The sequence below is a fragment of the Dyella sp. genome, assembly GCF_035277725.1.
GTDB lineage: Bacteria > Pseudomonadota > Gammaproteobacteria > Xanthomonadales > Rhodanobacteraceae > Dyella_B.
Window position 1 is genome coordinate 1 of sequence record NZ_DATEJY010000264.1, and the last position, 55,269, is coordinate 55,269.

53 protein-coding genes and 2 tRNA genes are annotated in these 55,269 nt (G+C 61.3%); 37 read left to right on the forward strand and 18 right to left on the reverse strand.

Going from position 1 to position 55,269, the window contains the following annotated elements; translation table 11 throughout:
* The coding region (locus tag VJR68_RS21040; RefSeq protein ID WP_324150811.1) for a 16S rRNA (uracil(1498)-N(3))-methyltransferase at positions 1-695 on the reverse strand (695 nt) is incomplete at its 3' end.
* A gap of 172 nt (positions 696-867) precedes the next feature.
* Here VJR68_RS21040 and VJR68_RS21045 point away from each other — a divergent pair.
* Positions 868-1,197 (forward strand): hypothetical protein, encoded by a 330-nt coding sequence (locus VJR68_RS21045; protein WP_324150813.1) that lies wholly within the window; start codon positions 868-870, stop codon positions 1,195-1,197.
* Between the two features lie 81 nt (positions 1,198-1,278).
* Here VJR68_RS21045 and VJR68_RS21050 read toward each other — a convergent pair whose 3' ends face one another.
* Positions 1,279-2,640, reverse strand: coding sequence for an adenosylmethionine--8-amino-7-oxononanoate transaminase (locus VJR68_RS21050; protein WP_324150814.1), 1,362 nt, complete (start codon positions 2,638-2,640; stop codon positions 1,279-1,281).
* 53 nt (positions 2,641-2,693) lie between these two features.
* Here VJR68_RS21050 and VJR68_RS21055 point away from each other — a divergent pair, with 53 nt between their 5' ends.
* From VJR68_RS21055 to VJR68_RS21080, 6 genes are all read left to right on the forward strand, one after another.
* Positions 2,694-3,464: a type II secretion system protein N gene (locus tag VJR68_RS21055; RefSeq protein ID WP_324150816.1), complete on the forward strand. Its 771-nt coding sequence runs from the start codon at positions 2,694-2,696 to the stop codon at positions 3,462-3,464.
* Positions 3,464-4,246: an inositol monophosphatase family protein gene (locus tag VJR68_RS21060; protein ID WP_324150817.1), complete on the forward strand. Its 783-nt coding sequence runs from the start codon at positions 3,464-3,466 to the stop codon at positions 4,244-4,246. Before VJR68_RS21055 ends, VJR68_RS21060 begins: the two co-directional genes overlap by 1 nt.
* A 35-nt stretch (positions 4,247-4,281) precedes the next feature.
* Complete coding sequence (gene nudE / locus VJR68_RS21065) at positions 4,282-4,842, forward strand: ADP compounds hydrolase NudE (RefSeq protein ID WP_324150818.1); 561 nt, start codon at positions 4,282-4,284, stop codon at positions 4,840-4,842.
* The gene (gene cysQ, locus VJR68_RS21070; protein WP_324150819.1) at positions 4,839-5,660 is read left to right on the forward strand and encodes a 3'(2'),5'-bisphosphate nucleotidase CysQ; all 822 of its coding nucleotides are present in this window, start codon (positions 4,839-4,841) and stop codon (positions 5,658-5,660) included. Before nudE ends, cysQ begins: the two co-directional genes overlap by 4 nt.
* Positions 5,657-6,463, forward strand: a complete 807-nt coding sequence (mazG, locus tag VJR68_RS21075) for a nucleoside triphosphate pyrophosphohydrolase (RefSeq protein ID WP_324150820.1) — start codon at positions 5,657-5,659, stop codon at positions 6,461-6,463. Before cysQ ends, mazG begins: the two co-directional genes overlap by 4 nt.
* Positions 6,464-6,885: 422 nt before the next feature.
* A complete protein-coding gene (locus VJR68_RS21080) occupies positions 6,886-7,650 on the forward strand; it encodes a DUF4097 family beta strand repeat-containing protein (protein WP_324150821.1) in 765 nt (254 codons plus the stop codon).
* 1 nt (position 7,651) lies between these two features.
* Here VJR68_RS21080 and VJR68_RS21085 read toward each other — a convergent pair whose 3' ends face one another.
* The 4 genes from VJR68_RS21085 to VJR68_RS21100 all read right to left on the reverse strand — a co-directional run bounded on the left by VJR68_RS21085 (position 7,652) and on the right by VJR68_RS21100 (position 12,723).
* Positions 7,652-8,722: an SLC13 family permease gene (locus tag VJR68_RS21085; protein ID WP_324150868.1), complete on the reverse strand. Its 1,071-nt coding sequence runs from the start codon at positions 8,720-8,722 to the stop codon at positions 7,652-7,654.
* A gap of 44 nt (positions 8,723-8,766) precedes the next feature.
* Positions 8,767-9,396: a glutathione S-transferase family protein gene (locus tag VJR68_RS21090; RefSeq protein WP_324150822.1), complete on the reverse strand. Its 630-nt coding sequence runs from the start codon at positions 9,394-9,396 to the stop codon at positions 8,767-8,769.
* Between the two features lie 136 nt (positions 9,397-9,532).
* Positions 9,533-12,016: an ABC transporter permease gene (locus VJR68_RS21095; RefSeq protein WP_324150823.1), complete on the reverse strand. Its 2,484-nt coding sequence runs from the start codon at positions 12,014-12,016 to the stop codon at positions 9,533-9,535.
* A complete protein-coding gene (locus VJR68_RS21100; protein ID WP_324150824.1) occupies positions 12,013-12,723 on the reverse strand; it encodes an ABC transporter ATP-binding protein in 711 nt (236 codons plus the stop codon). The genes VJR68_RS21095 and VJR68_RS21100 overlap by 4 nt, the downstream gene beginning before the upstream one ends.
* Here VJR68_RS21100 and VJR68_RS21105 point away from each other — a divergent pair.
* From VJR68_RS21105 to VJR68_RS21115, 3 genes are all read left to right on the forward strand, one after another.
* Positions 12,722-13,330 carry an arylesterase gene (locus tag VJR68_RS21105; RefSeq protein ID WP_324150825.1) on the forward strand — a complete coding sequence of 203 codons (609 nt, stop codon included), beginning with the start codon at positions 12,722-12,724 and terminating at the stop codon, positions 13,328-13,330. The genes VJR68_RS21100 and VJR68_RS21105 overlap by 2 nt on opposite strands.
* A 103-nt stretch (positions 13,331-13,433) precedes the next feature.
* Positions 13,434-14,165 (forward strand): response regulator transcription factor, encoded by a 732-nt coding sequence (locus VJR68_RS21110; protein ID WP_115493699.1) that lies wholly within the window; start codon positions 13,434-13,436, stop codon positions 14,163-14,165.
* Positions 14,166-14,180: 15 nt separating this feature from the next.
* A complete protein-coding gene (locus VJR68_RS21115) occupies positions 14,181-15,164 on the forward strand; it encodes a HAMP domain-containing sensor histidine kinase (protein ID WP_324150828.1) in 984 nt (327 codons plus the stop codon).
* Between the two features lie 81 nt (positions 15,165-15,245).
* Here the strand turns inward: VJR68_RS21115 and VJR68_RS21120 are convergent, their stop codons facing one another.
* Positions 15,246-16,601 carry a 3-oxoacid CoA-transferase subunit B gene (locus VJR68_RS21120; RefSeq protein WP_324150829.1) on the reverse strand — a complete coding sequence of 452 codons (1,356 nt, stop codon included), beginning with the start codon at positions 16,599-16,601 and terminating at the stop codon, positions 15,246-15,248.
* 222 nt (positions 16,602-16,823) lie between these two features.
* Here VJR68_RS21120 and VJR68_RS21125 point away from each other — a divergent pair, with 222 nt between their 5' ends.
* Positions 16,824-17,816, forward strand: a complete 993-nt coding sequence (locus tag VJR68_RS21125; protein WP_324150870.1) for an isoaspartyl peptidase/L-asparaginase — start codon at positions 16,824-16,826, stop codon at positions 17,814-17,816.
* A 127-nt stretch (positions 17,817-17,943) separates the two neighbouring features.
* Complete coding sequence (locus VJR68_RS21130) at positions 17,944-19,983, forward strand: DUF6311 domain-containing protein (protein WP_324150830.1); 2,040 nt, start codon at positions 17,944-17,946, stop codon at positions 19,981-19,983.
* 116 nt (positions 19,984-20,099) lie between these two features.
* Here VJR68_RS21130 and VJR68_RS21135 read toward each other — a convergent pair whose 3' ends face one another.
* The 3 genes from VJR68_RS21135 to VJR68_RS21145 all read right to left on the reverse strand — a co-directional run bounded on the left by VJR68_RS21135 (position 20,100) and on the right by VJR68_RS21145 (position 23,640).
* Positions 20,100-20,690 (reverse strand): response regulator transcription factor, encoded by a 591-nt coding sequence (locus tag VJR68_RS21135; protein ID WP_324150872.1) that lies wholly within the window; start codon positions 20,688-20,690, stop codon positions 20,100-20,102.
* A gap of 71 nt (positions 20,691-20,761) precedes the next feature.
* Positions 20,762-22,042: an ATP-binding protein gene (locus tag VJR68_RS21140; RefSeq protein WP_324150832.1), complete on the reverse strand. Its 1,281-nt coding sequence runs from the start codon at positions 22,040-22,042 to the stop codon at positions 20,762-20,764.
* A 53-nt stretch (positions 22,043-22,095) separates the two neighbouring features.
* Complete coding sequence (locus VJR68_RS21145; RefSeq protein ID WP_324150833.1) at positions 22,096-23,640, reverse strand: oligopeptide:H+ symporter; 1,545 nt, start codon at positions 23,638-23,640, stop codon at positions 22,096-22,098.
* Positions 23,641-23,894: 254 nt separating this feature from the next.
* Here VJR68_RS21145 and VJR68_RS21150 point away from each other — a divergent pair, with 254 nt between their 5' ends.
* The 4 genes from VJR68_RS21150 to VJR68_RS21165 all read left to right on the forward strand — a co-directional run bounded on the left by VJR68_RS21150 (position 23,895) and on the right by VJR68_RS21165 (position 26,396).
* Complete coding sequence (locus VJR68_RS21150; protein ID WP_324150873.1) at positions 23,895-24,269, forward strand: diacylglycerol kinase; 375 nt, start codon at positions 23,895-23,897, stop codon at positions 24,267-24,269.
* A 103-nt stretch (positions 24,270-24,372) separates the two neighbouring features.
* Entirely contained in the window at positions 24,373-24,993 is a 621-nt protein-coding gene (locus tag VJR68_RS21155) for a LemA family protein (protein WP_324150834.1), read from the forward strand.
* A gap of 1 nt (position 24,994) precedes the next feature.
* On the forward strand, positions 24,995-25,888 hold the full coding sequence (locus VJR68_RS21160) for a YgcG family protein (RefSeq protein ID WP_324150835.1): 894 nt from the start codon (positions 24,995-24,997) through the stop codon (positions 25,886-25,888).
* A 1-nt stretch (position 25,889) separates the two neighbouring features.
* Positions 25,890-26,396 (forward strand): TPM domain-containing protein, encoded by a 507-nt coding sequence (locus VJR68_RS21165; RefSeq protein WP_324150837.1) that lies wholly within the window; start codon positions 25,890-25,892, stop codon positions 26,394-26,396.
* Positions 26,397-26,470: 74 nt separating this feature from the next.
* On the opposite strand, the gene VJR68_RS21170 is transcribed toward VJR68_RS21165, so the two are convergent.
* Positions 26,471-27,013, reverse strand: coding sequence for a GspH/FimT family pseudopilin (locus VJR68_RS21170; RefSeq protein WP_324150838.1), 543 nt, complete (start codon positions 27,011-27,013; stop codon positions 26,471-26,473).
* 128 nt (positions 27,014-27,141) lie between these two features.
* Between VJR68_RS21170 and uvrB the strand changes: the two genes are divergently transcribed.
* The 4 genes from uvrB (at position 27,142) to VJR68_RS21190 (ending at position 30,345) form a co-directional block, all read left to right on the forward strand.
* Positions 27,142-29,175, forward strand: a complete 2,034-nt coding sequence (uvrB, locus tag VJR68_RS21175) for an excinuclease ABC subunit UvrB (protein ID WP_324150839.1) — start codon at positions 27,142-27,144, stop codon at positions 29,173-29,175.
* 48 nt (positions 29,176-29,223) lie between these two features.
* Positions 29,224-29,298 (forward strand) — tRNA-Val (locus tag VJR68_RS21180).
* A gap of 245 nt (positions 29,299-29,543) precedes the next feature.
* Complete coding sequence (locus VJR68_RS21185; protein WP_324150840.1) at positions 29,544-29,879, forward strand: DUF4258 domain-containing protein; 336 nt, start codon at positions 29,544-29,546, stop codon at positions 29,877-29,879.
* A gap of 22 nt (positions 29,880-29,901) precedes the next feature.
* Positions 29,902-30,345 carry a hypothetical protein gene (locus tag VJR68_RS21190; RefSeq protein WP_324150841.1) on the forward strand — a complete coding sequence of 148 codons (444 nt, stop codon included), beginning with the start codon at positions 29,902-29,904 and terminating at the stop codon, positions 30,343-30,345.
* A 198-nt stretch (positions 30,346-30,543) separates the two neighbouring features.
* Here VJR68_RS21190 and VJR68_RS21195 read toward each other — a convergent pair whose 3' ends face one another.
* From VJR68_RS21195 to VJR68_RS21210, 4 genes are all read right to left on the reverse strand, one after another.
* The gene (locus VJR68_RS21195) at positions 30,544-31,350 is read right to left on the reverse strand and encodes an oxidoreductase (protein WP_324150842.1); all 807 of its coding nucleotides are present in this window, start codon (positions 31,348-31,350) and stop codon (positions 30,544-30,546) included.
* Positions 31,351-31,448: 98 nt separating this feature from the next.
* On the reverse strand, positions 31,449-34,583 hold the full coding sequence (locus tag VJR68_RS21200; RefSeq protein ID WP_324150843.1) for an efflux RND transporter permease subunit: 3,135 nt from the start codon (positions 34,581-34,583) through the stop codon (positions 31,449-31,451).
* Positions 34,580-35,695: an efflux RND transporter periplasmic adaptor subunit gene (locus VJR68_RS21205; protein ID WP_324150844.1), complete on the reverse strand. Its 1,116-nt coding sequence runs from the start codon at positions 35,693-35,695 to the stop codon at positions 34,580-34,582. Before VJR68_RS21205 ends, VJR68_RS21200 begins: the two co-directional genes overlap by 4 nt.
* A gap of 85 nt (positions 35,696-35,780) precedes the next feature.
* A complete protein-coding gene (locus tag VJR68_RS21210; RefSeq protein WP_324150845.1) occupies positions 35,781-36,398 on the reverse strand; it encodes a TetR/AcrR family transcriptional regulator in 618 nt (205 codons plus the stop codon).
* Between the two features lie 85 nt (positions 36,399-36,483).
* Here VJR68_RS21210 and VJR68_RS21215 point away from each other — a divergent pair, with 85 nt between their 5' ends.
* From VJR68_RS21215 to VJR68_RS21230, 4 genes are all read left to right on the forward strand, one after another.
* Positions 36,484-37,944, forward strand: coding sequence for a TolC family protein (locus VJR68_RS21215; RefSeq protein WP_324150846.1), 1,461 nt, complete (start codon positions 36,484-36,486; stop codon positions 37,942-37,944).
* A 50-nt stretch (positions 37,945-37,994) separates the two neighbouring features.
* Positions 37,995-38,204: a hypothetical protein gene (locus VJR68_RS21220; protein ID WP_324150848.1), complete on the forward strand. Its 210-nt coding sequence runs from the start codon at positions 37,995-37,997 to the stop codon at positions 38,202-38,204.
* Positions 38,205-38,553: 349 nt separating this feature from the next.
* Positions 38,554-38,682, forward strand: coding sequence for a hypothetical protein (locus VJR68_RS21225; RefSeq protein ID WP_324150850.1), 129 nt, complete (start codon positions 38,554-38,556; stop codon positions 38,680-38,682).
* A gap of 225 nt (positions 38,683-38,907) precedes the next feature.
* Positions 38,908-39,678 carry a response regulator transcription factor gene (locus VJR68_RS21230; protein ID WP_324150851.1) on the forward strand — a complete coding sequence of 257 codons (771 nt, stop codon included), beginning with the start codon at positions 38,908-38,910 and terminating at the stop codon, positions 39,676-39,678.
* 46 nt (positions 39,679-39,724) lie between these two features.
* Here VJR68_RS21230 and VJR68_RS21235 read toward each other — a convergent pair whose 3' ends face one another.
* Positions 39,725-39,850 carry a hypothetical protein gene (locus VJR68_RS21235; protein WP_324150852.1) on the reverse strand — a complete coding sequence of 42 codons (126 nt, stop codon included), beginning with the start codon at positions 39,848-39,850 and terminating at the stop codon, positions 39,725-39,727.
* Between VJR68_RS21235 and VJR68_RS21240 the strand changes: the two genes are divergently transcribed.
* Both VJR68_RS21240 and VJR68_RS21245 read left to right on the forward strand, forming a co-directional pair.
* A complete protein-coding gene (locus VJR68_RS21240; protein WP_324150853.1) occupies positions 39,849-42,068 on the forward strand; it encodes an ATP-binding protein in 2,220 nt (739 codons plus the stop codon). The two genes, VJR68_RS21235 and VJR68_RS21240, sit on opposite strands and share 2 nt — an antisense overlap.
* Positions 42,069-42,169: 101 nt before the next feature.
* A complete protein-coding gene (locus VJR68_RS21245) occupies positions 42,170-42,619 on the forward strand; it encodes a CopD family protein (RefSeq protein WP_324150854.1) in 450 nt (149 codons plus the stop codon).
* Between the two features lie 116 nt (positions 42,620-42,735).
* Here VJR68_RS21245 and VJR68_RS21250 read toward each other — a convergent pair whose 3' ends face one another.
* A complete protein-coding gene (locus tag VJR68_RS21250) occupies positions 42,736-43,749 on the reverse strand; it encodes an NAD-dependent epimerase (protein ID WP_324150855.1) in 1,014 nt (337 codons plus the stop codon).
* Positions 43,750-43,990: 241 nt separating this feature from the next.
* Here VJR68_RS21250 and thrS point away from each other — a divergent pair, with 241 nt between their 5' ends.
* From thrS to VJR68_RS21300, 10 genes are all read left to right on the forward strand, one after another.
* Positions 43,991-45,892, forward strand: coding sequence for a threonine--tRNA ligase (thrS, locus tag VJR68_RS21255; protein WP_324150856.1), 1,902 nt, complete (start codon positions 43,991-43,993; stop codon positions 45,890-45,892).
* Between the two features lie 45 nt (positions 45,893-45,937).
* Positions 45,938-46,462 carry a translation initiation factor IF-3 gene (gene infC, locus VJR68_RS21260; RefSeq protein WP_284358162.1) on the forward strand — a complete coding sequence of 175 codons (525 nt, stop codon included), beginning with the start codon at positions 45,938-45,940 and terminating at the stop codon, positions 46,460-46,462.
* 262 nt (positions 46,463-46,724) lie between these two features.
* Positions 46,725-46,922 carry a 50S ribosomal protein L35 gene (gene rpmI / locus VJR68_RS21265; RefSeq protein ID WP_019467379.1) on the forward strand — a complete coding sequence of 66 codons (198 nt, stop codon included), beginning with the start codon at positions 46,725-46,727 and terminating at the stop codon, positions 46,920-46,922.
* Positions 46,923-46,939: 17 nt separating this feature from the next.
* Positions 46,940-47,299 (forward strand): 50S ribosomal protein L20, encoded by a 360-nt coding sequence (rplT, locus tag VJR68_RS21270; RefSeq protein ID WP_128898432.1) that lies wholly within the window; start codon positions 46,940-46,942, stop codon positions 47,297-47,299.
* Positions 47,300-47,525: 226 nt separating this feature from the next.
* Positions 47,526-48,521 (forward strand): phenylalanine--tRNA ligase subunit alpha, encoded by a 996-nt coding sequence (gene pheS, locus VJR68_RS21275; RefSeq protein ID WP_324150875.1) that lies wholly within the window; start codon positions 47,526-47,528, stop codon positions 48,519-48,521.
* A 113-nt stretch (positions 48,522-48,634) separates the two neighbouring features.
* The gene (gene pheT / locus VJR68_RS21280) at positions 48,635-51,025 is read left to right on the forward strand and encodes a phenylalanine--tRNA ligase subunit beta (RefSeq protein ID WP_324150862.1); all 2,391 of its coding nucleotides are present in this window, start codon (positions 48,635-48,637) and stop codon (positions 51,023-51,025) included.
* Position 51,026: 1 nt separating this feature from the next.
* On the forward strand, positions 51,027-51,329 hold the full coding sequence (gene ihfA, locus VJR68_RS21285; protein ID WP_115477488.1) for an integration host factor subunit alpha: 303 nt from the start codon (positions 51,027-51,029) through the stop codon (positions 51,327-51,329).
* Positions 51,310-51,666 (forward strand): MerR family transcriptional regulator, encoded by a 357-nt coding sequence (locus VJR68_RS21290; RefSeq protein WP_115493718.1) that lies wholly within the window; start codon positions 51,310-51,312, stop codon positions 51,664-51,666. The genes ihfA and VJR68_RS21290 overlap by 20 nt, the downstream gene beginning before the upstream one ends.
* A gap of 64 nt (positions 51,667-51,730) precedes the next feature.
* Positions 51,731-51,807, forward strand: a tRNA-Pro gene (locus VJR68_RS21295).
* 98 nt (positions 51,808-51,905) lie between these two features.
* The gene (locus tag VJR68_RS21300) at positions 51,906-52,583 is read left to right on the forward strand and encodes a hypothetical protein (protein ID WP_324150864.1); all 678 of its coding nucleotides are present in this window, start codon (positions 51,906-51,908) and stop codon (positions 52,581-52,583) included.
* 66 nt (positions 52,584-52,649) lie between these two features.
* Here the strand turns inward: VJR68_RS21300 and serA are convergent, their stop codons facing one another.
* Positions 52,650-53,882 (reverse strand): phosphoglycerate dehydrogenase, encoded by a 1,233-nt coding sequence (serA, locus tag VJR68_RS21305; RefSeq protein WP_324150866.1) that lies wholly within the window; start codon positions 53,880-53,882, stop codon positions 52,650-52,652.
* 110 nt (positions 53,883-53,992) lie between these two features.
* Between serA and VJR68_RS21310 the strand changes: the two genes are divergently transcribed.
* The coding region (locus VJR68_RS21310) for an FAD-binding oxidoreductase (RefSeq protein ID WP_324150867.1) at positions 53,993-55,269 on the forward strand (1,277 nt) is incomplete at its 3' end.

Genomic DNA, 55,269 nt, shown 5'->3' on the forward strand with positions numbered 1-55,269 from the left:
GCCAATCCCGCTGTTTCTGTGCGCAAAATCCGCGGCCCCAGGCGCAGCCCCTGAAAACCCGCCTCGCGCAACACCGCTACGTCGCGGTCGCCCAACCCGCCTTCCGGCCCCACCACCAAGTGGCCGCCGGCGTCTCCGAAGGGCACCTCGCGTGCCCGCAAGGTGCCTTCCGGAAGCAAGGCCAGGCGTTGGGCATTGTTCCCGTCCAGGCTTTCCAGCCAGCTTTGCAACGCTTGCGCAGGTGCCACTTCGGGAACGCGCACCCGCCCGCTTTGCTCGCACGCGCTGGCAGCGACCGCACGCCAATGCTGCAGGCGTTTTTCCGCACGTGCGGCATCCAGTTTCACCTCGGAGCGCTCGGTGAACAGCGGCACGATGCGTGCTACGCCCAGTTCGGTGGCTTTCTGCACGATCAGATCCATCTTCTCTCCGCGCGCAACACCTTGCGCCAGGGTGAGCCGCAGCGGCGATTCGTTCGCAATTTCTTCGCGGCTGTCGATGCGCACGATGACGTCGCGCTTGCCAACACTGACCAGTGTGGCCACGTAGTCGAAACCGTCTCCATTGAAGACTGTCAGCGCGTCCCCCGTGCTCATGCGCAACACGCGCGCGACGTGCTCGGCGGCTTGCGCGGGCAGGGCGAGTTCGGCGGCGAGTGCCAGTGGCTGTTCAATGTGGATGCGGGTGGTGCGCATAAGCTTTCGATCGTTGCGAAGTGAATGAGCATAGCGCTTGCCGCGCTGCTGTTCAGCCATCTGAATGGTGGAATGTTCACCGGCTCTTGCGATGAACCGAACCTGGTAGCAGCATGGACTTACCCCTGCAAAAGCTCGCGTTTTCCCCCAAATGGCGAGCATGGAGGTTCCTATGATCAAGCTGATGTTTTCCGCCGCTTTGCTGGCCGCCACGACCGCCGCTCTCGCCGCACCCCAGGACGCCCCTTTGTCCAATCAGCCGCAGGCCAATGCGCCATCTGCCACGACAACACCTGCCAAACGCTCGCCGCTCAAGCCGGGTGATCGGCAATGTATCCGTGATACCGGTAGCCTGATTCCGGCCAAGAAAGGCGAGTGTCTGCCAGTCGCAGGCCGCTCCTATAGCAAGCAGGATATCGACACGACGGGTGAAACCACACTGGGGCCGGCGTTGGAGAAGCTGGATCCCGCCATCACGACACGCGGTTACGGCGGCCACTGATTTGCGAGCTTGGGAGGTTGGGGTGCGAGCCCCAACATCTCGATCTTGCACGCATGGCGATGTTGGGGTTCGCACCCCAACCTACTTCGTAGCGCGTGCAATACCCGCGCTCGCCACGTCGACCAAATGATCGATCTCGCCTTCAGTCACCACATAAGGCGGCATGAAGTAGATGACGTTGCCCAATGGCCGCAGCAGCGCGCCATGCTCCAGCCCGTGCAAATAAACCCGCAAACCGCGCCGTTCCTCCGCAGCAAACGCGGTTCGCGTCGCTTTGTCGGCAACCAGTTCCACCGCCGCGATCATGCCGTGTTGCCGCACGTCGGCCACGTTGGGATGCTCGCGCAGCGGTGAAAGCCGCGCGGCGAGGTGTGATGCCAATACACGATTGCGTTCCAACACCGGTTCATCGCGAAAGATGTTCAAGGTTTCCACCGCAGCACGGCAGGCCAGCGGATTGCCGGTATAACTGTGCGAATGCAAAAACGCTTTGCCTGCGTTGTATTCGGCATAGAACGCTTCATACACGTGCTGCGTGGTCAGTACGGCGGAGAGCGGCAAGGTGCCGCCGGTCAGCCCTTTGGAGAGACACATGAAATCCGGCGCGATATGCGCTTGTTCGCACGCGAACAGCGTGCCGGTGCGCCCAAAGCCGACGGCGATCTCGTCCGCGATCAAATGCACGTTGTACTGGTTGCAGAGCGCGCGCAAGCCGGTGAGATAACTCGGATGATACATGCGCATGCCGCCAGCACATTGCACCAGTGGCTCCACGATGACGGCGCAGGTTTCGTGCGCGTGGCGTTCCAGCAGTAGGCGCATCGCTTCCAGGCGACGGGTGGCAACGTGCTCGGGTGATTCATCCGGTTCGCCTTCGTAAGCATCCGGCGAGGGAGCAAGAACAGGTGTGAGCAACAGCGGCGCGTACGTCTTGCGATAGAGCGCCACGTCGCTCACCGATAGCGCACCGAGCGTTTCGCCGTGATAGCTGCCGGTCAACGCGATAAAGCGTGTCTTCTCACCATGCCCCTGGTTGAGCCAGTAATGAAAACTCATCTTCAGCGCCACTTCGACGGCAGCCGAACCGTTGTCGGCGAAGAAGACTTTCTCCAATCCCTGCGGTGTGATGGCCACCAGCCGTTCGGCCAGTTCAATCGCCACCGGATGGGTAAAGCCGGCAAAAATCACATGCTCCAGCGTCTTCGCCTGTTCGGCCAGCGACGCGGCGATGCGTGGATTGGCGTGGCCGAACAGATTCGTCCACCAGGAGCTGATGCCATCCAGATAGCGGCGTCCGTTCGCATCGATCAGCCAGGCGCCTTCACCACGCACGATCGGCACCATCGGTACGTGCTGGTGATCGTGCATCTGGGTGCAGGGATGCCAGATATGGCGGAGATCGCGCTGGGCGAGGGCGGCGTTGGCGTCGGCGTGCTGAGTCATCCGGCTATGATCGGGGCAGTTGGTGTGCCGCTCAAGCACAGATGGGTCGATCGATGAAGCGTTGGTTGGTGGGTTTGGTCGTGGGCGTACTCGCCCTTGCGATATGGGTTTGGTTTCTGCCGGCGAGCTGGGCCGTGCCCTGGCTTGAGGCGCAACGGCGCGGATTGCGCCTGGACGATGTCAGCGGAACGCTGTGGCAGGGGCGGGCAGGGCAGGTGTCGCTCGCCAATGGCACCCAGCTTGGCAGCCTTGACTGGACGCTCTCGCATCGTGCCTTGCTCGGCGATATCCGCATGGGGCTCGATCTGCGCCAGCCGCAGCTGCAACTACAGGCGCAAGTGCATCGCGTGTCCCCCACGCAGATTGAACTGCATGGCGTCAGCTTGCATATGAACATGGCGCTGCTTGGCCCGCAGTCGTGGTTGCGCGGGCAGCCACAAGGGCAACTGGATCTGCAGGTGCCACAGGCGCAACTGCAAAGCAATTGGCCGATGCAGCTCGACGCCACCGGCACCTGGTCGAACGCGGTCGTGCGTACGCCGCAGGGCGAGGTGCCTCTGGGTGCGCTTTCGCTGGCGGTCACCGGGGAGTCGGGCGTTATCCAGGGCACGCTGAATGACGATGGCCAAGGACCTTTGCAGACGGCTGGACGGCTATCTCTCAGCCCGTTGGGCTGGGATCTGCAACTGCGGCTTATTCCTCGCAGCGATAATCCGGCTTTGGTGAGTTGGTTGCGCAGTCTGGGCCCACTCAAGGCGGACGGCACGCTCGAACTCCGCTATCGTGGCGGTTTGGCTCAGTGGAACTCTGCGGCAAAGCGATGATGAGTGAACAGCGATGGGAGGCGGCACTGAATGCCGCGCGTGAAGCGGCGGATGCGGCAGCTGACGTGATCCGGCACTACTGGCGCCGCGGCGTCGAAGTGGAAATCAAATCCGACGCCACGCCCGTGACGATCGCCGACCGCGAAGCCGAGCAGGCCATTCGCGCCATTCTCGCGCCGGCGTTGCCGGGCGCAGCGATCTATGGCGAAGAGTTCGGCCTGGACCATGACGGCACCGAATTGCTTTGGCTGGTCGATCCACTCGACGGCACCAAAAGCTTCGTGCGCCGCACACCGTTTTTCTCCACGCAGATTGCGCTGATGCATCGCGGTGAACTGGTGCTCGGCGTGTCGAGCGCGCCGGTGTATGGCGAAGCGATGTGGGCCAGCCGCGGTGGCGGCACCTGGTTCAATGGCGAACGCGTACAGGTGGCGGCCACCACCGATATGACACAAGCATCGATCTCCACCGGCAACGTCAAGACACTTACCGGCGATGCGCGCTGGCAGGTGCTGGGTCAGATGATCCGCGACAGCAATCGCATCCGCGGTTATGGCGATTTCTGCCATTATCACTTGCTGGCGCGCGGTGGGTTGGATCTGGTGATCGAGTCCGACGTCAACATTCTCGACGTCGCCGCGCTGGCGGTGATCGTGCGCGAAGCCGGTGGCGTGTTCACCGATCTGGAAGGCAAGCCGTTGAATCTGGAGACGCGCAGCGTATTGGCCGGAACGCCGGCCATGCATGCGCAGGCGCTCGCGCGCCTAGCGCTTCCGGCCTGAGGGAGCGGCAACAAAAGCCGGTTACAATCCCCGCCATGCCACCTCGCTACCCCATCATCCACGCGACACGCGACTCGGACACCAGCCGTTTCTTGCATGCGGAGCAGGTGGACCTGGAATTCTCCAACGGCGAACAGCGCACCTACGAGCGACTCAAGGGCCACGGCCTCGGCGCGGTGATCATCGTGCCCATGCTGGACGATGAAACGGTGCTGCTGATCCGCGAATACGGCGTCGGCGTGGATCGCTACGAACTCGGTCTGCCGAAAGGCCGCCTGGATCAGGACGAAACGGTTGAGCAAGGCGCCGATCGCGAGCTGAAGGAAGAAGTGGGCTACGGCGCGCGCAAGCTCAAGATTCTGCACAACCTGTCACTGTCGCCGGCGTACATGACGCACATGGCGCACGTGGTGCTGGCGCAGGATCTGTATCCGGAACGCTTGCAGGGCGATGAGCCCGAGCCGCTCGAAGTAGTGCCGTGGAAACTCGCTGAATTACATACCTTGGTCTCGCGTGACGACGTCACCGAAGGCCGCTCCATCGCCGCGCTGTTCCTGGCGCGCGAATACCTTGCCGGACGCCTGCAACGCACGTGAGCGAACTCCCTGATTTCCCATTACTGCTCGACATCGGCTTGCTGGCACGTCGCGCCGGCGAAGCCATCATGGACGTCTACCGCCAAGACTTCGACGTCGAAATAAAAGCCGATTTCTCGCCGCTCACCGCGGCAGACCTGGCCGCTCAGAAAGTCATCGCCGCCGGCTTGGCGGAACTTGATCCGCCACTGCCCGTGGTTTCGGAAGAAGCGAGCCAGCTGCCATGGGAGCAGCGGCGCGAATGGTCGCGCTACTGGCTGGTCGATCCGCTCGACGGCACGCGCGAATTCGTGAAACGCAATGGCGAATTCACCGTCAACATCGCCTTGATCGATCACGGCAAGCCGGTGCTTGGCGTTGTGCTGGCACCGGTCACGGAAGAATTGTTCGCCGCCGCACGTGGGCATGGCGCATGGTGGCAGGTACAGCGCGATGCCGATTGGGAGCGCATTTCCACGCGCACGCTGGCCAATCCACCGGTGGCTGCCGGTAGCCGTTCGCATGGCGGTTCGTCGGAAGCGACCTTGCGCCGCCTGCTCGGTGAGGAATACCAGTTGCATGCGCTGGGCTCCTCGCTGAAGTTCTGCCTGATCGCGCGCGGCTCCGCGGACGTCTACCTGCGCCGCGGCCCGACCAGCGAATGGGATACGGCGGCCGCGCAATGCGTGCTGGAAGAAGCCGGCGGCGCCGTGCTCGATCTCAACGGCAAGCCGCTGCACTATAACCGTGGCGAATCGCTGATCAATCCGGAATTCCTCGCCGTGGGCGATGCGGGTATCGATTGGTCCGCGCGCCTGCATGACGCCGGATTGCCGTGAGCACGGCCACGCGCCACAGCTTGGCCGATCTGCTTGCCATCATGGCGCGCCTGCGCGACCCCGAACGGGGTTGTCCGTGGGACCTGCAGCAGGATTTCAGCACCATCGCGCCCTATACCATCGAAGAAGCCTACGAAGTCGCCGACGCCATCGATCGCCAGGATTGGCACGAACTGCGCGATGAATTGGGCGATTTGCTGCTGCAAGTGGTGTTCCACGCGCAGATGGCGCAAGAGCAAGGCTTGTTCGATTTCGACGACGTGACGCATGCGATCAGCGAAAAAATGCTGCGCCGGCATCCGCATGTGTTTGGTGACGTCAGCTATGCGGATGTCGAAGAGCAGAAGCGGGCCTGGGAAGAGATCAAGCACGCCGAGCGCGCTGCGAAAGGTGCGCCGCCTGACGATAGCGTGCTGGCCGGTGTCTCGCGCGGCCAACCCGAATGGCAGCGCGCGCTGAAACTGCAACAGCGCGTTGCCACGGTCGGCTTCGACTGGCCGGATCATCAACCGGTGATCGGCAAGCTGCACGAGGAATTGGCCGAAGTGGCCGCCGAGTTCGAAGCCGGCGCTGACCCGGCGCGGCTGGAAGATGAGATCGGCGATGTACTGTTCGTCGCCGTAAACCTGGCGCGCCACGCCAAGGTGGATTTTGCGCGCGCCCTGAAGCACGCCAATGCCAAGTTCGAACGGCGTTTCCGGCGCATGGAGCAGCTGGCGGCGGCTGCAGGGAAGCCGCTGGCCTCGCAAGGGCTGGCGGAGCAGGAAGCGCTTTGGCAGCAGGCCAAGGCGGAAGAACGGTAGGTTGGGTCAGCCCCGGCGCGCTCACTCAGCTCACAGGTTGGGGTGAGGCGTAGCCCAACCCCAACATGGCCTCCAGCGTTCGGGATGTCGGGATTCGCGTTCCGCGCACCCAACCTACGCCGCCAGCAGTCGCGCAGGCTGGGATGAAATCCCCGCATCGCCATGCCAATCATGCTGGGGTTCCATCCCGGCCTACGTGTCTCGGTCGGCATGGCTTGAATAGACCGGAACATCCCTAATGGCACTCTCTTATGCCATCCATCGTCCGGATACTGCGGAAGACCTTTGTACCGTCGTCCCGCCGAAAGCCGGGGGCGGATGCTCAGTCGGTGCCATTGGGAATAGCAACCCGTTGGCGGCAGCATTCAACCTTTTGCATCCGCCGCGCATCTGAAACATTCGAACCTAGCCGGAGATTTCCCATGCGTTACTTGCTCGCCTTGCTTGCTCTGATGCCGCTGGCGGCGACCGCCACCGACTGCCGCTACACCGCCCCGCGCAATCTTCACGATGACTTGAGCGGCGTGCACCGCGTGCAGATCGAATTGCACAGCCATGACCTGCACCTGGCCGGCAGCAATGGCGCCAGCGGCTTGCAGATCAATGGCCGCGCTTGCGCATCCTCGCAGTCCGCCCTGGACAACCTGCAGGTGACCTCGCACCGCGAAGGCGATCAGCTCATCATCGATGTCGGCACGGACCACTCGTTCAACATCGGCATCTTCGGCAGTTCCTACGCCTATCTCGATTTGCAGGCGCAACTGCCGGCCAATATGCCGGTCAGCATCAACTCCGGTTCGGGCGACGTCTATGCGGGTGGACTGGCGCAACTCGATACGCACACCGGTTCGGGCGATCTGCACATCGACCACATTGCCGGCGAAGTCTCCGTCACCAGTGGCTCGGGCGATGTCGAGCTTTCCGATATCGGCAGCCTGCGCGTGGGCTCCATGGGGTCAGGTGACATCAAGGCGCGCAACGTGCGTCAAGGCGTGAACGTCGGCAATGTCGGCTCGGGCGATATCACGCTGGAACACGTGGGTGGCAGCGTCTACGTCGGCACGATCGGTTCGGGCGATGTGGTGGTGAAGGACGTGCATGGCGATTTCACCGTCGGCGCGAAGGGCAGCGGCGATGTCACGCACTCCGACGTGATGGGCAAGGTCAGCGTGCCGCGCGAGGATTGATTCAGGCCTGCAAGCGCATCACCAGGTAAACCAGCACGGCACAAACCAACAGAAAGGGTACGGATACCTCATGAAACAGCCGCATGCCATGCGGCTGTTTTGCCAGGCGCAAGGCGATCAGATTCGCCAGCGACCCGATCACCACGCCAAAGCCGCCCACGTTCACGGCAATGGCCAATGCCATCGCATCCTGGGCGCGATTGAGCAGCAATACGGTGGCCGGCACGTTGCTGATCAGCTGTGAGCTCACGATGCCGCTGAGATAAAGCGCCAGTGGCTGCTTGAAATCGATCTTGCCCAGCGCGTGATCCACCACCGGCAACGCGGCGAAATGGCCAAGGCCGAGAAAGATCATGGCGAAGGTCGCCATCAGCAGCCAGTCGATGCAGGCGAGCGTGCGCCAGGAAAACAGCGCAAAAGGAACCGCCAGCAGCAGCGCGCCCAGCGGTGCGTGGCCGCTTTGCATCATCAGCACCATCATGCTGAGCGCGACGATGGACAGCACTGCCAACGACAGCGATACCGGATGGCCATCGAGCTTGTCGGCTTGAAGTTCCACGCGTTCTTTCGGCAACCAGAACCACGTCACCATCGCAACCAGCACGAACATGACGGCAGCCGTCGGCAGCATGTGCACGATGAACTGCAAGAGCGGAATCTGCGCGTGCTGCCAGATCAATAGATTTTGCGGATTACCGATCGGGCTGAGGGTAGAACCTGCGTTGACCGCCAGCGCTTCCAGCACGACCATGCGCAGCACCGGCAGATTGGACAGGCTGCCGATGGCGAGCGTCAGCGGCACCATCAGGAACAGGCTGACGTCGTTGGTCAGCACCATCGACAACACGGCCGTCATGCTCACCAGCAGCAAACCCACGCCACGTAGCGAGTGCACATGTGCGACCAGCATGCCGGCCGCACGCTGTACCAGCCCGCTGTCGCGGATACCCTGGATGGAAATCATCAAGCCCAGCAAACCGCAAAGCGTGGGCCATTGCAGCCAGCCCTGGTAGCGCGACCACGGCTGTGGATCGACACAGGCCAATACCACCGTCAGCACGGTGAACAGCATCAACAGGAATTCGTGCTTGAGGCGCTGGAGCCAGCCGTGTTTGCTCACCACTCCGTCAACCCTTCCAGCTCATATAACTTTTTCCAGCTCGGGCGTGCACGCACCAGGTCCGCCAGCCGCTTCACCGCCGGCCATTCGGTCGCCGGACGCGGCATGTTGCGCGACCATCGCATCAGCATGGTGAGCATCAGATCAACGCCGGAGCATTCCTGGCCGAGCAAGTACGGCCCATGCGCAGCAAGTTGCGCATCGATGCGCTCCCACAGGCTTTCGATCTTGCGCTGCACGGTGGCGCGGATGTCCGGCGGCGATTCCTCATGGCCAAGTTCTTGCGGATAGAACCACAGCCGATACGTGGACATCAGCGAGTTGCTGAGAAACACCATCCACTGCAGCCATGCCTCGCGTTCCGGCGTGCCCGGCGCGGGAATCAGCTTCGCTTCGGGATGGCGCTCGGCCAGGATGGTGAGCAGCGCGCCCGATTCATAGACCGCACGCCCGTCGATGATCAGCGTAGGTACCTTGCCGCCGGGATTGAGCTTCAGGTATTCATCGGTGAATTGCTCACGTTTCTCGATGTCCACCGACTTCAGCTGATATGGCGCACCGATTTCCAGCAGCGCCAGATGCACGACCATGCTTGCGGTGCCGGGGGAGTAGTAGAGGGTGTACATGCGCAATCCTGGGCCATGAGGAACGCGCATCGTATCGCACGCGCCTCGCAGGTTGGGGTGAAGCGCAACCGAACCCCAGCATGGCCTGCAGGCATCCGGGGATGGTGGGGTTCGCGTTCCGCTCCCCCCAACCGGCTTACTCCGCGCGCAGCAATCGCATCGGCGGCGTATGCGTCACCTTTCTCGTGCCAGCCAATCCAAGCAGCATCACCACGAAGGCGGCGATGAGTGCGGCGATGACCAAGGGCCACGGCTGCGGCATGAAATCCTTGATGCGGAACACGCTGCGTCCCAGCCACCAGCCGCCGACCATGGCACCCAGCGCGGCGGTGATGCCTGCAATCAGGCCAAGCAAGGCGAATTCGCAGGCAGCGGCAATGCGCAACAGGCCGCGTCGTGCACCCAAGGTACGCAACAAGGCAGCCTCATGGCGGCGTTCCTGTCCGCTCGTCGCCAAGGCTGCCGCCAGCACCAACGCACCGGCCAGCAGGCTGAAACCGAGCACCCAGCGCACCGCGCCCGTTACGCGCTGCACGATCTCGCGCACGCGGTCGAGCAGCGCATCGACGTCCACCAGACTCAGGTTGGGATAATCGCGCGATAGTGCGCCCAATGCTTCGGCATGGCCGCGCGGGAGATAAAAGCTGGCCAGCCAGGTGTGCGGCAGCACGTTCGCGTGCGTGGGGTCCATCAGCAGGAAGAAATTCACGCGAAACGATGTCCAATCCACGTGGCGAAAACTGGTGACTTTGGCGTCGACCTGTCCTTCGCCCACATCGAAGCGCATGACGTCGCCAAGTTTCAGCGCATACATGTCACGCCACATCGTATCGACCGACACCTCGGCTTGCGCCGGATGCGGATCGAACCAATGGCCGGCAATCACCGTGTTGGCCGGCGGCAAATCGTCGGACCATGACAGGCGCAACTGGCGATCGTTCCATTCCTTCGCACGCTCGTCCTTGAAAGTGAGCGTATCGATCGGATGCCCGTTGATGGCGGTGAGCTTGCCGACCGCCAGTGGCATCATGTTGAGCTGGTTGGCGCCGATGCGATCGAGCGCCTTGTTGAAATCGCTGCGTTGATCGTCTTGCAGATTGAGCACGAACCAGTTCGGCGTATCGCTGGGCAATTCCTTACGCCAACCATCCAGCAGGGCCGGTGCCACCACTGCCAGCAGCAGCAACGCAGTAAGCCCCATGCTCAACGCCGTGGCCTGCACGATGCTCAAACCGCGCCGGCGCGCCAGCGCCGCCATGCCAAGCCGCAGCGCGGGATGTCCGCCCGGCGTGATGCGTCGTGCGATCCATAGCAACAACGCGGCGAGCAACGCGGCGACCACGGCAACGCCCAGCAGGCTCGCGGCGAGAATGCCGGCAAGCTTGGCGGAGCCGCTGAGATTCCAGATCAGGGCCAGCGCCACCACGGCGGGAATCAGATACAACACATCGAAACGACGAAGGCGTCGCGCCACGCTGGCGCGAAATACCGCAACCGGCGGCACATCGGCCAGACGCACCAGTGGCGGTAACGCAAAGCCGATCAGCACGGCGATGCCCATGCCTGCCGCGGCAAAGGCGGGCAAGATCGGCAGCACCGTCGGCACACCCGAGAACAGCTGGCTGGCGAACATCCATGCCGCTTGCGCCAGCAGCAATGCCAACAACACGCCGAGTAATGCCGCCGGCAATGCCAGCCCGCCCATCGTGCCGAGCAGCAAGCCAAACACGCGTACACGTGATGTACCGAGTGCGCGCAACAACGATATTTCGCTGGTTTTGCGGCGTGCATAACGCTGCGCCGCCAATGCGATCGCCACGCCGGAAAGCAGCGCAGACAGCAAGGCGGTCAAGCGCAGAAACGCACCGGCGCGATCAAACGCATTGCGCATGCGCTCCTGCGTCTGTTCCGGTGTAATGAGTTCACCGCCTTGCGGCAGCGTGGTCGATTGCGCCCACGTACGCCAGTTCTGCACGGCGGCAGGTTCGCCGGCCAGCAACAGGTTATGCCGCGCGCGGCTGCCAACGCCGAGCAGGCCGGCCTGTTTTGCATCGCTGATGTTCATCAAGGCACGCGGCGCCATCGCCACCAGCTCGCCACCGTCCGGCTGCTGGATCAATTCGCCTGCGATGCGCAGATCGCGTCCGCCAAGCTGCACGCTGTCGCCGACGTGCCGGTTCAATCCGATTAGTGCGCGATGATCGAGGTAAACAGTGCCTGCGACGGGGCCGTGGCTGGACGTCTGTTTTCCACGGGCGTCTGCAATCAACAACGTGCCGCGCAACGGATATGCGTTGTCCGTGGCGAGCACGTCCAGCAATTGGCTTTGCTGCTGTGCGAACGCAACGGTAGGGAAACTCGCCGTGTTGGTGAGCGACAGTCCGCGTTGCTGACCGGCGACGGCGAATTGGCGCGGAATGTTTTCCGGGGCCGACAGGCCGAGATCGCCACCGATCAATTCCGCCGCACTGGCGAGAACGCCGCGTTCCATGCGCGTGCTGAGCGTGGCGACAACACCGAGCGCCACCACGGCAAGCACCAGCGAGGCGGCCAGCGTGCGCAGCTCCGGCAGATGCCATTCGCGACGCAGGCTGCGCAAGGCAAGCAGCAGGATTCTCATGCGGATTGCTCTCCCATCGGCACCAGCCGGCCTTCCTGCAATTCCACGCTCCGCATGCAACGTTCGGCCAGTTGCATGTCATGCGTCACCAGGATCAGCGTGGTGTGGTGATCGCGATTGAGCGCGAACAACAGATCGCAGACATGGCGGCCGGTGCGGCGATCCAGGTTGCCGGTGGGTTCGTCGGCGAACAGCACGCGCGGACCATGCACAAAGGCGCGCGCGATCGCCACGCGCTGCTGCTCGCCACCGGATAGTTGCGCGGGATAGTGCTTGCGCCGCGTGCCGAGTCCGACTGCGTCCAGCGCGGCGTGCGCCCGTTCGCGTGCATCGGCATGGCCTTCCAGTTCCAGCGGCAGCATCACGTTCTGCTCGGCAGTAAGTGCGGGCAGCAAGTGAAACGACTGAAACACGAAGCCGACCAGACGCCGGCGCAGATCGGCACGTGCCTCCTCATCCAGTTGCTCCAGCGCATGTCCATCGAGCTGGATACTGCCGCGCGTGGGCGTATCCAGGCCGGCAAGCAAGCCGAGCAGGGTGGTTTTGCCGGAGCCGGACGCACCGACGATCGCAAAGCTCTCGCCCTCGCTCACCTGCATGGCGACATTGCTGAGGATATCCAGCCGTCCCTCGGGACCGATCACTGACTTGCTAACATCCCGAACTTCCAACACCGCTTTTTCAACCGGACGAGAACCACCACTCATGCGTCGTTTCCTATGTTTGTTGCTGCTTGTTTGCGGTATCGGTGCCGCGCAGGCCGCGTCCACGAAGAACGTGCTGGTGCTGGGGGACTCCTTGTCCGCCGCGCACAACATTCCCGTAGAAGCCGGCTGGGTGCATCTGCTGGAAGTACGTCTCAAGCAGATGGAGCCGGGCTGGTCGGTGATCAATGCCAGCATCAGCGGCGAAACATCGGTGAGCGGGCGCAACCGGCTGCCGGCGCTGCTGACGCAATACCATCCGCGCGTCGTGGTGATCGAATTGGGTGCCAATGACGGGTTGCGCGGTCTGCCGCTGGCTGACTTGCGCAGCAATCTCGCGGCGATGATCGATGCCGCCCAGCGCGCGGGCGCGAAGGTCTTGCTGCTGGGGATCGAAATGCCGGTGAACTATGGGCCGCAATATCGCGATGGCTTGCGTGCCATTTATGCCGATCTGGCCCATGACAAGCACGCTGCGCTGGTGCCTTTCCTGCTGGACGGCGTGGCCTTGAATCCCTCGTTGATGCAGGAGGACGGCCTGCACCCGACCGCGGCCGGCGAGCCCCGCGTACTCGAAAATGTGTGGGTAAAACTTAAGCCATTGCTGTAACCGGCCGGTCACCACGCTTTCATCCGCTTAAATTCACGTTGCGCTTACCACCCTGGAGGTTAGCCTTCACAAATGTGAAGACCCCCAAAAGTGAGAGGCGAACATGAGTTCACGTGACGAACATGCTGGGCTGATCCTGCTGGTGGAAGACAACCGTCAGATCGCGGAAATGGTTGGCGAGTTTCTGGAGCGCCGCGGCTACTCCGTTGATTTTGCTCAAGATGGGGTGAGCGGCCTGCATCTGGCCGTATCCAACAGTTACGACGTGGTGGTGCTGGACCTGATGCTGCCGGGTATCGATGGCCTGGACGTCTGCCGCAAGCTGCGCGGCGACGCCAAGAAATCCACCCCGGTGCTGATGCTGACGGCGCGCGACACCCTGGAAGACAAGCTGGTCGGCCTGGAGGCCGGCGCCGACGACTACCTGGTGAAGCCCTTCGAGGTACGCGAACTGGAAGCGCGCCTGCGCGCCCTGATCCGCCGCGACCGCCGCCAGGTATCCAGCGAGGTGCTGACGGTGGGCGACATGACCCTGGACACGGCTACCCTGCGGCTGACCCGCGCCGGTCAGGAGCTGACCGTGTCGCCGATCGGCCTGAAGCTGCTGGCGATCCTGATGCGCGAATCGCCGCGCGTGGTCAGCCGGCGCGACATTGAACGGGAGATCTGGGGCGACACGCTGCCCGACTCCGATACCTTGCGCTCGCATCTTTACAACCTGCGCCGGGTGATCGACAAACCGTTCGACCGGCCGTTGCTGCACACCATCCATTCGGCCGGCTATCGTCTGGCCGATCTGGAAGCCGAAACCACCCCGGCCAGCCACATCGCGTAAACGCCCGACCGCCACATGACCACAACGGGTGCCCAAGTGCCGCGCGCGGAACGCGTGCGCGGCGGTTTCCAACGCCACTTGCTGCTGATTTTCAGCATGCAGTTCGTGGCCGTGGTCGTGGTATGCCTGATGGGCTACTACAACGTGGCGCCGGTGTTCGCGGTGGTGCTGCTGATCGTGATCGTCAGCGCGCTTACCTGGCTGGCCACCGAACGCACCTGGCGGCAAGTCACCACGCTGGCGCGCTGGGTGGGCAACTGGAAAGAAGGCCAGAGCGATCTGGATGCATTGCAAACCGATCGATTGCGCCAGAGCGATGAAGATATCGCCACCCTGGCGCGCGGCTTCCACAACTTCGCCAGCCGCATTGCCGGCTACAACGAGCGCGAACGCAATTTCACCCGCGATGCCAGCCACGAACTGCGCAGCCCGCTCACTGTGATCAAGATGTCCACCGACATGCTGTCGGACGAAGCGGGTTTGAGCGAGTTCGGAAAGCGTTCGGTGCAGCGCATCCGCCGCGCCACGCGCGAAATGGAATCGCTGGTTGAAGCCTTGCTGATCCTGGCGCGCGAAGCGGATAACGGCCAGGGCGAGCAGGACTTCATCGTGAACGACGTGCTGCGCGACGAGCTGACCAATGCGCGCGAGATGCTGCACGGCCATCCGATCGAACTGCGACTGGAGGAACCGGCAACGTTTGCGTTGCATGGCTCGCCACGCGTGTTTGCGGTGCTGTGCTGGCAATTGATTCGCCATGCCAGCCAGTACACGGGGCAGGGCGTGGTGCAGGTGACGGTGCAGCCCGGCATGGTAAGCGTCAGTGCTGCTGCCGGCAGTGAACAGGATTCGTCAGCGCCCGGGCAGCGCGGTTTTGAATACGCGATTGCGCAACGTATCAGCGAGCGCTTTGGCTGGCCGCTGAGTTTGCATGTGCAGGGCGGCAACCGTTATGTGGCGGAGATTCGGTTTCCCAAGCCGCTGCCGGTATCGGCGTAGGTTGGGGTGCGAACCCCAACATCCCATGCGCATATGGTTCCGGATGTTGGGGTTCGCACCCCAACCTACGTGCTACGCCGCTTAGCGTAGCGATGGGCTCACTTCAAACGGGCATCCTGTCTTGGCCTTGACGTCATCCACTGTGACGCCCGCTTGCAGTTCGACCAGCGTCAGTCCTTTGCCTTTCACCACTTCGAACACGCACAGATCGGTGATGATCAGATCGACCACCTGCTTGCCGGTCAACGGCAGATCGCATTGCGTCTTGATCTTGGGCGAACCGTCTTTCGCGGTGTGTTCCATCAGCACGACGACGCGCTTGACGCCGCTGACCAGATCCATCGCGCCGCCAGGGCCTTTCACCATCTTGCCCGGCACCATCCAGTTGGCCAGATCGCCGGTGCAGGACACTTCCAGGCCGCCGAGGATCGACAGATCGATATGCCCGCCGCGGATCATCGCGAACGATTCGGCGCTGGAGAAATAACTGGAACCCGGCAGGGCGGTCACGGTCTGCTTGCCGGCATTGATCAAGTCCGGATCAACGTGTGCCTCATCCGGGAACGGACCGATGCCGAGCAGGCCGTTCTCTGATTGCAACGTGACATCCATGCCTTCGGGAATGAAGTTCGCCACCAGGGTGGGAATGCCGATGCCGAGGTTGACGTAGAAGCCATCGCGAAGTTCCTTCGCCGCGCGTTGCGCCATCGCCATGCGGATCGGGCTTTCCTTGCCGGTATTGGCGCCGGCGAGCGTGCGGAATTCGATGCGCTTCTCGTATTTCTCGCCCTTGATGATGCGGTCGACGTAGATGCCCGGCACGTGGATCTGATCCGGATCGAGCTCGCCCACTTCCACCAGCTCTTCCACTTCGGCCACGCACATCTTGCCGCAGGTGGCGATCATCGGATTGAAGTTGCGCGCCGTCTTGCGGAACACCAGGTTGCCGAGCTTGTCGCCCTTCCATGCTTTGACGATCGAGACGTCGGCGTGGATGGCTTCTTCCAGCACGTATTCCTTCTCGCCGAAACGCTTGGTTTCCTTCCCCTCGGCCAGCTTGGTGCCGTAAGCCGTGCGCGTATAGAACCCCGGAATGCCCGCGCCCCCCGCGCGCAGCTTCTCGGCCAGCGTGCCTTGCGGCACTAGATGCAGTTCCAGTTCACCGGCCAATACTTGGCGCTCGAACTCCTTGTTCTCGCCCACGTAAGAGGCGTAGACGCGTTTGACCTGGCGGGTTTTCAATAAAGGACCCATGCCGAAATCATCCACGCCGGCGTTATTGCCGACGATGGTCAAGCCCTTGGTGCCGGCAGCGAGCAGGGCGCCGATCAGGTTCTCGGGGATGCCGCACAGGCCAAAACCGCCTGCCGCGATGGTCATGCCGTCGAACAGCAGACCGTCCAGAGCCTTCGTCGCGTTTGCGTAAACCTTTTCCATGGGGAAGCCTTTATTGCGGGGGACATTAACTGCCTAGGATACGACGGATCAGCGACAAGGCATGCTGTACAAAGGTCGAAAAAGGCGGCTTAGGATGTCATCGGCGCGCCATACGGCTGAGCACGTCATGGCGGTTGGCTATAGTCGGTCCATGCCTGCAAGAGGTGCCACGTGAAGCCGTTTCGTCTGTTTATCGCCCTCACCGCCCTGGGAATCGCTGCCATGTCGCACGCCGCCACGCCCGTATTGGTGATTCACGGCGGCGCAGGTGTGATCAAGCGCGATATGAACCCGGCTAAGGAAAAAGCCGTGCGCGCGGCGATGACCAGGGCATTGCAGGATGGCTACGCCCAGCTCAAGGCCGGTAAACCGGCGATCGACGCGGTAACGGCTGCCATCGTCGTCCTGGAGGATGATCCCAACTTCAATGCCGGACGCGGCTCGGTGTTCACGCACGATGGCAAGAACGACATGGACGCCGCCGTGATGGAAGGCGAAAGCCGGCGCGCGGGTGCCGTGGCGGGCGTGCAGCGCGTGAAAAATCCCATTCTGCTGGCACGCACGGTGATGGAGCATTCGCCTCACGTGATGCTCATCGGCGACGGCGCGGAAACGTTCGCGAAAGAACAGGGCATTCCGTTGGTCGATCCTTCCTACTTCCGCACCGAAGAGCGCTGGCAACAATTCCAGAAAGCGCTCAAGGAAGACAACGAGAAAAAGCCGCACGACGATCCGGAAACCGCCAAGCACTTCGGCACGGTCGGCGCCGTGGCGCTCGACAGTGCCGGCCATCTCGCCGCCGGCACGTCTACCGGTGGCATGACCGACAAGCGCCGGGGCCGTGTCGGCGACTCGCCGATCATCGGCGCCGGCACTTACGCCAATGCGAAATGCGCCGTATCAGGCACGGGTTGGGGCGAGTTCTACATCCGCACTGTCGCCGCGCACGAAATCTGCATGAAGGTATCGATGCTGGACGAACCCGTACAGCGCGCCGCCGCTGAAGTGATCAACCAGGAAATCCCCACGATGGGCGGCAACGGCGGTGCCATCGCGTTGGACGCCGGCGGCAACATCGCCATGCCGTTCAATACCGACGGCATGTTTCGCGGCTGGATTGGCGGGGATGGCGTGCCGCACGTGGCGATCTACGATGATGAGCCGGATCCGTCGAATCATCTGAGCACACCGCCCGCGTCGTCTTCGACGGATTGATCGCAGCGAACCCAAGCGGAAGTGTTGCCCATTCGTGCGATGTGTAATGCTGTTGCGCCCTCATCAAGCGGTTCCGCACGTGACGTACAGGACAGGATGGATCCCTCGCATTCTTGATTCGTGGCCGGTGCCCGTACTGATTGGTGTGTTGGCCTGCCTGCTTATTGCGGGCAGCGCGATGCTGGAACCTGGCAACGTCAACTGGCTGACGCAGGGGGATTTGGCGCAGAGCTATCTTGGCTGGGCGTTTTATCGCCATGCGCCGTGGAGCTTGCCATTCGGAGCCAATCCGCTTTACGGCGCCGGCTTGCATACGTCGGTTTATTACTCTGACTCCATTCCTGTGTTGGCCATGGTGCTCAAGCCATGGTCATCGTGGTTGCCCGCGACGTTCCAGTACTTTGGTTTGTGGGTTATGGCCTGCTTCGTCCTGCAAGCGTGGTTTGCGTGGCGCCTGCTCGGTTTGGTGGCGCACAACGCGGTCACGAAAGGACTGGGGGTGCTGTTTTTTGTATTTGCGCCTCCCATGTTGATGCGACTGGGTGGGCATATGGCGCTGACAGGCCATTGGATTGTGCTTGCAGCGCTTTATCTTTGCCTTCGCCCTGGTCGCAGGCGTCAAGCGCTTTACTGGGTGTTGTTGCTGGCAGTGGCGATCATGGTGCATGCCTATCTCTTTGCCATCGCTGCAGCGGTCTGGTCGGCTGATGTGGTGCAGCGCTTTCGCGTCGCAGAACAGGAGGCGGCGAATTTGCGTGTAAAGGCGCTATTACCCGAGGTGTTTTGCGTCGCGGTTGTGGTTGTGTCTGCTGCCTGGATGGCCGGATTGTTCATGGTCTCCGGTCATGGCGCGCAAGCCGATGGCTTCGGCTATTACAAGATGAACGTGTTGGCGCCTGTGAATGGATCGGGCTGGTCGCACGTCGGACTCAATTTCCCGGAAGCGGCCGGCGAATACGAAGGCTTCAATTATTTCGGCCTGGGCGGTTTGGCGTTGATCTTGTTGGCTGCCGCGATCGCGGTGGTTCGTCGACAGGTGCCGCGTGCTCAACGCGTGCCCATGCCACTCCTATGGATGGCTATGTTGCTGGCGTTAGCTGCCGTCACCTGCAACATCGGGATCGGCAGTTTGCAATGGCATATGCCGTTGCCGGAGAAATGGTGGACGGCACTCTCTCATATCCCGTTGCAATCCACGGGGCGCCTGTTCTGGGCGAGTTATTACGTTGTACTGGTCGCAGCGCTGTTTGTGTTGCTGCAGGCTTGCTCCGCGCATTGGCAAATGGCTGCGCTGGCGTGCGCGATTATCCTGCAGGGTGTGGATCTTGCTCCGAGCTATATCCATCTGCATGCCATGTTATCGACTCGGGCGCGCAACGAATCAGTGCCGGGTTTGCATGGCGCTTTCTGGGACACGGCAGGTCGTCGCTATAGCACGCTTAGAGTCGTGCCGCTTACCAAGCCCTCGGACTGGGAGCAGCTTGCGTTCTACGCGAACAGCCAGCGCATGGGCTTGGACGCCGTGCAATTGGCCCGCTTCGACATGGACAACTTCCTTTCGCTTTATAACGATCAGCAAAGCGCACTGCTGAGCGGTCAATTGGATGCGCATACGCTTTACCTGTTGAACGATCGCGAGCTTGCGATCGCACGCGCCATACCTGCAGAACGCGCTGCCTTGTTCCGGTTGGATGGCAAAAACGTGTTGGCTCCCGCATGGAGTGGCCCGTTACCGGCTTCTGCCATTGAACTGCGTGCCGCTGCATGGACATCACCCTTCGCTTTGCCGTTTCAAAGCGATTTCGTACAGGCGAGCTACGGCCGCTTGTTGCTGGGAGAGGGTTGGAATGCAACGGGCGATGGCGTCATGAGCCTTTTTGACACGGCGACTCTGTTCGTTCCTGGTGGAACTGACGCACAACGCGCAGTGACGGTGCAAATCAACCTTCATCGCGCCAACACCGGAAAATCGATGGCGATGGAGCTGGAAGCATGGTTCGATGGCAAGCGCGTCGGCAGTTGCCATATGGCTGAAGACGGCTGTCGGACGTGGACGTTCGACGTGCCGGGTGCTTCAGGTGGTAACTATTTTCGCAAACTTGAACTTCGGCCGGGCACGCCCGCGCAGAAACTGCGCATTGCACTGGATGCCATCAAGGTGCAATAACCCGTGGGCAGGGTTGGCGCAGCCAAACCCAACAGATCTTCCGAGGGTGGCGAAACATGGTTGGTTTATCCCCGGATCAAGTTCGGGGATAAACCAACCTGCATGATCCGATGCCATCAACCGTTTTGATTCGGCCGCTCGCGCACCGGATGCTTGCTCAGCTTGCGCTGCAGTGTGCGCCGATGCATGCCCAAGCGACGTGCGGTTTCGGAAATATTGCCGTCGCACTCGGTGAGTACGCGCTGGATGTGTTCCCATTCCAAGCGGCGCAGGGCGAGTGGTGCTTCAGGGGCGTCGATGACCTCGTCTTCGCCTTGCGGTACGGCATCGCTTCCTTCGAGCAATGCACGTACGACGGCGTCGGCGTCGACCGGCTTGGCGAGGTAATCATGCGCGCCGCGCTTGATGGCTTCGACGGCGGTGGCGATGGAGGCATAGCCGGTCAGCAGCAGAATGCGTACGTCGGGCACCAGTTCGCGCAGTTCGGGAATCAGACGCAGGCCGTTTTCTTCGCCGAGTTTCAAATCCAGCACACAGTGGCGTGGCTGATGGCGTTGTGAAAGCGCGCGCGCTTCGTCGGCGTTGCCGGCGGTGATCACTTCAAAGCCGCGCGAGGTCAAGGCTCGGGTGAGTACGCGTACAAAGGTGGCGTCATCGTCCACGATCAGCAAGGGACGCGTGTCGCCAGTAGAGGTGGGGTGGTTCATCTGCTGCTTCTGTTCGACGTTACCCAACCATTTTGCCGGATAAGCAGGCTCGTGTGTGCGTTCGGTCATCTTTACATGCCTTCGGCAATGGTGGACAAAGGCAGCCGCAGGCACATTTCCGCGCCATTTTCGGTGTTGGTGGCGATCAGTTCGCCGGACAGCCGTTCGGCCGTGGCTTCGGCGAGCGCCAGGCCGATGCCGAGGCCGCTTTGCTTGCCGCTTTCGCCCAGTGCCGAGCGAGTACCGGCAGAGCCGAAACCCGGGCCGCGATCGCGCACGATCCAATCCAGCCATTCGCCGTCGCGGCGTACCTCGAGCGTGACGTGGTTGGAATCGCGCAATGCCGACGCGTCGACGGCGTTGTTCAGCAGATTGAGCAAGGCGTGGCGCAGGCCGGGCGGGGTGCGCAATACCAGCTGGTCCGATTGCGGCATGACGTGCAATTCCAGTTCTGCCTCCGGACGCAGGAGCTGAAACCGCTTGAGACACCCGTGGATGAAAGCCGACAGCGTGACGCGTTCGAATTCCTGCGAGAGTTGCGCCTTGCCGAAAGCGACCATCTCGCGAAGGATGGTGCGACAGCGTTCCACCTGGCCTTCCAGCAGGGAAAGGTCTTCGTCCAGTGCGGCATCGGTGGCGTGTTCGCGCCGCAGTTCCGGCAATAGCGTGCGCATGGTCGACAGCGGCGTGTTCAATTCATGCGCGGCGCCGGCCGCCTGCGTGGCAATGGCCATGATGCCTTCGTCGCGCAAGGCACGCTCGCGTACGCGTTGCACTTCCTGTTGCTGCCTGCGCACCGACGTGGCAAGGCGATTGATGAAGAAGCCCAGCAGCAGCGTCGTGATGCCGAAGTTCACCCCCATGCCGACCACGTGCAACGAAAAACCGTGATCGTTGGCCGTCAGCTCGTTCATCGGCAAGGGCACGAACCACAGCAGCAATACAAAGTACGCCGCACCGGCGATCGCCGCCACAGCAAGAATGGCACGCACCGACAAGGCCGCTGCGCTGAGCGCGATAGGCACCAGCAGCAATGTGACGAACGGGTTCCTGGCGCCGCCAGTGAAGTAAAGCAGATAACTCAGCACCAGCGTGTCCGCGACGATGTGACACACCGTTTCCCACTCATACACCGGCCACGGCTGGCTGATGCGCCATGCGGCAAACACCGCGAACACGGCGAGCATGTCGATGCCTAGCAGCAGCGAAAGCGTGGGGATGTCGATGTGCATCCACCACGAGCACACCATCACGGCCATGCTTTGGCCGCCGATGGCGCAGAGGCGCAGCCAGGCAAGAGTGCGCGTCAGCGCGAGCGGCCCGAAGGGCTGATGAAGGGAATGTTGCGGCATGGCCGCAGCCTAGCAGCCCCATCTCCCTTACGGGGAGATGGATTTGGTCGGCATCACGGTGTTTCGAATTCCTCGCCGTGCGCAGCGGTCAACGGCTGGTAGGCGGCATCGGAATGCGTAGCCGAGAGCTTGTTCATCAGCGGCAGGATGAGCACAGCGACAACCGTGCAGCCGATGCCCACGAAACCGAGGATGTTGAACAGATGCGTGTAGATGGTCAGCGACTGCAACGGATCGGTGATGTTGTCCGGGATGTGCGCGATGTTGGCCACCACGCTGCCCAGGTATTGCGAGATGCCTACTGCAACGTAGTAAGCGCCCATCATGAAACCGCCCATGCGTTCGGGCACGTAGCGCGCGATCATCGCCAGGCCCAGGCCGCTCACCAGCAGTTCGCCGAGCGAGTAGAGGCCATAACCCCAGATCATCACCCACGAAGACACCTGTCCGTTCACCGCCCAATTCGCGCCGAAGCCATACATGAAGAAGCCCAGCGCGACGGCTGCGAAGCCCCAGGCGAATTTGACCGCTACGGAAGGATCCTTGCCGAGTTTGCCAAGCGAGTTGTAGATGAAGACAAGTACCGGGCTCAGCAGCACGATCCAGATGGCATTCAAATTCTGGTACTGCTCGGGAATCCAGTTGAACAGGTGAAAGCCGAAGATATCGAACGAGAGATCGACGTTGCGCTGCGCGAACAGATTCAGCGATGTAGCCATCTGCGCGTAGAAGATGAAGAAGAAGATCGTCTGCACGGTTAGCACCAGCGCCGCCGTAAGGCCGGCACGCTCGCTGGGTTGGCTGCTGCGGATCAGGTGCACGAAAATGCCTAGGATCACGATGCCCGCGCCATACACGCACAACCTGGCGATGGTCTCGCTTTGCAGGATGAAGGCAGACACGAACACGGTTGCCAGCGCACCGAGCAGCACCGCGCCAAGACGCTTCATGTCCACCGGGCGCTGATCGCTCGGCGAGCCGATGTGCGACAAGGTGCGGCTCATCAGCGAGTAATTGATCAGGCCGAGCACCAGGCCGATGGAGCAGACGCCGAACGCCGTATGCCAACCGAGATCGTCGCCGTAGAGCGCGCCGATGTAATTGCGGATCCATGGCGTTGCGGTCATCGAAATCATCGAGCCGATGTTCACTGCCATGTAGTAGATGGTGAACGCGCTATCGATGCGTGTTTCGTCGCCTTCGTAGATTTTGCGCACCAGGTTGCCGGCGTTGGGTTTGAAGAAACCGTTGCCGACGACGATGACACCGAGCGAGAGATACGTAACGGACGCGTTGTCCGTGGGAATCCACAACATGCCGTAGCCGAGCGCCAGAATGGTCGCGCCCATCAGCATGGTGCGCCGCGTGCCCAACAGCTTGTCGCCGACCCAGCCGCCGATCGCCGGCGTGGCGTAGATCAAGGCCGCCGCCGCTCCCCAGACCAGGTTGGCCTTGATATCGACGAAGCCCAGCTTCTTCATCATGAAGGTGACCATCAACACCTGCATGCCGTAGAAGCCGAAGCGCTCCCACATCTCGATAAGGAAGACCGTGGTGAACGATCGGGTTTGTGAAACGGGTCGGGTCAGAGTGGTCATGCGATGGTTCCGGATTACGTGTACTACAAGGCCAAAATCGACCTGTTTTTAGCGCCCTCGCGAGGCACATCCGGCGAAGGGTAGCGCAAATGTCATTAGCTAAAAGTTGCATTGCGGCAAAGCAAAATCCTGCGGGCGGCCGGCACGTGAGCCGGCTTATGGCATCATGCGCAGCCTGTTGCCGCCTTTCCGGGAGCCTTGTCCGCCATGCCGAAAAATCCGGTAATTCCCTTTATGGGCAAGCTTTTTTAGTCATGCCGGGTAACGGGTTTCGCGGCGATCCGCGCCAGTTGTGGCGCGCTTTTCGATGGTCGATGAACGGGCTGCGCGCGGGCTGGCGGCACGAGGCGTCGTTTCGACTGGAAGCGATGCTTACCGTCATCCTGGTTCCCGTTGGTTTGTGGGTGGGGAACGGGGCGCTGGAGAAGATCGCCCTAATATTCCCGGTGTTCCTGGTGTTGTCGGTAGAGCTGCTCAATTCCGCCATCGAAGCGGTGGTGGACAAGGTCAGCCCTGAATTTCACGAGCTGGCCGGTCGGGCCAAGGACATGGGCTCGGCAGCCGTCTTCGTGTTGCTGGTATTGGTCGTGCTGTGCTGGGGTCTGATTCTGGGGCCGCGCTGGTTTTGACGCTGCAGCTGGCGTCGCTGACCCCATTACCTGTGCAGAACGAGCGATTGCATCCCTCTAAACCTGATGCTGGAATGATTGCCTACAGGTAAGGAGCATTCCGATGAAAAGCCTACGCGTTCTGGCGCTGTTGCTACTGGCCACCATGCTGGCCGGTTGCGGCTACAACTCGATCCAGAAGCAGGACGAGGTGGTGAAGGCGCAATGGTCCGAGGTGCTCAATCAGTATCAGCGCCGTGCGGATCTGGTGCCGAATCTGGTTAATACCGTGAAGGGCTATGCCACGCATGAAGAGAAGATCTTCACGGAAGTGGCCCAGGCCCGTTCCCGCGTGGGCAGCATCCAGGTAACGCCCGAACTGGCGAACGATCCTGACGCGCTGGCCAAGTTTCAGGCCGCCCAGGGCCAGCTTACTGGCGCGTTGTCGCGGCTGATGGCAGTGAGCGAGAGCTATCCGAACCTGAAGGCGGATGGCGTCTTCCAGAACCTGCAGGCACAGCTGGAAGGCACCGAAAACCGTATCTCCGTGGCGCGCAACCGCTATATCCAGGCGGTGCAGCAGTACAACTCGCTGATTCGCACCTTCCCCAACAATCTCACCGCCAAGATGTTCGGTTACCAGGTGAAGCCGAATTTCTCGGTGGAGAACGAAAAGGCGATCTCCACCGCGCCGACGGTGGATTTCGGCACCGGCACACCCGCCCCCGCCGCCTCGGCGCACTGACATGTTGCGGCGCTGGGTGCGCCTCTGGATGGTCCTGGCGATGGCGCTGCTGTCGCCATGGACCGTTTCCCATGCGGACGACCAGCCCGCGGTGCCCAAGCTCACGCGTCATGTGACTGATCTTACCGGCACGCTGACGCCGCAGCAGGTCGATCAGCTGGATGGACAGCTGGTCAATCTTGAGAAGCAGAAGGGCGCGCAGCTCACCGTGCTGATGGTGGGCAGCACGCAGCCTGATGACATCGCCGATTACTCCCTGCGCGTGGCCGAGGCCAACAAGGTTGGCCGCAAAGGTGTCGACGATGGCGTGCTGTTGTTTATCGCCAAGAACGACCGGCACGTGCGCATCGAAGTGGGGTATGGACTGGAAGGCGCCATTCCCGATGCCGCGTCAGCGCGCATCATTCGTGAGTACCTCGCGCCCAAGTTCCGCAATAACGATTACTTCGGCGGCATCATCGATGCGGTCGGCGCATTGACGCAATTGATCAATGGCGAACCGTTGCCACCGCCGGTGCAAGGCAACGAAGTGCGGCACGGTCCCGACCTGCAGGGCATGTTCTTCCTGGCGATCTTCCTGCTGATCATGCTGCGTGGCATGTTTGGACGCGCGCCGGCGCTCGTTCGCGCGCCGCTGGGCGGCCTGGTGATCGGCGGACTGCTGTGGATGCTGGTATCTGCCGGTATCGGCATTCTCGGCGGGATTGTCGGCGGCTTGTTCATGCTGTTGCCGGCTGGCTCAGGCCGTTCCATTGGCGGTGGCGGCTGGGGTGGCTTCGGTGGTTGGGGCGGCGGCGGTTTTGGCGGACGCGGTGGCGGTGGTTTCGGGGGAGGCGGCGGCTTCAGCGGCGGTGGTGGCAGTTTCGGTGGCGGCGGCGCGTCGGGGAGCTGGTGACATGCCGACACGCACGCAACGCATCATGGCAAATCTCTTCGAGGGCTGGTTCCAGCTTCCCCGGCGGTTTCCGCCGGAATTGCTGGATGACATGACGGCCGCTATCGCCGATGGCGAACACACCCATCTGGGCGAAGTACGTTTCGCCATCGAATCGCGGCTGCCCCTTGCGGCGGTATGGTCCGGCCTCGATAGCGGCATGCGTGCGCGGCAAGTATTCGGCCAACTCGGCGTGTGGGATACCGAGCACAATTGCGGCGTGCTGATCTACGTGTTGATGTCGGAACATCGCATCGAGATCGTTGCCGATCGCGGTATTGCGCATCGGGTGAAACCCGAGGAATGGGGTGCGATTTGCGCGGAAATGCTCGAGCATTTCGCCGCTGGGCAATGGCGCGCGGGTGCCTTGCAGGGGATTACCCAGGTGCATGCGCTGTTGGCGCAGCATTTTCCAAGTCATGGCAGGCCGCGGCCGGATGAGTTGCCGGATCGGCCGGTGTTGCTTTGAAACCGTAGGTTGGGGTGCGAACCCCAACATCGCCATGCTTGCATGGATCGGAATGTTGGGGTTCGCACCCCAACCTACGGCGGTGATACGCAAGGCGATGAACCCTTGCCGGGTCCAACCTCGCCTTTGACACGGCCAGCCTGTGCGACGACCACTCGCAACACGCGCTGCGGATCGTCCTTCATGCAAAAGTAGAGGGAGGAGAAGGTGTTGACCGAACTCCCACCGGGATCGAACCAGATGTATTTCCGTCCGCCGCTGCTGACGATGACCAGGGCATCGTGATATTTCCGCCCGATATACCGCGGCGGTCCGAGCAGTCGACCGGCCTTCTCACGGTCGGCTCTGCCGATCAGCCACCCCTGGCTCCACGTATCGTCACCGCTGCAGGTCTGCGCATCACGACTAGGACAGAAGATCACCCGCGCCTGCTCGTTCACGGCCAGATTCCGCGCATGCTGCAAGGCTGCGATGTAATCGGATTGCGCCGCGCGCAATTCATGCCGCTCCAGCATCCGGTGAAAGCTGGGCACCGCCATCGCGGTAGCCACGGCCAATACCGCGAGCGTGATGATCTGCTCGGCCAATCCAAAGCCTTTTGCGTCTGCCCATGCCATGCAAGTGATGCTATGCCCTGTTTGGGCGATGCCAACCGACTCTGGGGAGGGACACGGTCGGCCTCTGCTGACAAACGCTGTCAGCACCCGCGTTTAAAATGCCCCGGAACGCCCGCACATAAGCCGCCATGACCGATCGCGACCGTTTCGAACTTGTTTCCCAGTACAAGCCCGCCGGCGACCAGCCCGAGGCCATCAAGCGCCTGGTTGAGGGCTTTGAGTCCGGCCTGGCTGGGCAGACGCTGCTGGGTGTTACCGGCTCCGGCAAGACCTTCACCATCGCCAACGTGGTGGCGCAGGTGCAGCGGCCTACCATTGTGCTGGCGCCGAATAAGACGCTGGCGGCGCAGCTCTACGGCGAATTCAAGGAATTCTTCCCGAACAACGCGGTGGAATACTTCGTCAGCTACTACGACTACTACCAGCCGGAAGCGTACGTGGTGGCGTCGGATACCTATATCGAGAAGGACGCTTCGATCAACGACCACATCGAGCAGATGCGCCTGGCCGCGACCAAGGCGCTACTGTCGCGCAAGGATTCGTTGATTGTCGCCACGGTCTCCGCCATTTACGGTTTGGGCGATCCGGAAGATTACTTGTCGCTGCGCCTGATCCTCGCGCGCGGTGAGCGCATCGACCAGCGCGCGCTGATCCGCCAGCTGACCGAGCTGCAATACACCCGCAACGAGATGGAATTGCGCCGCGGTACCTATCGCGTACGCGGCGAGGTCATTGACGTATTTCCAGCCGAATCGGAAACCGAGGCACTGCGCATCGAGCTATTCGATGGCGAAGTCGAAAATCTTTCCCTGTTCGATCCGCTCACCGGCGAAACCATCCGCAAGGTGCCGCGCTATACCGTCTATCCGCGTACCCACTACGCCAGCACGCGCGAAAGCGTGTTGAATGCGATCGAGACGATCAAGGTCGAGCTGAAGGAGCGCCTGGAACTGCTCTACAAGGAAAACCGCCTGGTGGAAGCGCAGCGCCTTGATCAGCGCACACGTTTCGACATCGAGATGATGGCCGAGGTGGGCTACTGCCAGGGCATCGAGAACTACTCGCGCCATCTCACCCGCCGCGCCCCGGGCGAGCCGCCGCCGACCTTGTTTGATTACCTGCCGCCAGATGCGCTGCTGGTGATCGACGAATCGCACGTCACTGTGCCGCAGCTCGGCGCCATGTACAAAGGTGACCGCTCGCGCAAGGAGACGCTGGTTGAGTTCGGTTTCCGCCTGCCATCGGCGATGGACAACCGTCCGCTGCGCTTCGAGGAATTCGAGCGCCGCGCGCCGCGCAGCATCTATGTTTCCGCCACCCCGCGCAAATACGAAATGGAAAAATCCGGCAACTCCGTGGTGGAGCTGGTGGTGCGTCCCACCGGCCTGATCGATCCGGAAGTCGAAGTGCGTCCGGTGCGCACCCAGGTCGACGATTTGCTGGGCGAGGCGAAAAAACGCATTGCGATGGGCGACCGCGTGCTGGTCACCACGCTGACCAAGCGCATGGCGGAAAACCTCACCGAATACCTCAGCGAGCACGACGTGAAAGTGCGCTATCTGCACTCGGATATCGAAACCGTGGAACGCGTGGAAATCATCCGCGACTTGCGGTTGGGCGAATTCGACGTGCTGGTCGGCATCAACCTGCTGCGCGAGGGCCTGGACATGCCGGAAGTCTCGTTGGTCGCCATTCTCGACGCCGACAAGGAAGGCTTTCTGCGCTCCACCGATTCGCTGATCCAGACCATCGGCCGCGCGGCGCGCAACGTGCGTGGCAAAGCCATCCTGTATGCGGATGAGGTCACCCGCTCGATGCGGGCGGCGATGGACGAAACCAGCCGCCGCCGCGAAAAACAGCAGGCCTGGAACGAGGCTCACGGCATCACGCCCAAATCGGTGGTGCGCCGGATTGCCGATATCATGGAAGGTGCCCGCAGCGAAGCCCCGGGCCGGGGCCGTGGCAAGTCGACGCGAGGCCGGGCGGCGACCGCGGTGGCCGAGGAAGCCGCCGATTACGCCAGCCTCAGTGCCGATCAGGCGTCCACCCTGATCAAGCGGTTGGAGGCCGATATGCGCAAACACGCCGAAAACCTGGAATTCGAGCAGGCGGCCCGCCTGCGTGACCGCATCCACCAGCTGCGCGAGCAGGCGACAAAGTAGGCGGAGCCTTTTCAGCCCCGCGACGTTCCCGTATACTGCGCGGCTCTCGGGCGGTTAGCTCAGCGGTAGAGCACTTCCTTGACATGGAAGGGGTCACAAGTTCGATCCTTGTACCGCCCACCAAATAAATCAGCGACTTAGCCTAAGTCCGGTGTTCCACGGAAAGGCGAGTACGGAAAAACTACGGAAACCGCCCTGTAAAAAGAGGCGGTTTTTTATTGCGCGTCCTCGTGTCGCCCGACTAAACCAAGCCAATTGATATCTCGACCGCTTTGCCGATAAAGCGGTATGGGGAACCTTACAGGCCCCCAAAATGGAGTGCCGGGGCACTTGACTTAGGGTGCCTTGACCCACAAATATTGTGGGTAATGAATAACGTCATCCCGCTTCATCCAGTGCTTCCAAGGACTCTATCGCGGGATGAGGCGAAAGCCCTGGTCCGTGAGGTTCTGGAGGATAGCGCGCGACTTATTTGGACTGGGCATGTGCAAGAGCGGATGGATGAGCGGCATGTGACGGACATGCAGGTGCTACAGGTACTTCGGCGTGGTCAGGTTACCCAGGATCCAGTATTTGGCGACGATAGGAATTGGGAAATCAGAATGGAAGCCGATACAGCTGGTGACCGTGTCCGTGTGGGCGCCGCTGTCGATGTGGACAAGATGGGTTTCATGGTTCTTGTGATTACTGTCGTGGTTTTGTGACTTAACTTGTTGGGAGATGAAAATGATCCGTTACCGGGGCGCTGGCCTCGATAACGTGTACCTGGTGAATGGGTACACGAAGCACACCCTAAAGTCGGGTGAAGAGGCTATCTCGATTCATAACCTTGAAGGTCTTCATAAGGCTATTGCCACTGAACTTGCTGGGCGAGTTGGCGATATGGACGGTGCTACGTTCCGCTTTTTGCGGAAGTACGCTGATATGGGGCAGCGTGCTTTCGGTGACCTTGTGGGGTCCAGTGAGAACACAGTCTCCAACTGGGAGCGTTCGGTTACCCCAGTGCCAGGTGGCTATGCAGAACTGCTGCGCGCGCTTGTTCGCGAACTCGTGTCAGGTAATGCAGCAATTGCGCAAGCGGTTGACCGCTACAATCATCTTGACCGCGAGCGTCGCAAGGTTGAACTCAATTTTAGCGAAGTGAATGGCGATTGGGCGTTAGCGGCCTAGTGGCATTATCTGACGTCAAGTGAAAACCCCGCTCCGGCGGGGTTTTTCATTGGCGGTGTAACAAATTGTTACACAGGCGATATCTGTTGATCTCGCGCTTTCCAGACGGGATCAGCCTGAGCGTCATGCTTGGCTTTGGGCTAAGTCATTCGCGCACGCACGCGCCTTTTAGGGGGTGACAGTTGTCGATCGTGTCTTTCAGCCTAGCCCGAAGCTCTTCCTCAAACTCGAGTCGACGGGAGCCGCCGGCATGAAGCGGCGCAGTTTGCTCAGCAAGGATGCCTGGCCGCTCGGTGTGTGGCGCATGCGCCATGCGCCTAGCGCCGCTTCGACAACGGTATCGGCGACGCCTTCAGGTTCCGGCGCACCTTTGACGCTTTTGACTATGGCGCGCGATGCGAGATCGCGCTCGCGGTCATAGTCACTGATTCTTGCGCTTGCCTGCGGTGCGTTGACGTCCAGGTTGGTGCGTGTGAAAGATGGCTCGACCAAGCTCACGCGCACGCCGAACTGGCGCACTTCGTGATCCAGCGTTTCGGAAAGCCCCTCTACCGCATGCTTGGATGCCGCATACAGCCCCATGTAGGGCGCCGGCAGGAAACCAAGTACCGAGCTGATGTTGACGATTCGTCCGCTGCGTTGCGCGCGCATCTGCGGCAACACTGCGCGGGCTGTGCGCAGGATGCCGAACACGTTCGCATCGAACAGCGACGCCGCCTCGGTGACGCTCGTTTCCTCCACTGCGCCAACCACGCTGGTGCCGGCGTTATTGACCAGCACGTCAATGCGCTTGGCGCGATCGATGATGGATTGAATGCCGGCTTTGACGGAAGCGTCGTCCCTCACGTCCATGTCGACGAACTCGACACCAGCCAATGGTATTGCCTTGGCAACGCTGCGCACGGTACCGAACACGCGGCAACCGCGCTTGGCGAATTTCGCCGCCGTGGCGCGTCCGATACCTGACGACACACCCGTAACAACGACAACTTTGGAATCAGACATGACGCGTTCCCTTCGATAGAGGTGAATGGGCAAGAGATGGATCAGTAGCTCGACGGATGTTTGCAGCGACAAATCAGGCGTGTCTTCGCGCGAAGTTTTTATCCCGCGACGACTTCCTCCAGCCTGCGCTGCGAAGGCTGCATCGGCGCATGTCGATCTTTGCGTCCGTGCGTTGCGTCCCCCGGCCTGATCTTGAACCAGATGGAATACATGGCCGGCAGGAACACCAAGGTCAAAATCGTTCCGGCAAAGGTGCCTCCGATCAGCGTGTAGGCGAGGGTTCCCCAGAACACCGAATGCGTTAGCGGAATGAAGGCGAGGATCGCCGCCAAGGCCGTAAGGATCACCGGCCGCGCACGTTGCACGGTGGCCTCGACCACCGCATGGAACGGATCCAGTCCTGCTTCCTGGTTGTGCTTGATCTGTCCGATCAGGATCAGCGTGTTGCGCATCAGGATGCCCGACAGTGCAATCAAACCGACCAGCGCATTGATGCCGAATGGTTGCCGGAACACGATCAAGGTGGGCACCACGCCGATCAAACCCAGCGGGCTGGTCAGGAACACCATCACCATGGCGGAGATGGAGCGCACCTGGAAGATGATGATCAGCAAAGTCGCTGCCAACATGATCGGGAACAGCGGCAACATGGCTGTCGTTGCCTTGGCCGATTCTTCGATGGAGCCAGCCTGCTCGATGCGATAGCCGCTGGGCAGCTTGGCGATGATCGGCTGCAGCTGCTTGGTGATCGCCGTCGATACGTCCGGCGGCTGCAGGTTGTCGGCAATATCGCCGCGCACCGTGATGGTCGGCACGCGATCGCGCCGGCGCATGATCGGCTCCTCCATGCGCACATCGACCTTGCCCACCTGCGACAGCGGAATGCGCTGCCCGTTGGCGCCAGCCAGCGTGAAGTCGCCGATCTTGGCCGGATCAAGCCGAACGTCGCCGGCCGAACGTGCCATTACCTGCACCGTGCGAATATCTTCACGCACGGTAGTAATCGGCACACCGCTCAGCAAAAACTGCAATTGCTGCGCCACCGCGCTGGAGGTGAGCCCCACGGCCTGCAATCGATCCTGCTGCAAGGTGAAGTGCAAGGTGGGCGTGCGCGTGCCCCAGTCATTGTTGACCGTGCGCATCATCGGGCTGGCAGTCATCACCTGCTGCACTTGCGCCGCGATCTTGCGCAACTCGTCCGGATCGGGACCGGCGATGCGGTAAGCAACCGGGAACGGCGAATACGGGCCGAAGACAAGTTGCGTGACACGTACGCGCGCTTCGGAGGCGAGACCATCGGCCGCGGCCTGACGCAAGCGTTGCTTCAGTGCATCGCGCTCTTCCTCGTTGTCGGTGCGGATCACGATCTTGGCAAAGGATGGATCAGGCAGCTCCGGTCCCATGGCCAGATAAAAACGCGGTGCGCCTTGGCCGATGTAGGCGGTGACGATCTTGGCTTCTTTCTGTTTGGCGAGCCACGCTTCCACCTTCGCCGAGGCGGCGCTGGTCTGATCGATCGAGGTGCCATAGGGCATCTGCACTTCGACCAGCACTTCGGGACGGTCGGAGATGGGAAAGAACTGCTTCTTCACCACCGCCATGCCGAGGATGGCGAGCACAAACAGACCCACGACGGAACCGGCCACCAGCCATTTGCGTGCAATGACGCGGCCAAGCAGTTGACGGAAACGGTTGTAGCGCGGCGTGTCGTAGATCGCGTCGTGGCCGCCTTCGATCTTTTTGAAATCGGGCAACATCTTCACGCCCAGGTACGGCGTAAACACCACCGCCACCACCCACGATGCCACCAGCGCAATGCCGACGATCCAGAACATGTTGCTGGTGTATTCGCCGGCGGTGGATCGCGCGAAACCATTGGGCATGAAGCCGACAGCTGTGACCAGCGTGCCCGCCAGCATGGGCGCGGCGGTGTGGCTCCACGCATAAGCAGAAGCGGCCATGCGGCTGTAGCCCTCTTCCATCTTCACCACCATCATTTCGATGGCGATGATGGCGTCGTCCACCAAGAGGCCCAATGCCAGAATCAGCGAACCCAAGGTGATGCGATCGAAATTCTTGCCGGTGGCGGCCATCACCACGAACACCACCGCCAGCGTCAACGGCACGGCTGCGGCCACCACCAGGCCCACGCGCCAGCCCATGCTGACGAAGCACACCACCATCACCACCAGCAGCGCGACGAAAAACTTCAGCATGAATTCGTCGACCGCCGAGCTGATGTTGACGGCCTGATCGGTGACCTTGGTCAAGCTCATGCCCAACGGCAGTTCGGCGTTGATCGCGCCGACCTCATGATCCAGCGCCTTGCCCAGATCCAGTCCGTTCCAGCCATCGCGCATGACGATGCCGAGCAACAACGCCGGTTCGCCATTGTTGCGAATCATGAAGGTGGCCGGATCTTCATAGCCGCGCTTGACCGTGGCGATGTCCGACAGCTTCAGCGTGCGGCCGTGCGCCACCACCGGCGTGTCCCGAATCTTCTGCAGCGAATCGAAAGCGCCGTCCAGGCGGATGAATACCTCCGGGCCCTTCGTCTGCACGGAGCCGGCCGGCGTCAGCGCGTTCTGGCTGTTGAGCGCGGCGAATACATCCTGCGGGCTCACGCCCAGCGTGGCGAGGCGGTCATGCGAGAACTCGACATAAATCCGCTCCGACTGCTCGCCGATGATGTTGACCTTCTTCACGCCCGGCACATGCAACAAGCGTTGGCGCAGCGTCTCCGCATCGCGCACCAGCAAGCGCTGCGGTTCGCCCCTGGCCTTGAGTGCGAACAGCGCAAAGGTGACATCCGCATATTCGTCGTTGACCAGCGGCCCGATCACGCCGGGCGGAAGATTGTTGATTTCGTCCCCGGTTTTCTTTCGCGCCTGATAAAACTCTTCCTGTACTTCCGACGGCGGCGTGCTGTCGAGCAAAGTCAATGTGGTGAAGGCCAAGCCGGGCCGTGTGTAGGTTTCGGTGCGGTCGTACCAGCGCAATTCCTGCATGCGCTTTTCGATCTTTTCGGCGACCTGGTCCTGCATTTCCTGCGCGGTGGCACCGGGCCACGCGGTGATGATGGTCATCACTTTGACCGTGAAGGCAGGATCTTCCGCACGGCCCAGCTTGAAGAATGAAACAAGCCCTGCCAACGAGATCAGAAAGATCAGGAACAAGGTGATGGAGCGCTCGCGCACTGCGAGCGCAGAGAGATTGAAACGACCTTCGCTCACGGGCTGACTCCTTCGCGTGCCATCGCGACGTCTTGGCTTGCCACGCGCACCTGCTCACCGTCGTGCAGCAGATGCGCGCCAAGCGCCACGACTCGATCGCCTTGCTTGAGTTGGCCGGTGACGCGTGCACTGTCGTCATCCACGTGCTGGACAACGACTGGCTGCCAGAACACCTTGGCCGGTTCGCCGTGGATGACCCACACGCCAGATCCCTTGCCCGCGTCGAACAACGCGCCCATCGGCACCTGCAAGCCACCTTGCACATAGCCGCGTCCATCGGGAAGCTGGATCGTGACCGTGCTGCCTAACGGAGCGTTGGCCAACGCTCCGCCCAGCACATACCGCGCTTCAAACGTGCGGGTCAGTGGATCGGCCGCATCCGAGAGCTGTCGCAACGTGGCCGGCACGCTCACGCCTTCCTTGCCGAACAGCGCCGCTTGCGCGATGGAACCGATCGCGGGGCGCAGCGTTTCCGGCAGCTGCACCACCGCCTCGCGCGGCCCGGCGTGCGCCAGACGCACCACCGTCTGTCCCGCGCTGACGACCTGGCCCGGTTCGGCCAGCGTTTCCATCACCACGCCATCGCCATCGGCCACCAGCTCCGCATAGCCGCTGGCGTTGTTGGCCACATTGGCATCGGCTTCGGCGGCGCTCAATTGCGCCTTGGCGGCATCGGCCGCGGCCTTGATCTGGTCATACGTGGAGGCGGAGATCGCGCCGGTACCGCGCAAGTCGCGGTAGCGGGCCTCATCGTCCGCGGTCTGCTTGGCCCGTGCGCGTGCGGCGATAACTGCCTCTTGCCGCGCCTGTGCAGCGAGCTTCAGGTCGACCGGATCGATGCGCATCAGTGGCTGGCCGCGCTTGACGGTCTGCCCCGCATCCACCAGCCGTTGCAGCACCTTGCCGGAAACACGAAAGCCAAGATCGCTCTGCACTCGGGCAGCGACGATGCCGGTAAACGAACGTGTGGCGGGCGTCGCGCCCTGGACCACGGCGGCGCGCACCAGCGGTGCCTCGGTGCGCGGATCGGTGGGCGCCTTTCCGCCGCAAGCGACGAGTGCAAAAGGGAGTGCCAAGACGACGGCGGAGGTAGCAAGACGAAGCCGGAACATGAGAAGCCCCACGGGCGAAGTGACCTGGGCTTCATTCTGCTATCTAGTGACTAAATTAGTCAATAGTCACTATTCGATTCCCGCATCAGGGCGACAGGCTGCGCAACACCAGGCTGGACAGTTGCCCTGGGGCCTCCTCGGTGTAGTCGAAGCTGTGCTGCAGCAGCAGCGGATTGAAGTAGGGACGCATCACCAGGTAGATCGCCGCGGCGGTCTCGTCCAGCGGTGTCTTGCGTTCGAAATCCCCGCTCTGCCGGCCCTCCTGCAGGATCTCCTTGAGCAATGCTTGCACGCGCTCCTCGTAGGCCACCACCGCCGACCAGCGTTCCGTCGCCGCCGATGCGGCGATCTCGTAAAGCTTGCGGTCGCGGAACAGCAGTCGCAGGGTGGCTTCGGTGAACCCCTTGAACATTCGCCGGAGCTTTTCCGGCGGCAGATCGGCTTCCGCCATGGTGGCCTTCACTTCGGTTTCGATCTCTTGCAGGCAGTTGGCGCAGATCATTTCGCCGATGGCCTGCTTGGACTCGAAGAACTTGTAAATGTAGGCCTTGGAAAACCCGATCGCCTTGGCCAGATCGGAAACGGTGGTTTTCTCGTAGCCATACCGGCTGAAGTGCTCGGTGGCGGCGACGACGATTTGATCCCGCACCTCGTGGTCGACCGGGCCACGGGCGGACTGGGGAGTGGTGGCTGCTTTTCTCATGGATGGGAGCTTACCCCGCGTTCGAAGAATGGACAACTTGTGACTATTTGGTAATATGGTCACAACTATCAGCGGGAGCGAATCCATGTCGCCCAAACACATCCTTGTCGCGCTGTTCGCTACCGGCCTCCTCGCGGGCTGCGCGGTCGGCCCCGATTACGTCCGGCCCGACATCGCCATGCCAGAACATTTCCAGGGCCAAGCCGAGATCGATCAGCGGCACGCGACAGCCAACGCCGACCTCGCCACATGGTGGACAGGCTTCGGCGATCCGACATTGACCAAATACGTAACACTTGCGTTGGAACAGAACCTGGATCTTGCGCAGGCATCCGCGCGCGTTGCCCAGGCACGTGCAGGCTTGGGCGCCGCGAATGCGGCGTTGTTGCCTTCCGGCAACATCAGTGGTCAGGCGGCCAGGGTCTATCAATCGGTCCAATCGCCACTGGGCCAAGTCTTGAATGCGACACCCGGGTTCGACCGCTACGGCAATGACTACGAGGTCGACTTCAATGCCAGCTGGGAATTGGACGTGTTCGGGGGCTTGCGTCGCGGACGGCAAGCGGCATTGGCGGATTACCAGGCATCCGAAGCGGGCGCCGTCGCCACGCGCTTGGCGGTGGCGGCGCAAACCGCCGACGTCTACATCACTATTCGCGGACTGCAAGCGCGGCTGAACGTGGCGCGCAAGCAGGTACGCACGCAGCAGGATCTGCTCGCCACCATCAAACTTCTTTACAGCAAAGGACTAGCGGCCGAACTTCAAGTACGGCAGGCCGAAGGGGCGCTTGCGCAGGTGCAGGCATCCGTCCCGGTGCTTGAAGCAGGCTTGGACGCCGCCATGAATGCATTGGACGTGATGCTGGGCGCGCAACCCGGCACGCATCGTGCGGAGCTGATGGAAGCGGGTGATATTCCGGTCGCCCCGCAAATCGCCACTACTGAAACGCCAGGCGAACTGCTCAGGCGTCGGCCCGACCTGATCGTGGCCGAGCGTCGTCTCGCCGCATCGAACGCGCGCATCGGTGTCGCCATTGCCGAGTACTACCCCAAACTCTCGTTGAGTGGATTGATCGGCGGTGCGACCTCGGTGGCGGGCGGGAATCTGTTCACCGGCGGTGCCAATCAAGCGGCCGGCGTGTTGGGCTTGCGCTGGCGACTGTTCGATTTCGGTCGCATCAATGCGCAAATTCAGCAAGCCAAGGGACAGCAAGCCGAGATGTTGGCTGCGTATCGGCTTGCAGCGCTCCACGCAACCGAAGATGTCGAGAACGCCTTCTCGGCACTGGTCAAGCGCGAAGAAGAAGCGGCCGTGCTCACCCAGGGTGTGGATTCGTTTAGCCGCGCACGAGAAGCCTCGTTTGCGGCCTATCAAAAAGGTGTTGTCAGTCTGATCGAAGTCTTGCAGGCCGATGAAAACCTGCTGCGTGCTTCCGATGAACGTGTGCAAGCGCAAACGGAGTCGGCACGCGCTGCAGTTGCTGCATTCAAAGCACTGGGCGGTGGGTGGCAAGCTGACGGAACCCAGGCGGTAGCCATCAAGTAGCAGCATGTCACGCATACGCTGGAGCCGAGCGGAAGGTGCTTGCGCTAACCATGATGACGCTCGTTGATGGCGTGCTGTACCTCAACATGAGCATGTCCAATGACATCCTTGATGAGGCGCTTCGCGCTGCGCTTGGCATGCTTTTCAAATCGACGTTCTTGGACAACGACGACACGGTCATGACTGCCCCTCGGTCTAAGCAAGACAGGCCCGCCAGGAAATCTGACGTTCAAGTCACTGTCCTGCCTGGAAATTCTTGAGAGGTAGCCCCGCTTTGTCTTGGGCCATTTGCTGGCCAATGGCGTTGCGTGGGCCTAGGCGCGGCGTGTTTCCGGGCCAGGCTCGGTAGAACGCGTCTGTAGTACTAATCTGACAACCTGTCGGGCTTCTTCCTGATTTTTTGCGGCTTTCTTCCAGTGCACTCTGTCCTCGCCGGTTGGCCATTCCTCTGCGAGACCGGTGGTTAGCAACTTTCAGTTTCATCGCCCCCTAGGATGAAGTTTCTGGCCCCCGAAAGGGGGCCTTTCTATGTGGGGATTGGCTGGGCAGCGTAGGAATCGTGACACGAGCCGCCCAAACAGTGTTGATGAGGCACGCGATGAGTTCGCGGTGATCAATGAAGATCGCGAACTGCGTGCACCAGCCGGCCAACTGGCTGCCTTCGCCTATTGGAAAGTCGCTGGATATCGCGCGTTGAAGGATGTGAAAGGCGAAAATCCGCCCGCTTCGTTCTCATGAACATCATGTGAAAACGCCTCATTGAGGCTTACGCCAGCGTAGCGGCTGATGGCGTTTTTTAGTATCAGTCCTATGTCTTCGGCACACGAAGATTCCTATGATCCCTACATCCGATAAAGGAATAGCCTTACACGACGACGCCAACGCAGCGATGGCGAGATAGGGAGAAGAAGGCCGGCGATTTGAACGGCCAGTCAGTGGGAGTCATCACGTGAGGACACGACCATGCGTATCGCCATTCTCGAAGACACCGTGAAGCAGGCTTATACCGTCGCCAACTGGTTGACCCGGGCGGGTTATGAATGCGTGATTCGCCACGACGGCGACAGTTTCGTGAGCATGCTCGAGCATGAGCCCGCCGACATGCTGCTGCTGGATTGGGATGTGCCCGGCAAGTGCGGCATCGACGTGCTGAAGTGGGCGCGCGCCATGCGTGAGCACAGCGGCGTGCCCATCATCATGCTGACCCAGCATGACGACGAAAGCAGCATCGTGCAGGGCCTGGATGCCGGTGTTGACGACTACGTGGTGAAGCCGGCCCGTGAGCAGGAACTGGTTGCCCGTATCCGCGCGCAAGTACGCAAGTACTACCCGGAAAACATGCGCGAGAAAAAGATCAAGGTTGGCCGCTATACGCTGGATGCCGATGCACGCAGCGTCGTGGTGGATGGCGTGGACGGCCAGAAAGTCGTGAACTTGCCGGAGCGTGAATTCGAGCTTGCGATGCACTTTTTCCGCAATGTCGGCTGCGTGGTGACTAAAGGTGAACTCAGCGAAAAGATCTGGGGCCAGAGCGATGTCAAATACGATGCGACCCTGGCCACTTATGTCAGCAAGCTGCGCAACGCCCTGCAGTTGCGTTCCAAGAACGGCATGCTGATTTCCACCGTGTACAACCATGGCTATCGCCTGGAAGAACTGCTGCAGCCGGGACGCCGCCAGGCGACCGCTCCCGGCTTGCGCGCTTCTGCACAGCGAGACGCAGCGAGACATTAGGTAGGGTCGTCGCACTCGTTGCAGCCTGCGATTGCCATTCCAGCCTTCACCTAAGCCTCGCTTTATAGAGAGAAGGCAAAGCCGCACCGCCCAACAGGGAGCGCCAGATGTTGTCGAGCGATGCCAGCATGCGACGCGTTTCCCGCACCACGTGGGCGCGGATCTTTTTCATGGGGTTGCTGCTACTGATGGCCGCTTTCAGCTGGCATCCGATGGGGGCGTCGATGTCGGGCGCCTTCGACAAGATCTGGTTCGATACGGCGTCCCGGTTGTTTGTCCATCCCAGTTCCGGTCAGGTCGCCGTCGTGCTGATCGATGACAAAGGCTTGAGCGAGTACGGCTCGGAAGGTGTGGCCGCGCGTACCGGTGGGTTGATACAACGCCTCGATCAGGCCGCAAGCATCGTCCTCGACTATTCCCTTGCCAACGATGTGCAGGCCGATGCACTGGCGGCCAGCATGGCACAGAGTGGCCGTGTCGTATTGCCGACGGCAGGCGGCCAAAAGGCGGACACGTTACCGACAGTGCTTGCAGTTGCTGCCGCTGGACGCGGACAGCGGCATGTCACCGTAGGGCATTACGGTGTGGTAACCGGCTTTGTGCCTTATTGGCCGGCCGAACAAGGTGGCTATCCGAACATCGTGCTCGAAGCCATTCGTGTTGCCGGCGCCGAGCACGTGCATGAGCAATCGCGTGCACATCAACGTTCCTATGCCCTATCGCTGGCATCGTCGCGGACCGATGCGGTGCTGGTGATGCCAGGGAGGCCGCACCAGTTGCCGTCATATTCCCTAGCGGATGTGCTCGATGGCCGCGTACCCGCAGACGCATTCGACGACCGTATCGTCTTTGTCGGTGAAGCGCTGGGCGAAGACGCCGGCTTCCAGATTTCTTCGCTCAATATGGACGCCGTATCACGCCCGCAACTGGATGCGCGGATAACGGATGCCGTGCTTAGCGGCAACATGGCCAGCGAGCTGCCCGGCACGGTGGCCATACCGATCTATCTGGTGATTGCCCTGGGCATGGTGCTGATCTGCGCATGGATTCCCGGGCGTTGGGTGCATGCCGCTGCCTTGGGCTGGTTTGCACTGATGTTTTTGTTGCCGATGCTGCTGCTGGCGACATGCCATCGTTGGATTGGCTTGGGGCTGCTGCCGCTGGCGTGCGTTTTCATCTACACGCATTTTGCGTGGGAGCGTTTGCGACGAACGCAAAACCTCTTGAAACGGGAAGTGGGCAAGCTGCGTGCGATCGCCTCGGCAGTAAACGTGGTCCAAGCCACGACGCCCGTGCCGGCATCGTCCGGCCGTCGCAGTGATCCGTTGCGCGACGTGCGGCTGGCGCTGCGCGAAATCCGTAGCCTGCAAAGCACCTTCGTCAGCATGATCAATCAGTTGCCGCATCCGGTATTCGTGGTAACCCATCGCAAGATATCGGTATGGAACGCCAAGGCGGTAGAGATGTTGGCGGAACCTGCCGCTCGCGATGCCGGCGTGTCGCTGGACGACGTGCAGCAACTCGTAAACCAGCATTGCCAAGGCGATGAAAGCGACAGCGTGGAGGTGCGGTTTGGCGGGCGCGAACACATGTTGTTCCATGTACCTTACGCCAGCGTCGGCACGTCCCTGCACCCGCGCATGGAGGAAGAGCAGGCATCGTCCCTGGTCTGCCTTATCGATATCACCGACATCAAGCAAGGCATCACGCACGACAAGCAGGCTTTGCGCCATATCGCTCACGACTTGCGCAGCCCGATCTCCACCATTCTGTCGTTGATCGAGGAGCGCGCTGAAGGGCGGCATCGCGATGTGCCGCATGATCGCGCCTTCCTGGAAGATTTGCGCCGGCAAGCCGACTATTCGCTACGCGTCGCCAAGGATTTTTTGCAGCTCTCGCGCGCCGAGCAGATTCAGCGTGAGAGCTTTGCGCCGGTGACCTTGCTGGATATCGCTACCGAAGCGATGGATCAGCTATGGCCGGCAGCGCAGAACAAAGCGATCGAGTTGATAGGTCCGGAGTGCGATGTAGAGGACACATTGATCATGGGCAACCCGGACATGCTGATCCGAACCTTGGTCAACGTCATCGACAACGCACTCAAATACTCGCCGCCACATACCGCTGTTACCGTGCGTCTGGTGGACGAAGGCGAGGATGGCCTGGTGCTGCATATTGTCGATCAGGGCATGGGTATCGCCGAGAGCGACGTGCCGCATCTGTTCGAACCCTTCTTCCAGGTTGGGGGTGGCAGGCGCAACGGGGACATGGGCGTCGGGCTGGGGCTGCCGTTCGTGAAAGCCGTGATCGAGCGGCATGGTGGTTCCATCATGGTTGCCAGTCAGCTGGGGCAGGGCACTGATTTCCGGATCGTATTGCCGCGTGCGTAGACCGCCATGTTCATGTTGCTGCGCCTATTCGCCGCAACCGCTGACGTCAACATGCAATCCACGTAACATGCCGCACGTCATCTTCACCGCGCGGAGCCGCCATGACCTATCTATGGATCAAAAGCCTGCATGTCGTGTTCGTGATGGCCTGGATCGCGGCGGTGTTTTATTTGCCGAGGATCCTGGTGAATATCGCTGAGGCGGGGGATGAGCCAGCGGTAAAAGCACGCTTGTGCCTGATGGGGCGTCGGCTGTATCGCTTCGGCCACAATCTGTTTGGCATCGCCTTTCTGTTCGGCTTGGCCTTGTGGCAAGGCTGGCGTGTGTTTCCGCAGGCATTGCCGAACGTGGTGGGGCCGTTGCATTGGATCGACGCGAAACTCACGCTGGTGGTTTTGCTGCTCGTGTATTTCGTCTGGACGGGGCGTTTGCTCAAGCGTAGCGAGCAGGGAGGGGCATTGCCTTCCGCGCGTACCTTGCGGCTGTTGAACGAGCTGCCGATCCTGCTGTTGCTGGGTGTGGTGTTTTTTGTGATTGCCAAGCCGTTCTGACAACGCACCCCACGGCTTGCGTAGGTTGGGGTAAGCAGCACGCGAAGCCCAACATCCGGAATGCATGTAGATAGCGATGTTGGGGTTCGCACCCCAACCTAGGTTTCGTGCACACGTCACGCGGCAATCTGGTGATATTCGCGATACCACTTCACGAACTTCGCCACGCCTTCCTCAATCGATGTGTTCGGCGCATAACCCACATCACGCCGCAGCGCCGATACGTCTGCCCAAGTGTCGGGCACATCACCCGGTTGCATCGGCAACAGGCGCTTTTCCACGGTGCGCCCCAGATTCCGTTCCATCAGCTCAATGAAGTGCATCAGCTGCACGGGCTGGTCGTTGCCGATGTTGTACAGGCGATACGGTGCGCTGGACGTCCCAGGGTTCGGTTGTGTGGCGTCGTAAGTAAGATCGGGCTGGGCAATGTGATCGAGCGTGCGGATCACGCCTTCGACGATGTCATCGACGTAAGTAAAGTCACGGCTATGGTTGCCGTGGTTGAACACATCGATCGGCTCGCCGCGCACGATGCGGTCGGCAAACAGGATGGGCGACATGTCCGGACGGCCCCATGGACCATAGACGGTAAAGAAGCGCAGCCCGGTGGTGGGCAGGTCATACAGATGGCTATAGGTATGCGCCATCAATTCGTTGGCTTTCTTGCTGGCGGCGTACAGGCTGACCGGATGATCGACGGCGTCTTCGACTGCGAACGGCAATTTGCGGTTGGCGCCATAGACCGAGCTGGACGATGCGTAGACCAGGTGCTCCACCTTATGGTGGCGGCAGGCTTCCAGAATATTGACGAAGCCGACCAGATTGCTCTGCGCATACGCGTGCGGATTTTTCAGCGAATAACGCACGCCGGCCTGAGCCGCGAGGTTGACCACGCGCTGGGGCTGGAAATCGTGGAAGATGCGATTCACTGCCGCGGCATCGGCCAGGTCGCCGCGCAGATGTGCGTAATGCGAATGCGTGGCGAAGCGAGCCAGGCGGGCCTCTTTCAGCGCCGGGTCGTAATAGTCGTTGTGATTATCGATGCCATGAACCTGATCGCCCCGGGCCAGAAGACGTTCCGTGAGGGCAGCGCCAATAAAGCCGGCCGAGCCGGTGACGAGTACACGCATCGCAAGGTCCTTGAGGTGAGTTGCCCATTGTATAGCTGGCAGGTCGTCGCGGAATTGACACGGCCGCTGCGCTAAACTAGCGTTCGGTTCCCAACTTTTCGAGACAAGGTGGCCCGCGCCCAGGCGCCGGTCGAGTGTGCGACATGGCAACTACGAGCTTCCATCGCTGATTTCCGCCACGCCTGTCTTTTCATGCAAAGGGCGCGTGCGGCGCCCTTTTTGTTTTTCGAGATATCGCCCCATGATCGAAATCACGCTACCCGACGGCAGCAAACGCCCCTTTGACCATTCCGTCACGGTGCAGGACGTGGCCGCCTCCATTGGCGCCGGCCTGGCCAAGGCCACCCTGGCCGGCAAGGTGGATGGCAAGCTGGTCGATGCCAGCTTCACGATCGACCATAACGCCAGTTTGGAAATCGTCACCGAGAAAAGCCCGGAAGCGTTGGAGATTCTTCGCCACTCCACCGCGCATCTGCTGGCCCAGGCCGTGCAGCGTCTGTTCCCCGGCGCGCAGGTCACGATCGGCCCGGTGATCGTCAACGGCTTCTATTACGACTTCGCCTACGAGCGCCCCTTTACGCCCGACGATCTGGTGAAGATCGAAGCGGAGATGGAAAAGATCGTGAAGGAGCAGCTGCCTGTTACGCGCAGCGTGAAGTCGCGCGATGACGCCGTCGCGTTTTTTCGCGGCATTGGCGAGGCCTACAAGGCCGAGATCATCGAGAGCATTCCATCCAATGAAGAACTTTCGCTCTACACGCAAGGCGAGTTCACCGACTTGTGCCGCGGTCCGCACGTGCCCAACACAGGCAAGCTGCGCGCCTTCAAGCTGATGAAGGTGGCCGGCGCGTATTGGCGCGGCGATTCCAACAACGCCATGCTGACGCGCGTGTACGGCACGGCATGGTTGAGCGACAAGGATCTGAAGGCCTACCTGCATCAGCTGGAAGAAGCCGAGAAGCGTGACCACCGCAAGATCGGCAAGGCGCTGGACCTGTTCCATCAGCAGGAAGAAGCGCCCGGCATGGTGTTCTGGCATCCCAACGGCTGGGCCATTTGGCAGACGGTGGAGCAATACGTGCGCGGCGTGTACCGCAAGAGCGGCTACCAGGAAGTGCGCGGCCCGCAGATCATGGACGTGAGCCTGTGGAAAAAATCCGGCCACTGGGACAACTACCAGGAAAACATGTTCTTCACGGAGTCGGAAAAGCGGACCTACGCGCTCAAGCCGATGAATTGCCCCGGCCACGTGCAGATCTACAACACCTCGCTGCATAGCTACCGCGACCTGCCGGTCCGCTATGGCGAATTCGGCGGCTGCCACCGCAACGAACCGTCGGGTGCCCTGCACGGCATCATGCGCGTGCGCGCGTTTACGCAGGATGATGGTCACATCTTCTGCACAGAAGACCAGATTGAATCGGAAGTGACCGCGTTCCACCAGCAGGCCATGAAGGTGTACGCCGATTTCGGCTTCGAGGACATCGCCTTGAAGATTGCCATGCGGCCGGACAAGCGTCTGGGCAGCGACGAGGTGTGGGATCGTGCCGAGAACGCCTTGCGCGCCGCGCTCAACGCCGCCGGTGTGCAATGGGAAGAGCTGCCGGGCGAGGGCGCGTTCTACGGCCCGAAGATCGAGTACCACATGAAAGATTCGATCGGCCGCGCCTGGCAGGTCGGCACCATGCAGGTGGACTTCATGATGCCCGAGCGCCTGGGCGCCGAGTATGTGGACGAGCACAGCCAGCGCCGGCATCCGGTGATGCTGCATCGGGCCATCGTCGGCTCCATGGAGCGCTTCATCGGCATCCTGATCGAGCATCACGCCGGCAATCTGCCCGCGTGGCTGGCGCCGGTGCAGGCGCAGGTCTTCAGCATCACGGATGCCCAATCCGGCTACGTCCGCGAAGTGGCGCAAACCCTTGTCGATAAAGGTTTCCGGGTGCATGCCGATTTGCGCAACGAAAAGGTCGGCTATAAAATCCGCGAACATACGTTGCAGAAAGTGCCCTACCTGCTTGTGGTCGGCGATCGCGAAAAGGAATCGGGCACTGTTTCTGTGCGTACGCGCTCCGGCGAAGACCTCGGCAGCATGCCGCTGGCCAACTTCATCGAACGCCTGGAGGCCGAGACGCGGCGCTGATCAAGCCGCCCGGCCAATGTAAAACACCTTCTGGAGGATAGTGGTATCGCCACCACAGAAACTAAGGGCAACCGCCGCAACCATGAGATCCGCGTACCGCGCGTACGTGTGATCGGACCGGATTCCGAACAGCTCGGCATCCTCACCCGCGACGAGGCGCTGCGCGCCGCCGAGGAAGCAGGGCTCGACCTGGTCGAGATCCAGCCCAACGGCGATCCGCCGGTCTGCCGCATCATGGATTACGGCAAGTTCAAGTTCGAAGCCCAGAAGAAAGCCCAGGCCGCCAAGAAGAAGCAGAAGCAGGTCGAGATCAAGGAAGTGAAGTTCCGTCCGGTCACGGACGTGGGCGACTACCAGATCAAGCTGCGCAACATGCTTCGCTTCCTGGAAGAGGGCGACAAGGTCAAAGTGACCATTCGCTTCCGTGGCCGCGAAATGTCTCACCAGGATCTCGGCCAGGAACTCGCCAAACGCATCCAAGAGGATGTGGGCGAGAACGGTGTGGTCGAATCCTTCCCGCGCCTGGAAGGCCGGCAGATGGTGATGATGATCGGGCCCAAAAAGAAATAAGCGAGCGTAGGTTGGGGTGCGAACCCCAACATCATTGTCCTGATCGACTGGGGAGGTTGGGGCTCTCACCCCAACCCATGCGGTTTCGGCAAAAAACGGCCAACTCAGGCTGGTTTTGGCCCCCCGCTTCCCGTACAATCGCCGGTTCGCGACCCGCAAGGAAGGGTCGTGCACCGATCCTGGCAGGACGGAAAGTGCAGACTCCAGGGGCTGCCGCCAGATCAGTCAGAAACCGGGGCCAGTCCCCATCAAGGAGCATCCCATGCCCAAGATCAAGACCAACCGTGCGGCGGCGAAGCGTTTTCGCAAGACCGCGTCCGGTAAGTTCAAGGCCGGTCACGCCTTCAAGTCACACATCCTGACCAAGAAGTCGACCAAGCGTAAGCGCAACCTGCGCGCCACCAACCACGTCAAGGCATGCGACACCAAGGGTGTAGCACGCATGTTGCCGTATCTCTGAGACGGGAGGACTGAACCATGGCTCGTGTTAAGCGTGGCGTTACCGCCCGTCGTCGTCACAAGAAGATCATTGGCCGCGCGAAGGGCTACTACAACGCCCGTCGCAAGGTCTTCCGCGTTGCCAACCAGGCCGTCATCAAGGCCGGTCAATACGCCTATATCGGCCGCAAGCAGAAGAAGCGCCAGTTCCGCGCCCTGTGGATCGTGCGTATCAATGCAGCCGCCCGTCAGTTCGGTTTGTCCTACAGCCGCCTGATCAACGGTCTGGCGAAGGCCGGTATCACCGTTGACCGCAAGGTGCTGGCAGACATCGCCGTGCACGACATCAAGGCTTTTGGGGCCATCGCAGAAAAAGCGAAGGCCAGTCTGGCCGCTTGATCGTCGAACACTGACGAAATGATGTGAATCAAGCGGGGAGAAGGCCTCAAGCCTTCTCCCCGTTTTTTGTTTTGAGCTTTGCTGAAGGACACAGGTATCCACCCACTTCGGTGATCTCCCCTTGTGCCGTCATCCCCCCGCTTTCGCAGGAATGACGGCGAGCAAGATGGAGTTTCAGGAAGGGGAGGGGGGCGAAATCAACATGAACCAAGCCGAGACCGCATCGATGGAAGACCTCGACACCCGCGCCACCCAGGCGCTGGCGGAAATCGACAAGACCGACACGCTCGATGGGCTCGATGCGCTGCGCGTGAGCCTCCTGGGCAAAAGCGGCATCGTCACTGCCGCACTGAAGGCGTTGGGCACCCTGTCGCCGGAAGAGCGCAAGGCGCGCGGCGCCGAAGTGAATCGCCTGAAAGAGCGCCTCAACGATGCGCTGACTGCGCGCAAGCAGATGCTGGAACAAGCCGAGCTCGACCACCGGCTCGCTTCCGAAAAGCTCGACATCAGCATGCCTGGCCGCAACGGCGAACGTGGCGGCATTCACCCCATCACGCGCGCACTTGAGCGCATCGCCGCGATCTTCGCGCGCCTGGGTTACCAGCGCGCCGACGGCCCTGAGATCGAAGACGACTGGCACAACTTCGAAGCGCTGAACTTCCCGCCGCACCATCCGGCGCGCGCGATGCACGACACCTTCTACTTTGGCGATGGCCGCCTGCTGCGCACGCACACCTCGCCAGTGCAGATTCGCTCGATGATAGGCCGGCAGCCGCCGATCCGCGTGATCGCACCCGGCAAGGTGTATCGCAGCGATTCCGATCAAACGCACTCGCCGATGTTCCACCAGATCGAAGGCCTGCTGGTGGACGAAACCTCCAGCTTCGCCGATCTGAAAGGCACGCTGGCCGAATTCATCCGTGCCTTCTTCGAACGCGATTTCGAAATGCGCTTCCGCCCGAGCTATTTTCCCTTCACCGAGCCTTCGGCCGAAGTAGACATTCGCTGGGATGCCGAAGACGGCAGCACCCGCTGGCTGGAAGTGCTCGGCTGCGGCATGGTGCATCCGAACGTGCTGAAGAACTGCGGCATCGATCCAGAGCGCTACACCGGCTTTGCCTTCGGCCTGGGTGTGGAACGCTTCGCCATGTTGCGCTACGGCGTTTCCGATCTGCGCGCGTTCTTCGAGAACGATCTGCGCTTCCTCAAACAATTCGCCTGAGGCCGGTATCGTCAATCGATAATCGTGAATAGTGAAGAGCAAAAAACGTTTCTTGCATTATCGCGATTCCGGTGTCTGCCGATTCCCGACTCCCGATTTACGGATTTTGACCCATGAAATTCTCTGAAAATTGGCTGCGCCATCATGTTCCGACACGCGCCTCGCGCGACGAACTTGCTGCGACGCTCACGGCGATCGGTCTGGAAGTCGAGGATGTCACCCCGCTGGGCAATGCGCTCGATGGCGTCATCGTCGCGCGTATCGTCAGCGCACAGAAGCATCCGGAAGCCGATCGTTTGCAGGTATGCGAAGTGGATACCGGCAACGGTACGGTGCAGATCGTCTGCGGTGCACCCAACGCGCGCGCAGGCCTGGTCGCGCCGTTGGCAACGGTAGGCGCCACCTTGCCGGGTGGCATGGCTATCAAGGCGGCAAAGCTGCGTGGGGTGGAATCGTTCGGCATGCTTTGCTCGGCCAAGGAGCTGGGCGTCGATCCCGACGCTTCGGGTTTGCTGGAGCTACCCGCAGATGCGCCCGTTGGTACAGCGCTCGCGTCCTATCTCGGCCTGCCTGATGCCACCATCGAGATCAAGCTCACCCCCAACCGCGCCGATTGTTTTAGTGTGCGTGGCATTGCGTTCGACGTCGCCGCTGCGCTGAACGGCGAGGTGATTCCCCTCAACACGCAACCCGTACCGCCGCAGACCGATGCCACGATGCATGTCGCGCTCGAAGCGGGTTCTCGCGTGCCGCGCTTTGCCGGCCGCGTTATCGACAACGTAAACGCCCATGCTCAAACACCGGTATGGATGGCCGAACGGCTGCGTCGTAGCGGCTTGCGTCCTATCAGTTTCCTGGTCGACGTCACGCAATACGTGATGCTGGAACTCGGGCAGCCAATGCATGCTTTCGACAAGGACAAACTGGAAGGTGACGTCGTCGTGCGTCCCGCGCGCAAGGGCGAGTCGCTGGCATTGCTCGATGGCCGCACAGTGACCTTGGACGAGGATTTTCTGGTGGTGTCCGATAGCCGCGGTGGCCGAGGCGCGCGTGCTGTTGCGTTGGGCGGCATCATGGGCGGTTCGGAAACACGCGTTACCGATGACACGCGCAATGTATTTCTTGAAGCCGCGCACTGGATTCCATCGGCCATCATCGGCCGCAGTCGCAAGCTGGGCATGTACACCGATGCGGGACACCGCTTCGAGCGCGGTGTCGATCCCGCGCTACCGGGCGTTGCCATCGAATATGCGACGCGTTTGATTCTCGATATCGCCGGCGGCGTTCCTGGCCCGCTGCTCGACGCGACATTGCCCGAAAGTCTGGTTGCGCCGAAGCCGATCCTGCTTCGGCGCGCCCGATTGGCGCGCGTGCTTGGCTTGAGCGTGGCGGAAGACGAAGTCGCACGCATCTTCACCGCACTGGGCATGACGGTCGACGCGGTGGCAGATGGTTGGCGCGTCACCGCGCCGAGCCGGCGCTTCGACATCGAGCGCGAAGAAGATCTCATCGAAGAAGTGGCGCGCATCCACCGTTACGAAAATATCCCGACGCATACGCCGGGCGGTGCACTGGCGCTCGCGGTCGAACCCGAGGGGCGCCTCAATGAACTGGCGGTGCGCGAGCAGTTGGCGGCTCGTGACTACTACGAAGCGGTAAATCTTGCCTTCGTCAGTCATGCCTTGCTGGAGCAGTGGGGCTTCATCGAGCAGTTGGTCCCGCTCGCCAACCCGCTGTCGGCCGACCTGGCGGTGATGCGTCCCTCGCTGCTGCCCGGTTTGATCCAGGCGCTATCGCACAACCGTGCGCGCCAGCAGGATCGCGTGCGCCTGTTCGAACTGGGGCGGGTGTTCAGGGCGGGCGATCCGCCGCTGGAAACGCCGAGCCTCGCCATCGTCGCCAGCGGCAACGTATGCGCCGAGCAATGGGGCGAGGCCGCGCGCGCATTGGATTTCTTCGACCTCAAGGGCGACCTGGATGCCCTGGTCGCCTGGGGCGGCGAGCCGCAGCGCTGGGCCGTCCATGCCGATGGTCTGCCGGGCTGGCTGCATCCCGGCCGGGCGGCGCGGGTGACGCGCGACGGTGAGACCGCCGGCTATCTCGGCGCGCTGCACCCCCGCTTGGCCAAGCTGTTGGATCTCGGCCCGGACGTGCACGTGCTGGAGCTGGCCCTTGCCCCGCTGCTTGTCCGACGTCTGCCGAAGGCACAGCCGGTGCCGCGCTTTCCGGCCGTGCGCCGGGACATCGCTGTTGACGTACCTGAACAGGTAAGTTGGTCACAGATTGAGCAGACCGTCCGCGGCACCCTGGGCGCCACCCTGGCAGCGCTGCGGCTGTTTGATCGATACAGCGGCAAAGGGGTCGAAGCGAGCCGAAAGAGTCTCGCTATGGGCTTGATTTTGCAGGACGCTTCACGCACCCTTACCGACGACGACGCGGACAACTGCGTACGAAATGTGGTGTCGGCGTTGGGGGCTGCATGCGAGGCGAAATTGCGAGGGTAAGATGGCGGCGCTGACAAAGGCGGAGATGGCAGAGCGCCTCTTCCTCGAGGTGGGCCTTAACAAACGTGAAGCCAAAGAGTTCGTGGACGCCTATTTCGAGGTCGTCCGCGAGGCTCTGGAACGTGGCGAGCAGGTGAAATTGTCCGGTTTCGGCAATTTCGACCTGCGGCAGAAGAACCAGCGACCGGGTCGTAATCCTAAAACCGGCGAGGAGATTCCGATCTCCGCCCGCCGCGTGGTGACGTTCCGGCCAGGACAAAAACTCAAGGTGAGAGTCGAGGGCTATGCTGGATCAGGGGAATAACACCGAGCTGCCCGCCATCCCGGCCAAGCGCTACTTCACCATTGGTGAGGTCAGCGAACTGTGCGGGGTGAAGCCCCATGTGCTGCGCTATTGGGAGCAGGAGTTCCCGGCGCTCAACCCGGTCAAGCGCCGTGGCAACCGCCGCTATTACCAGCGTCATGACGTGCTGATGATCCGGCAGATCCGCTCGCTGCTGTACGACGAAGGTTTCACCATCACCGGCGCCCGCGCGCGCCTGGAAGGCCCGCAGGCCCGGATGGAAGCGAGCATGTCGCACCAGATCGTGCGGCAGGTGCGCATGGAGTTGGAAGAAGTACTCGCGCTGCTGCGTCGCTAAGCATACCTGCACCTACCGACACGCCTGTCGGTACTGCTACAATTTCTATCTTTGCTGGATCAGTCGGGGCGTAGCGCAGCCTGGTAGCGCATTTGCCTGGGGGGCAAAGGGTCGTCGGTTCGAATCCGGCCGCCCCGACCAATTCGCAGAATGACCAAGCGGCGCTCTCGGCGCCGCTTTTCGTTTAGGGGTCCCGACACGCTAGTCTCAGCGCCAGCCCACCCAAGGAGCTGGTCGCCATGCCGTCGAACAACTGTCATCCGAACGCCCCGCACGTGAAGTTGAAAGCTCCCGACTGGTACATCTCCTCGCTGATGATGGATCGCGCGCTCGACGCCATCCTGCGCCGGGTGAAGAAGCTTGATCGCAAGCACGACATTCCCTATCTCGCCGGTTACAGCCAGGACGGCAAGACCATCTACATCGATCGCCATCTGCCGAAGACGTTTACCTTTCGCGGCCGCACCATTGAGGTGGATCGCTTTTTGATTCTGCATGAGGAAGTGGAGAAGACGCTGATCGATCAGCTCGGCCTGCACTATCTCCACGCCCACCAGATCGCTACACGCGCCGAAGAAGCCGCCATCCATGCGCAACACATCACGTGGAAGGCTTATGACCGCTTTATGCAGAAATACGTAAAGAAAGTCGGCGATGAGCGCCTGAGCAAAGTGCCGGCAGATCTCGACCTCAAGCCATACCGCGATTACCACGATTACGAACTGCTGCGGCAAATGGAACAACACCTGGCGCGGGACAAGGTGCTTGCGCCCACCCAAAAGGCAGAACTGAAAAACTATGCTGCCGCGTTCCGCGAAGAGCTGCGGAGCGCAAGCACCCAGGCGAGAGGGCTACTGCTGCACCGAGCAAAAAAAACCGCATCCAAAAAGACGGCAGCTGTGAAGAAAGCCAGGTAGGCTGGGATGAAAATCCCAGCACCGCCATGCCCATAAACGCTGGGATTTCATCCCAGCCTACGTGATTCAATAAAGCACGCGAGTGCGTAGCGTGCCCGAAATCGCTGCCAATTTTTCCTTCAGCGCCGCAGCCTGCTCTTCGTCGGCAGACACATCGATCACCACGTAACCCACATCCGAATTCGTCTGCAGGAACTGCGCGTCAATGTTGATGTTGCCGGCGGAGAACAATTCGTTGATGCGCGACAGCACGCCAGGCACATTGCGATGGATATGCAGCAAGCGCCGGCTGCGCGGATGCTCCGGCAATGTCACTTCGGGGAAGTTGACGGCCGAAAGCGTGGAGCCGTTATCGCTATAACGCACCAGCTTGCTGGCCACTTCGATACCGATGTTGTCCTGCGCTTCCAGCGTGCTGCCACCGATGTGCGGTGTGAGAATCACGTTGTCCATGCCGACCAGCGGCGAGACGAAGGGATCGTCGTTACCTTTCGGTTCCACCGGAAACACGTCGATCGCTGCACCGCCGAGATGTTCTTTGCGCAGCGCATCGGCCAACGCATCGATGTCGACCACGGTGCCTCGCGACGCATTGATCAGCACCGCGCCCTTGCGCATGCGCGCGATTTCGCTCTTGCCGAACATCAGCTTGGTTGCCGGGGTTTCCGGCACGTGCAAGGTGACTACGTCCGCGCGTTCCAGCAGATCTTCCAAGCCCGCCGCCGCGCGCGCATTGCCGAGCGAAAGCTTGGTTTCGATGTCGTGGAAGATCACGCGCATGCCAAGGCTCTCGGCCAGCACGCCAACCTGCGTGCCGATATGGCCGTAGCCGATGATGCCGATCACCTTGTCGCGTACTTCGAAACTGCCGGCGGCGGACTTGGTCCAGCCACCGCGATGGCACAGCGCATTCTTCTGCGGAATGCCGCGCAATAGCATGATCGCTTCGGCAATCACCAATTCGGCCACGCTGCGCGTATTAGAGTAAGGCGCGTTGAAGACCGGAATGCCATGTTTGGCCGCGGCATCCAGATCAACCTGGTTGGTACCGATGCAATAGCAGCCAATGGCAATCAGCCGCTTGGCATGCTCCAGCACAGTCGCAGTCAAATGCGTGCGCGAGCGGATGCCGATGATGTGGGCATCGGCAATGCGCGCTTTCAACTCGTCCTCAGGCAAGGATTTGGCGTGATATTCGATCTGGCTATAACCGGCACGCTGAAATGTCTCCACCGCCGTGCGGCTCACGCCTTCTAGCAGCAGCACCTTGATATCTTGCTTGGGAAACGAGGTTTTCATGAGGGCATCGCGTTTGGAAGTCCAAACACTATGCCAGATTTTGTCGCGTTGCAGCACTAGACGTGCGAGGCAGGCGCTGGCACGCTGAGCGCTTCCCTTCCGGAGCCGCCATGAACCCGCAAGCCCTCGCCGATCTTTCCAGCCGTCTGCCCGACCTGCGCCTGCTTACCGAACCCGGTGACCTGGAGCATTACGGCCGCGACTGGACCCGGCGTTGGACTCCGGCGCCGCTGGCAATTGCGCTGCCGGCATCCATCGAAGAGGTGCAGGGCATCGTGCGCTGGGCCAACCAGCACAAGGTGGCGATCGTGCCCTCCGGCGGCCGCACCGGCCTCTCCGGTGGCGCCGTGGCAGCCAACGGCGAGCTGGTACTCAGCCTGGCGCGCATGAACCGGGTGCTGGGTTTCGATGCGGTCGATCGCACGCTGACCGTGCAGCCGGGCATCGCGTTGGAAGCCGTGCATACCGCGGCGCGCGAGCATGGCCTGATCTATCCCGTGGATTTTGCAGCGCGCGGTTCCTGCGCCATCGGTGGCAACATCGCCACCAATGCCGGCGGTATCCGGGTGATCCGTTACGGCAATACGCGCGAGTGGATTGCCGGCCTCAAAGTCGTGACCGGCAATGGCGAGTTGCTCGATCTCAACCGCGCTTTGATCAAAAACTCCAGTGGTTATGACTTGCGGCAATTAATGATCGGTTCGGAAGGCACACTGGGCATTGTGGTCGAAGCGACGCTGCGCCTCACCGATCCGCCGCCCGCTTCGCAGGTGATGTTGCTGGCGTTGCCGGACATGCATGCGCTGATGCAGGTGTTTGCGCTGTTTCGTGCGCAGTTGTCGCTGCAGGCGTTCGAGTTCTTTACCGACGTCGCACTCAAGCACGTGTTGGCGCATGGGGCGCAACGCGCGATCGATGGTGACTATCCGTATTACGTCGTCACCGAGTTCGATGCTGTCGATGAGCGCGCGCAGGAAGCGGCATTGGCCGTCTTCGAGCAAGGCATGGAACAAGGTTGGATCGCCGATGGCGTGATGGCGCAAAGCGATGCCCAAGCTGCTGCGCTATGGCGATTGCGCGAAGGCATTACCGAAAGCCTCGCGGTGCATAAGCCCTATAAAAACGATATTTCGGTGCGCATCAGCGCCGTGCCTGGTTTCCTGGAAGAAATCCAAGCGCTGCTCACGCGTGAATATCCGCATATGGAGGTCGTGTGGTTCGGGCATATCGGTGATGGCAACCTGCACATCAATGTGTTGAAGCCGGAGTCGTTGTCGGATGCGGATTTCATTGCGCAGTGCGAACACGTCACCAAGCTGCTTGCGGAGACTTTGCAGCGGCATGGCGGCAGTATTTCCGCCGAGCATGGCATTGGCCTGGTGAAGCG

What these genes read in the sequence shown, in the direction of transcription:
- VJR68_RS21045 (WP_324150813.1), top strand. Translation starts at nt 868, where the DNA reads ATGATCAAGCTGATGTTTTCCGCCGCTTTGCTGGCCGCCACGACCGCC.
- VJR68_RS21050 (WP_324150814.1), bottom strand. Translation starts at nt 2,640, where the DNA reads ATGACTCAGCACGCCGACGCCAACGCCGCCCTCGCCCAGCGCGATCTC.
- VJR68_RS21055 (WP_324150816.1), top strand. Translation starts at nt 2,694, where the DNA reads ATGAAGCGTTGGTTGGTGGGTTTGGTCGTGGGCGTACTCGCCCTTGCG.
- VJR68_RS21060 (WP_324150817.1), top strand. Translation starts at nt 3,464, where the DNA reads ATGAGTGAACAGCGATGGGAGGCGGCACTGAATGCCGCGCGTGAAGCG.
- nudE (WP_324150818.1), top strand. Translation starts at nt 4,282, where the DNA reads ATGCCACCTCGCTACCCCATCATCCACGCGACACGCGACTCGGACACC.
- VJR68_RS21080 (WP_324150821.1), top strand. Translation starts at nt 6,886, where the DNA reads ATGCGTTACTTGCTCGCCTTGCTTGCTCTGATGCCGCTGGCGGCGACC.
- VJR68_RS21085 (WP_324150868.1), bottom strand. Translation starts at nt 8,722, where the DNA reads ATGCTGTTCACCGTGCTGACGGTGGTATTGGCCTGTGTCGATCCACAG.
- VJR68_RS21090 (WP_324150822.1), bottom strand. Translation starts at nt 9,396, where the DNA reads ATGTACACCCTCTACTACTCCCCCGGCACCGCAAGCATGGTCGTGCAT.
- VJR68_RS21095 (WP_324150823.1), bottom strand. Translation starts at nt 12,016, where the DNA reads ATGAGAATCCTGCTGCTTGCCTTGCGCAGCCTGCGTCGCGAATGGCAT.
- VJR68_RS21105 (WP_324150825.1), top strand. Translation starts at nt 12,722, where the DNA reads ATGCGTCGTTTCCTATGTTTGTTGCTGCTTGTTTGCGGTATCGGTGCC.
- VJR68_RS21100 (WP_324150824.1), bottom strand. Translation starts at nt 12,723, where the DNA reads ATGAGTGGTGGTTCTCGTCCGGTTGAAAAAGCGGTGTTGGAAGTTCGG.
- VJR68_RS21110 (WP_115493699.1), top strand. Translation starts at nt 13,434, where the DNA reads ATGAGTTCACGTGACGAACATGCTGGGCTGATCCTGCTGGTGGAAGAC.
- VJR68_RS21115 (WP_324150828.1), top strand. Translation starts at nt 14,181, where the DNA reads ATGACCACAACGGGTGCCCAAGTGCCGCGCGCGGAACGCGTGCGCGGC.
- VJR68_RS21120 (WP_324150829.1), bottom strand. Translation starts at nt 16,601, where the DNA reads ATGGAAAAGGTTTACGCAAACGCGACGAAGGCTCTGGACGGTCTGCTG.
- VJR68_RS21125 (WP_324150870.1), top strand. Translation starts at nt 16,824, where the DNA reads ATGTCGCACGCCGCCACGCCCGTATTGGTGATTCACGGCGGCGCAGGT.
- VJR68_RS21135 (WP_324150872.1), bottom strand. Translation starts at nt 20,690, where the DNA reads ATGAACCACCCCACCTCTACTGGCGACACGCGTCCCTTGCTGATCGTG.
- VJR68_RS21140 (WP_324150832.1), bottom strand. Translation starts at nt 22,042, where the DNA reads ATGCCGCAACATTCCCTTCATCAGCCCTTCGGGCCGCTCGCGCTGACG.
- VJR68_RS21145 (WP_324150833.1), bottom strand. Translation starts at nt 23,640, where the DNA reads ATGACCACTCTGACCCGACCCGTTTCACAAACCCGATCGTTCACCACG.
- VJR68_RS21150 (WP_324150873.1), top strand. Translation starts at nt 23,895, where the DNA reads ATGCCGGGTAACGGGTTTCGCGGCGATCCGCGCCAGTTGTGGCGCGCT.
- VJR68_RS21155 (WP_324150834.1), top strand. Translation starts at nt 24,373, where the DNA reads ATGAAAAGCCTACGCGTTCTGGCGCTGTTGCTACTGGCCACCATGCTG.
- VJR68_RS21160 (WP_324150835.1), top strand. Translation starts at nt 24,995, where the DNA reads ATGTTGCGGCGCTGGGTGCGCCTCTGGATGGTCCTGGCGATGGCGCTG.
- VJR68_RS21165 (WP_324150837.1), top strand. Translation starts at nt 25,890, where the DNA reads ATGCCGACACGCACGCAACGCATCATGGCAAATCTCTTCGAGGGCTGG.
- VJR68_RS21170 (WP_324150838.1), bottom strand. Translation starts at nt 27,013, where the DNA reads ATGGCATGGGCAGACGCAAAAGGCTTTGGATTGGCCGAGCAGATCATC.
- uvrB (WP_324150839.1), top strand. Translation starts at nt 27,142, where the DNA reads ATGACCGATCGCGACCGTTTCGAACTTGTTTCCCAGTACAAGCCCGCC.
- VJR68_RS21185 (WP_324150840.1), top strand. Translation starts at nt 29,544, where the DNA reads ATGAATAACGTCATCCCGCTTCATCCAGTGCTTCCAAGGACTCTATCG.
- VJR68_RS21190 (WP_324150841.1), top strand. Translation starts at nt 29,902, where the DNA reads ATGATCCGTTACCGGGGCGCTGGCCTCGATAACGTGTACCTGGTGAAT.
- VJR68_RS21195 (WP_324150842.1), bottom strand. Translation starts at nt 31,350, where the DNA reads ATGTCTGATTCCAAAGTTGTCGTTGTTACGGGTGTGTCGTCAGGTATC.
- VJR68_RS21205 (WP_324150844.1), bottom strand. Translation starts at nt 35,695, where the DNA reads ATGTTCCGGCTTCGTCTTGCTACCTCCGCCGTCGTCTTGGCACTCCCT.
- VJR68_RS21210 (WP_324150845.1), bottom strand. Translation starts at nt 36,398, where the DNA reads ATGAGAAAAGCAGCCACCACTCCCCAGTCCGCCCGTGGCCCGGTCGAC.
- VJR68_RS21215 (WP_324150846.1), top strand. Translation starts at nt 36,484, where the DNA reads ATGTCGCCCAAACACATCCTTGTCGCGCTGTTCGCTACCGGCCTCCTC.
- VJR68_RS21220 (WP_324150848.1), top strand. Translation starts at nt 37,995, where the DNA reads ATGATGACGCTCGTTGATGGCGTGCTGTACCTCAACATGAGCATGTCC.
- VJR68_RS21230 (WP_324150851.1), top strand. Translation starts at nt 38,908, where the DNA reads ATGCGTATCGCCATTCTCGAAGACACCGTGAAGCAGGCTTATACCGTC.
- VJR68_RS21240 (WP_324150853.1), top strand. Translation starts at nt 39,849, where the DNA reads ATGGGGTTGCTGCTACTGATGGCCGCTTTCAGCTGGCATCCGATGGGG.
- VJR68_RS21235 (WP_324150852.1), bottom strand. Translation starts at nt 39,850, where the DNA reads ATGAAAAAGATCCGCGCCCACGTGGTGCGGGAAACGCGTCGCATGCTG.
- VJR68_RS21245 (WP_324150854.1), top strand. Translation starts at nt 42,170, where the DNA reads ATGACCTATCTATGGATCAAAAGCCTGCATGTCGTGTTCGTGATGGCC.
- VJR68_RS21250 (WP_324150855.1), bottom strand. Translation starts at nt 43,749, where the DNA reads ATGCGTGTACTCGTCACCGGCTCGGCCGGCTTTATTGGCGCTGCCCTC.
- thrS (WP_324150856.1), top strand. Translation starts at nt 43,991, where the DNA reads ATGATCGAAATCACGCTACCCGACGGCAGCAAACGCCCCTTTGACCAT.
- rpmI (WP_019467379.1), top strand. Translation starts at nt 46,725, where the DNA reads ATGCCCAAGATCAAGACCAACCGTGCGGCGGCGAAGCGTTTTCGCAAG.
- rplT (WP_128898432.1), top strand. Translation starts at nt 46,940, where the DNA reads ATGGCTCGTGTTAAGCGTGGCGTTACCGCCCGTCGTCGTCACAAGAAG.
- pheS (WP_324150875.1), top strand. Translation starts at nt 47,526, where the DNA reads ATGGAAGACCTCGACACCCGCGCCACCCAGGCGCTGGCGGAAATCGAC.
- pheT (WP_324150862.1), top strand. Translation starts at nt 48,635, where the DNA reads ATGAAATTCTCTGAAAATTGGCTGCGCCATCATGTTCCGACACGCGCC.
- ihfA (WP_115477488.1), top strand. Translation starts at nt 51,027, where the DNA reads ATGGCGGCGCTGACAAAGGCGGAGATGGCAGAGCGCCTCTTCCTCGAG.
- VJR68_RS21290 (WP_115493718.1), top strand. Translation starts at nt 51,310, where the DNA reads ATGCTGGATCAGGGGAATAACACCGAGCTGCCCGCCATCCCGGCCAAG.
- VJR68_RS21300 (WP_324150864.1), top strand. Translation starts at nt 51,906, where the DNA reads ATGCCGTCGAACAACTGTCATCCGAACGCCCCGCACGTGAAGTTGAAA.
- serA (WP_324150866.1), bottom strand. Translation starts at nt 53,882, where the DNA reads ATGAAAACCTCGTTTCCCAAGCAAGATATCAAGGTGCTGCTGCTAGAA.